The organism is Nonomuraea phyllanthi, assembly GCF_006334985.2.
Lineage (GTDB): Bacteria > Actinomycetota > Actinomycetes > Streptosporangiales > Streptosporangiaceae > Nonomuraea > Nonomuraea phyllanthi.
Window position 1 is genome coordinate 113,563 of sequence record NZ_VDLX02000003.1, and the last position, 57,217, is coordinate 170,779.

Below are 57,217 nucleotides of genomic sequence, written 5' to 3' on the forward strand. Positions count from 1 at the left end.
AACTGGATGAACGTGGCACGGATGTCGTGCCACCATCGGGGGAAGACACCGAGGTGTCCAGACGTTCCCTAATAGAGATGACACGTATGCACGATTACTCCGAGCTCCACCTCGACGAGCTCGAGGCCGGTGAGTTCGAGACCGGCGAGATGGACCTCGAGGACCGCCAGGCGCTGCGCCGCGTGGCGGGCCTTTCCACCGAACTCCAGGACATCTCCGAGGTCGAGTACCGCCAGTTGCGGCTGGAGCGGGTCGTCCTCGTGGGGGTCTGGACCTCCGGCAGCGCCGCCGACGCCGACAACTCCCTGCTCGAGCTCAAGCTGCTGGCAGAGACGGCCGGTTCGCAGGTTCTCGACGGGCTGATCCAGCGCCGTCAGAAGCCCGACCCGGCCACCTACATCGGCTCCGGCAAGGCGCTGGAGCTGCGCGACGTGGTCGAGTCGACCGGCGCCGACACCGTGATCTGCGACGGCGAGCTGACTCCCGGCCAGCTCCGCCAGCTCGAGGACATCGTCAAGGTGAAGGTCATCGACCGCACCGCGCTGATCCTCGACATCTTCGCCCAGCACGCCAAGAGCCGCGAGGGCAAGGCCCAGGTCGAGCTGGCGCAGCTGCAGTACCTTCTGCCGCGCCTGCGCGGCTGGGGCGGCAACCTGTCCAGGCAGGTCGGCGGTCGCGCCGCGGGCGGCGTCGGCATCGGCGGCCGCGGCCCCGGTGAGACCAAGATCGAGCTGGACCGCCGGCGCATCCGCGAGCGCATGTCCAAGCTGCGCCGCCAGATCGGCGGCATGTCCACCTCCCGCGACACCATGCGCTACCGGCGCCAGCGGCGCGAGGTCCCGGCCGTGGCCATCGCCGGCTACACCAACGCCGGCAAGTCCTCGCTGCTCAACCGCGTCACGGGCGCGGGCGTGCTGGTGGAGGACGCGCTGTTCGCCACCCTCGACCCGACCGTCCGCCGGGCGCGCACGCCCGAGGGCCGGCTCTTCACGATCGCCGACACCGTGGGCTTCGTGCGGCACCTGCCGCACCAGCTCGTCGAGGCGTTCCGCTCCACGCTCGAGGAGGTCGCCGACGCCGACCTGATCCTGCACGTGGTGGACGGCTCGCACCCCGACCCCGAGGGCCAGCTGGCCGCCGTGCGCGAGGTGCTGGCCGACATCGAGGGCGCCTCCGACGTACGCGAGATCGTCGTGATCAACAAGGCCGACGCGGCCGAGCAGGATGTGATCGACCGGATCATGCGGCGCGAGCGCGACAGCATCGTGGTCTCCGCGCGGACCGGCCGGGGCATCCCCGAGCTGATGGCGGCCATCGAGCGGGAGCTGCCGCGGCTGGATCACGAGGTGCACCTGCTGGTGCCGTACGACCGGGGCGATCTGATCTCCCGGGCGCACCAGGAGGGCGAGGTGCTCTCCGTCGACCACGTCGAGGACGGCACGATTCTGCGGGCCCGCGTGCTGCCCGGCCTGTGGCAGGAGCTGGAGCGGGTGGGCAAGCCGGTGGAGCGGGTCTCCTGACCTGCTCGTCTCCCCCGGGCGCCCTCGGTGGCGCCCGGGTGGTGCGGTGACCCTCGCCGCGAATGACGCACGGCTGCCCAAAAGCGTCAGTGGTCCCCGAACCCTGGGGTTGCTACCATTGGCCAGACCCCTCGTAGGTCTGGCGTGATCGGGTTTTATGGGTTTCGGGTCTGGGTTTCGGATGATGACTCTTGGTGTCGAAGTCGTCAACGGGGGCCTTGGGGACGAGGTGGGGCTGGGTGACGCTTGGGATCAGTGGTCTTTCTTCCGAATAACCCTGTACAGCGAGCCCAGCTGTGAAATAACGTAACTGAACTGAAATCGCCGGATCATGACTCTGGCGATACGGTCACCGCACCAACATGATGCGGATGAGAGCAGGAGACCCCCCATGTCGTCCGGACCCGGAGCGGACTCAGTGGGCGCGGCCCAGGCCGTGCGCTGTGCGCTGCGCTCATGCCGGCGCGCGGGCGGGGACTCGCGCGGGGCGGTGATGCGGTGACCGTTCGACTGCTGACCAACATCGGCCGCCTCTGGACCGGCAACGAGGTCCTCAGCAACGCGGCCATCCTCGTGCACAACGACCGCATCGCGTGGGTCGGGCGGGCGCCCGACCTGCCGCAGAGCGTGCCCGGAGTCGTCGACGACATCGTTGACGTCGACCACGTCGAAAACCTGGGCGGCGCGCTCGTCACGCCCGGCCTCATCGACGCCCACACGCATCCCGTCTACGCCGGCAACCGCTACGCCGAGCTGGCCATCCGCACCGGCGGCTCCACCTCCGCCTCGATCACCGCGGCGGGCGGCGGCGTGGGCTCGACCGTCACCGTGACCCGCGGCACCGACCCGTGGACCCTCTGCAACGGCGTGCGCGAGCGGCTGCGCGGCTGGCTGCTCAGCGGCACCACCACGGTCGAGGCCAAGACCGGCTACCACCTCACCCGCGACGGCGAGCTCGCCGACGTGCGGCTCCTGCGCGAGCTGGAGAAGGAGCCGATGATGCCGCGGGTGCACGTCACGTTCCTGGCGGCGCACGTCGTACCACCCGAATACTTCGGCCGGCAGCGCGAATACGTCGAGGCCGTGGGCTCCTGGTGCGCCGACGCCGCCGCGGCGGGCGCCGACAGCGTCGACGTCTACTGCGACGAGGGGCACTTCACCACCGAGGAGTCCCGCTGGGTCCTCGCCTCCGGCCGCAACGTCGGCCTGCTGCCGCGCATCCACGCCGGCCAGTACAGCCGTCGCGGCGCCGTCCAGCTGGCCGCCGAGCTCGGCTGCGCCTCCGCCGACGGGCTGCACCACATGTCCGACGAGGACATCGCGATCATGTCCCGCTACGGCGTGCCCGCCGTCGTCTGCCCGGCCACCGCCCTCCAGCGCGGCCACCTGCCGCCGGTCCGCCAAATGATCAAGCACGGCGTCCAGATCGCCCTCGGCAGCGACCACAACCCCGGCTACTGCGGCATCACCTCGATGTCCCTGGTCATCGCCATGGCGGTGTCCGCGTTCGGGATGAGCGTCAACGACGCCCTGCGCGCCGCCACCCTCGGCGGCGCCACGGTCCTGGGCGCGCCCGACCGCGGCGTGCTGGCTCCCGGCCGGCTGGCCGACATCGTGCAGTGGGACGCCGACCACGAGGGCGCCTTCGCCTGGTCCTTCGGCCTGAAGCCGCGCCGCGTGTGGCGGGGTGGGACTCCGGTCCAGTAGCTAGTCTCGGGGTATGCCGCCCTCGGTCGCCGTCGTCACGGACTCGACGGCCTGCCTGCCCGCGGTGCCGGGCGTGACGGTCGTGCCGGTGCCGATGATCGCCGATGGCGTGCCCCTTCCGGGTGCCGCCACACGGCCTCCGGGGGATGGAGGGACGCCCGGCGGCCATCCCTCCACCGCCCCTTTAACCGGCGATTTCGCAGGGCGCTCGGCCGGCGACTCCACGGGGCCTTTGGCCGGCGACTCCACGGGGCCTTTGGCCGGCGACTCCACGGGACCTTCAGCGGGCCACCTCACGGGACCCTCGACGGGCGACCTCGCCTCCACCGGGCCCTTGGGCGGCGATCCGGCGCCCACCGGGCGCTTGACCGGCGACCTCACCTCGGCCAGCACCTCGCGCCCCTCGCCGGAGAGCTTCGCCTCGTGCTACTCCTCCCTGGCCGCCGCCGGCGCGACCGGGATCATCTCCATCCACCTCTCGGGCGAGCTGTCAGGCACCGCCGAGTCCGCCCGGGCCGCCGCCGGCCGGTCACCCGTACCCGTGGAAGTGATCGACAGCCGCTCGATCGCCATGGGCCTCGGCTACCCGGTCCTGGCCGCCGCCCGCGCCGCCGCGAGCGGCGCCTCCCTGGAGACGGCGGCATCGGCCGCACGCCGCTCCATTGCGGCCACCCGTACGTTCTTCTACGTCGACACCCTCGACCACCTGCGGCGCAGCGGCCGCATCGGCACGGCCGCCTCACTGGTCGGCTCAGCTCTCATGATCAAGCCGCTGCTCCACATCGTGGACGGCCGCATCTCGCTCCTGGAGAAGGTCCGCACGTCGTCGCGCGCCATCGCCCGCCTGGAGGACCTCGCCGTCCAGGCGGCCGGGAAGGGGCCGGTGGAGGTGGCCGTGCAGCACGTGGGGGCGGCGGAACGGGCCGAGACTCTGGCGGACCACCTGCGGAAGCGCCTGGCCGATCTGGTGGAGTTGCGGGTGGTGGAGGTAGGGGCGGTGATCGGCATCCACGTGGGGCCGGGAACGCTCGGCCTCACGGTCACCCCGTACGACGTCCAGGCCCCTCCGCCGGATTGTCCACAGCCCCCGCACTGACCCCTCGCCCTATCCCCAGAACGCCGTTCGGCACCTCTGCCGCCTGAGCCGAAGCCCTACGTTTCTGCCGTGCGAACCCCTGACCCCACGGCAGAGCGGACCATAGCCGAGTCCCGGCTCCGGTCGATCACGGCCCCTGCCCGCCGCCCGCCCGGCAGGCTCGCCCGTCGAGCGGGGAAACGGGCCCAGGCCCGGGCACCGCGCTTTCCGACCGACCCGAGCACCCCTTGGACGGCCTCCCGCCAGGACACCACGCCCCCCACGCTCTCCATCCAGGCCGACACCCTCTCACCGGCCCAGGCCCATCCCCACCACATCTCCATCCCTCCACCTCACCAGAGCCCCGCCTTCGCCCTCGTGGAGGAGCACGACGCGTCCACCCTGAGCTTCCAGGAACGCAGCACGTCCACCCCCACCTTCCAGGACCCCGGCACCGGCATCCCCACCTTCCAGGACCCCGGCACCGGCACCCCCACCTTGCCGGATCACAGCACGTCCGCCGTCACACTGCCCACGGTCCAGGCCCGCCGCGTACCCGCTCCCACCTCCCAGGAACGCAGCACGTCCGCCCGCACACCGCCCATGGTCCAGGCGCGCGGCGGCCCTGCCCCCATGCCGCCCACGTTCCAGGCGTTCCGCGCAGCCCTCGCCTCCAAGGCTCCCGCCCTCGACCCGGGCAGACCCGGCCTGCGGGTCCTGCTGGCGGTGGCCCTCCTTGCCGCCGCCGTCGCCGCCTTCTTCCTCTGGCGGTCCCAGCCTTCGCCGGAGCCCCTGCCGCCGCCCACCCCGATCGCCCGGCCGACGCCGTCCCCGAGCCCTCAAACCAAGCTGACCGTCCACGTCACCGGCAAGATCCGCAAGCCCGGTGTCTACCTGCTCCCCTCGGGCTCCCGCGTCACGGACGCCGTCAAGGCGGCGGGAGGCGTGTCACGCGGCGCCTCCACGGGCTCACTCAACCTCGCCAGACGCCTGATCGACGGCGAGCAGATCGTCGTGGGCGCCCCCGCAGGCCAGGCCGCCCCGGGCGCGCCCCTCACAGACCCGGCCACCGCCGTGCTCGACCTCAACTCCGCCACCACCGACCAACTCGAGCAACTTCCCGGAGTGGGGGAGGTCCTCGCAGGGCGCATCGTCGAGTTCCGCACCTCCCACGGCGGCTTCACCGCCATCGAGCAACTGCGCGAAGTGAGCGGGATCGGGCCGAGAAAGTACGACGAGTTGAAGGCGAAGGTCCGCGTCTGACATGCCCACCACGCACCCTCACGCCCCGGCCTGTACGCACTTCGACGCCGCCCACACCGATCAGAGCGATGGCGCGCGTGACCACGCCTGGCCCCTGGTCGTTCCCGCACTGGCCGCCTGGGCGAGCGCTCTGACCCTCATCGGGTGCTCCGCCCGTACAGGGATGATCGTCGCTGTCTGCTCAGCACTGGCGGCAACGGCCGTTGCGTGGCGCGCTGGCCTCACATGGGGGCGATCCCGGTCCACTTGGTGGCACGCCTGGCGATCACCACATCCGCCGCCCTGGCGCAACATCACCCTGGCCACACTCATCTGCGTGGCCGCCGCATCGGCGTCGGTCGCCTTCCGGGTCCACGCCTTGGCCACCGGTCCCGCATCCGACCTCGCCAAGCGGAATGCCTTCGTGAAGGCGGAGATCACCCTCACGGACGATCCCAGACGCAGGTCGAAGACCGGCGGCCACTTCAACCAAGAAGGCTACGTGACCCCGGCCACCCTGGAACTCGTCCAGACCACCGGCACCGGCCACTCCGTCAGCGTCCCCATCACCGTCTTCGCCAACGGACACGACTGGAGCACCTTCCTGCCCAGCCAGCGCCTCGAAGTCGCCGGCCGCCTCGCCGAACCGACCCCAGGCGACCTGGTCGCCGCCATCCTCCTGGTGAAAGGCCCACCTCGCGTCCTGACGCCCCCGTCCACCCTCCAGACGGTGGCAGGGAGCCTCAGGGCGGGCTTGCGAGCCGCCGCCGACGTCCTGCCCGCCGACCAGCGCGGCCTGCTGCCGGGCCTGGTCGTCGGCGATGTCTCACGCATGGACCCTCAGGTGGCCTCCGACCTCAAGGACGCGGGTCTGAGCCATTTGAACGCAGTAAGCGGGGCGAACCTTGCCATCGTGGCAGGCGCCACCCTCGCCGTGTCACGCCTCGTCGGCCTCTCCCTCCCCCTGAGAGCCGGCTTCGCGGCCTTCGCGATGCTCGCGTTCGCCGTGGTCGCTCGCCCGTCCCCGAGCGTCCTCCGGGCCCTCCTCATGGGCCTGGCCGCCGCCGTCGCCCTGGGCACGGGTCGCGCCAAGGACGGCCTGGGGGCCCTGGCGGCAACGGTGCTCCTGCTGGTGCTGTTCGCCCCGGAGCTCGCCCGCTCGTACGGCTTCGCCCTCTCGGTGGCCGCCACAGCCGGCATCCTCATCCTCGCCCCACGCTGGCGCGACCGCCTGTCACCGCCGAAGGAGGACAACGACACGCCCGGCCGACCCCAGCCAGCCGGCGAACCACAGCACACCGGCGTATCGGCGGCGGGCGGCACAGGTTGCGCGGCATCGGCCGACGGCGACGGCCGAATGGATGGCAACGGCGATGCGGCATCGGTCGGAGGTGGTTGCGAAGCGAAGACGGCGGTGGGTCGGTGGCCGCGGTGGGTGGCCGAGGCGGTCGCTGTGCCGGTGGCCGCGCAGGTGGCGGTGACGCCGGTTCTGGTGTTGATGTCGGGTCAGTTGACCCCCGTCGCGGTGGTGGCCAACCTGCTGGTGGCTCCAGCAGTCGCGCCTGCGACGCTGCTCGGGTTCGGGGCGGCTCTGGTGGCGCCCGTATGGCCGGATGGTGCGAAACTTCTGGTGATTCCGGCTGGATACGCGGTCGGGTGGATCGTCACGGTGGCCCGCTGGGCGGTCAATCTGCCCTTCGCCATCCTGCCGTGGCCCGGCGGTCTTCCCGGGCTGGGCCTGCTCGTGGTCGTGGTGGCGGTCGCCGTCCCGATCCTGCGGCGGCGTGCCTGGAGGGCGGTGGCGCTGACGGCGGCCGGGGCCGCCCTGGTGGCGGTGCTGGTGATCCGGCCCATCGCCGCCGCCTGGCCGCCCAAGGGGTGGCTGATGGTCATGTGCGACGTCGGCCAGGGAGACGGGCTCGTCGTGGCGGCGGGACCAGGACGCGGTGTCGTGGTGGACACCGGTCCCGACCCGATCGTCATGGATCGGTGCCTGCGCAGGCTCGGCGTCGAGGACGTGCCGCTGCTCATCCTCACCCACCCCCATGCCGACCACGTGGGCGGCCTGCCGGGCGTGCTCAGGAACCGCCGGGTCGGAGCGGTGGTCGTGAGCCCGCAGCGTACGAACGAGCGGGCCGCGGCACACGTCTCGGCCACGCTCGCGCACCAGCGCATACCGGAATGGACGGCGTCCCCCGGGACGGGGTGGCGTTTCGGCCCGTCCGAATTGACCGTGCTCGCTCCCGACCTCGCGCAGAGCCGGATGGACGGGCAGGGCGACGGGAGCGCGATCAACAACTCCAGTGTCGTCGTCCTCGTACGCTGGCGATCCGGCTCCATCCTGCTGAGCGGCGATCTCGAGACGGAGGCGCAGGAGGAGCTGTTGCGCCGGGTCCCGTTGCGGGCCGACCTCCTCAAGACTCCTCACCACGGCTCGCACCGGCAGTCCCCGGCCTTCGTGGCGGCCGTCGGGGCGCGCGCCGCGCTGATCAGCGTGGGGGCCGGTAATGACTACGGCCATCCCGCCCAGTCCACCCTCTCACTTCTGCGCCGCCTGGGCGCGACCGTCTATCGGACCGACAAGTCCGGCGACCTCGCCGTCGTGGAGCGCGATGGTGGCATGGCCGTGGTGCCACGCGGTCCGTAGACAACGGTCGGGACGGACGCCTGTGACCTGAAAGGCAGGAGGCAGGTCCGAACAAGATCGATACGTTCCGTCCCGGGATGGAGGCGCGGGCGGGCCAGTCGTCGCGGACAACCGCGCCCAGGTGTCTCGCATGGGGACGCGCCGGCGGACCGTGCCCGTCCGCCGGTGCAGGCGGTGGCTCGTCGAGTACCGGCTTGTCGGTGGCGCATGGCATGCTGCGTGTCATGACGGGAACCGATCCAGCACCTGTGACCCTGGTCCTCGGCGATGAGGAGCTGCTGGCCGAGCGGGCGGTGAGCGGTGTCGTCGCGGCGGCGCGGGCCGCTGATCCGGCGGCCGAGGTGCACGACCTGCTGGGCGGGAAGGTCGGGGTCGGTGAGCTGACGCAGCTGACGTCGCCGTCGCTGTTCGGTGATCAGTCCGTGGTGGTGATCCGCTCGGCGCAGGATCTGGCGAAGGACGTCATCGCGGAGGTCGTCGCCTACGCCAAACAGCCCGCCGGCGACACCGTGCTCGTGCTGGCGCACCCGGGCGGGGTGAAGGGCAAGGTGCTGGTCGACGGGGTGAAGAAGGCCGGGGCCAAGGTGGTCACGATCAGCAAGGTCACCAAGGCGGGCGAGCGGCTCGACTTCGTCAAGAACGAGTTCAAGCGGGCCGGGCGAAACATCTCCGGTGACGCCGCTCAGGCCTTGCTCGACGCCGTGGGCAACGACCTGCGGGAGCTGGCGGCGGCGTGCAACCAGCTGGTGTTCGACACGGACGACAAGACGATCGGCGCGGCCGCCGTGGCTCGCTACCACAAGGGGCGGGCCGAGGTCAGCGGCTTCAACGTGGCCGACTCCGCCGTCGAGGGGCGTCTGGCCGATGCCCTGGAGCAGCTGCGGTGGGCGCTCGGCACCGGGGTGGCTCCCGTCCTGCTGGTGAGCGCGCTGGCCGGTGGGCTGCGGTCGCTGGCCAAGGTCGGGAGTGCGCCGCGCAACCTTCGGGGCGGGCAACTGGCCGGTCACCTCGGCATGCCGCCGTGGAAGGTCGACCGGGTGAAGCGGCAGCTGAACGGGTGGGGGCCGGAGGGGTTGTCCAGGGCAATCCAGGCTGTGGCCAGCGCCGATGAGCAGGTCAAGGGCGGGGGAGCGGACCCGGCCTACGCGCTGGAGCACACGGTGCAGGTCATCGTGGCCTGCCGCACGGGCCGGTAACCGTCGCCGCACGGAGCGATGGCCGGTGTTGCCCGCTGCCGTACAGGACGATGGCCGCTGCTGCACAGGGTGGCTACCGCGCCGCCCTAGGACGTGGTCATCGCGCTGCTGCGCGGGGGGTGACGGCCGAAGTACGGGGCGGATGATCGTCGGCTTCCGTCAGCGCAGAGGGCGGAAGAAGGTGGTCAGTTCCCGCTGCATCAGCGCCGGCTCCTCCAGTGCCAGGAAGTGGCCGCCGCGGCCCGGTTCGGTCCAGTGGCGGAGGTCGGTGCAGGAGCGTTCGGCGATCGAGCGCGGGATGCCGGACATGACGGGTTCGTGGCTGAGGGTGATGGCCGTGGGTACGGTGATCGGCGGGCGGGGCGTGTTGTGCCCCCAGTCGAAGTACTGCCGGAACGAGGTGCCGATCGAGCCGGTGGCCCAGTACAACGTCAGCATCGTGAGCAGGGTGTCGCGGTCGAAGCGGGACTCCAGGTCGCCGTCGCAGTCGCTCCAGTCCCGGAGTTTGTCCACGATCCAGGCGGCCAGTCCGGCCGGTGAGTCCATGAGGGCGGCGGCGATGGTGTCGGGCCGGGTCCCCATGATGGCGCTGTAGCCGCCGTCGAGCTCGTCGTACGCCTCCTCCGCCGCCACGAACGCCTGCTCCTCGGCCGACATCGGCGGTTCGTCGAAGGAGGCGGGGAACGGCGGATGGATCAGGTGGATCCCGGCCACCTCCTCGGGGTGGAGCGCGGCGAGCCACTGGATGGCCGCCCCGCCGATGTCGCCGCCGAAGGCCGCGTACCTCTCATAGCCCAGCGTTCCGGTCATCAGCGTGTGCAGGCTGCGCGCCATCGCGGCGCGCGTGAGCGGTTCGGCGGGCAGGTCGGAGTAGAGGAAGCCCGGCATGGACGGGATCACCACGTCGAACGCGTCGGCCGCGTCGCCGCCGTGGCTGGCGGGGTCGGCCAGGCGGGCCGCCAGGGGCAGCATCTCCAGGAAGCTGCTGGGCCAGCCGTGGCAGAGCAGGATGGGCATGGGCGCCGGACCGGCCCCGGGGATCCGTACGAAGTGCAGGCCCCGCTCCCGATGGTGCGGCAGCGCGTTGAGCTCGGCCTCCCGGGCGCGGTAGTCGAATCCGTCCGCCCAGTACGCCACCAGTTCCCGCAGGTACGAGGGATCGGCTCCGCCTTTCCACGGCTCCGCGCCGGAACGGGGGGTGAACCTGGTGGCGCGCAGGCGAGCCCGGAGGTCGTCCAGCGCGTCGCCGGGCACCTCGATCCGGAAACGTGGGTGGTCCACTTTTTTCCTCCGATCAGCGATATGTCCTGACCGGCGTACCAGGGGTGGATGGCCCGGTTCAAGCGGATATCGGGTCGCACGCCTCCGCGGGCGGCGGCGGCCGCGTCAGTGGGCGGTCTCCGTCGTCGCCAGGAGGTGTTTGAGCAGGCCGTCCAGAACGGCCTGGTCAGCGGGGGACAGGGCGCTCACCATGCGGGCCTCCACCTCCGCCCGGATCGTCATGGCGTCCATCCACAGCTCGTGCCCCTTGGGGGTGAGCTCGACGTCCACCCGCCGGCGGTCCTCGGTGCTGCGCACCCTGCGTACGAGACCTGACCGTTCCAGCGTGTCGAGCCGGCCCGTCATCCCGGCCGGCGACAGCAGCAGGTCGGCGGCCAGCTCGGACGGCGTCGCGGCGCCCTCGCGGGCCACCAGCCGGTGCAGCGTCTCGAACTCGAAGTCCTGCATCCCCACCTCCCGCAGCGCCGCCTCCTTGGTGTGGGCCAGGTGTTTGACGAGGAACTGCAGCCGCGTCACGATCCCCTCCACCCGCTCGTCGAAGGGCGCCTTGCCGCGCCAGCGGGCCAGGTGGCGATCGACCGAGTCCTCCATGCGACGGATCATACGGCAGCAAGTATTTTGTTGACGAAAGATTAGCCAACGAAATACTGTGCTGCCTCGTGACGACACGACTGCTGATCGGGCGCTGCCTGTCCGCGCTCGCCACCGCGCTCATCCCCACCACCCTGACCCTGGCCGTCCTGCGGGCGACCACGGACGGCGGGGCGCTGGGGCTCGTGCTGGCGAGCGAGATGGTGCCGCTGCTGCTGTTCCTGCCCGTGGGCGGGGTGCTGGCCGACCGGATCCGGCCGGAACGGGTGGCGCTGCTCGCCGACCTGACCCGGTGCGCGGCGCAGGCCGCGATCGCCGCCGAGCTGCTGCTGGGCGTGAACCGCCTGCTCGACCTGGCGCTGCTGTCGGCGCTGTCGGGCGTGGCCATCGCGTTCGGGAGCCCGGCCGTGCCGCGGCTGGTCGTCGCGGTGGTGCCGGGCCGGGAGCGGTTGCGGGTGAACGCGCGGATCGGCGTGGCGACGAGCCTGTCCGCGGTCATCGCCCCGGCGCTGGCGGGGACCGTCACGGTCGTCGCAGGTCCCGGGTGGGCGGCGGCGCTCACGGCCGCGCTGTTCGCGTGTTCGGCCTTGACCCTCGGCGGCGTCCGTACGGCGGCCAGGTCCCTCGCCGCCGCCGGGAGCCGCGCCCCGGTCACGCCCGGCAGAGCGGGCTCCTTCGGCGGGGACGTGGTGGAGGGGTGGCGGCAGATCAGGGCGCGTCCGTGGTTCCTGGCGTGCGTGCTCGGGCACGGCGTCTGGCACTTCGTGGCCGGGCTGTTCCTCACGCTCGGCCCGGTGATCGCCGTCCAGCGGCTCGGAGGCGAGGTGAGCTGGACGGTGATCGTGCAGAGCGGCACGGTCGGCATGCTTCTCGGCGTCTTCGCCGCTCCCCGGCTGCCCATCCGCCGGCCCCTGAGGGCGGTGCAGATCGGCGCCGCCTGTTACGCGCTGCCTATGGTGGCCCTGGCGGCGACGGCGCCCACCGCGGTGCTGGCGGGCGCGTACTTCGTGGCGATGTTCGGGCTGGGCGTGCTCAGCCCGCTGTGGGAGACGATGGTGGCCGACGAGATCCCGGAGGAGGCGCTGGGGCGGGTGCGGTCGTTCGACCAGCTCATCTCGTTCGCGTCACGGCCGTTCGGGCTGGCGGTGGCGGCGCCCCTGGCCGGCCTCACGGGGGTGACGGCGCTGGCCCTGACCGGCGGCGTGCTGGTCGCCGCCGCCAACGTGGCCGCGATCCTCCCGGCAGGGCGGACGCCGGAACAGAGGCAGGAGCCGGCGTCGGAGCAGGTCAGGTGAGCGCCGCCTCGTGCACGACGCCGTCGCTGATCTCCAGCACCCGGTCCGCCAGCGTCATCAGGCTCGGGTCGTGGGTGGCGACCAGGGCGGTGACCCCCTCACTCCGTACGAGAGCCCGCAGCAGCTCCATGATCTGCCGCCCGGTCTGCGAGTCCAGCTGCCCCGTGGGCTCGTCGGCGATCAGCAGCCGCGGCCGGTTCGCCAGCGAGCGCGCGATGGCCACCCGCTGCCGCTGCCCCCCGGACAGCTCGTACGGCCGCTGGTTGGCGTGCTGCTCCAGCCCCACCAGCGCCAGCAGCAGCCGGATCCGCGCCTCCCGGTCCTCGACGGGCGTGCGCAGCAGCCGCATCGGCACCCCGACGTTCTCGGCCGCCGACAGCACCGGGATCAGCCCGAACGATTGGAACACGAACCCGACCACGTCGCGCCGCAGGGCGAGCAGGCCGTCCTCGGACAGGGCGGTGACCTCGTGCCCGTCGACCACCACCCGCCCGTCGTCCGGTTTGTCCAGGCCGCCGATCTGGTTGAGCAGCGTCGTCTTGCCCGACCCCGACCGCCCGCGCACGGCGACGAGCTCTCCGGGGAACACGGAGAACGACACGTCCCGCAGCGCGACGACCTCCTTGGGCCCGCTCCGGTAGACCTTGCGCAGACCTTCCACCACGACCAGGGGCGAATCAGTCATCAGAGGGCTCCTCCCTGGCCGGCCACACGCCGATGTGGTCGGATTCGAGCTCGAGGCGTACCCGCCGCTCCATGTCGAGGGCGTTCATGAAGTCGCGGGGCAGCTGCAGCCGCCCCACCCGGTCCAGCACGGCGTACTCCTCGGCGACGATCTGTCCCTCAGCGCCCTCGCGCCGCAGCGTCTCGCTGCTGGTACGCCCGTCGCGGATGCCCACCGTGCGGTCCACCTGTTCAGAGACCAGCGGGTCGTGGGTCACGACGACCACGGTCACCCCCAGCTCCCTGTTGGCCTTGCGCAGCGCGTCGAAGACCTGCTCGGAGGTCTCGCTGTCCAGCTCGCCCGTGGGCTCGTCGGCCAGGATGAGCTGCGGGGAGTTGGCGAGCGCGACGGCGATCGCCACCCGCTGCTGCTCGCCGCCCGACATCTCGGGGATCCTGCGGTCGGCGCAGTAGCCGACCCCGAGGAGCTCCAGCAGCTCCGTCGCCCGCCCCCCGCGCCGCCCAGCGAGCTTCATCGGCAGCTCGACGTTCTCGCGGGAGGTGAGGTATGGCAGCAGGTTCCGCGCGGTCTGCTGCCAGATGAAGCCCACCACCGAGCGCCGGTAGTGCAGCCGGTCGCGGGCGCTCATCGACAGCAGGTCCATCCCCGCCACCTTCGCCACGCCGGCCGTCGGCACGTCCAGCCCGGACAGCACGTTGAGCAGCGTCGACTTGCCCGACCCCGAGGCGCCGACGATGGCCACCAGCTCGCCCTCGTCGATCACCAGGTCGAGCCCCTGCAGGGCGACGACCTCGACGCCTTCGGTCTTGTAGATGCGGACCAGGTTGTCGCACACGATGTGCGCGTCGCCGCCGAACGCGGTGCTCTTCCGCGTGGCCCTGGCTTCCAGCTCGGACAGGGTCGGGTTCATGTGAGTTCCCCCACTCGCAGGACGGCGCCGAGGTTGCGGCGCCGGCTGATGGCGGTGTGCGCGTACGCGCCGAGCACGGCGACGGCGGCCAGCCCGGCCGCCAGCGCGAGAGGTGTGAACAGGTCGAGCGCGTAGTCGCCGACGGGCAGGTCGCCGGCGTACGACGACAGGTCCACGGCGGGTCCCAGCGCGTACGGCAGGAGCAGGCCGAGGCCGAGCCCGACGAGGGCGGTGACGAGGATCATCGGCAGGATCTCCAGCACGGTCAGCCGCTGCGCCTGGCGGTCCGACAGCCCGAGCGTACGCAGGAACGAGACCGCCCGCGCCCGCTCGGCGGCGCCGACGACCAGCGACAGCACGACCGCGACGAGCGCGTACGCGGCCAGCGCGACCGTCACCACCAGGAGTGTCCAGCGTACGGCGTGGGTGAGAGGGTCGTCCTGGATGGCGCTCAGCGCCCGCTCCTGCGACTCCACGGTCGCCGACGGCACCAGCCGCGCCAGCGCGTCGAGCGAGACGTCCCCCTTGATCAGCAGGGTGTTCACGGCCGGCCGGATCAGCACGTCCAGCGGCATGATCATGAACTTGCCCTCGGTGTAGAAGCCGGGAACGGAGTCGATCACTCCGCGCGTGGCGAGCTTCACCCGTGACTGCCACCCGATGTCGAACGTGCCCCGCCCGCGCAGGTCGGGGGAGACCAGCGCGCCGTCGGACAGGGCGGGCAGGCCGATGGGGGCGCCGGCCAGGATGTGGCGCCACTGCGCCATGTCCACCGCGATGGCCTCGGCCCGTTCCGCGGTGTATCCGACCTGGACCCGTCCCGTCTGCGCGATCACCACCTGCTCCACCCCGTCCAGGGCGCGCACCCGGTCGATGGTGGCCTCCGAAATCTCGATGTTCGAGGTCAGCTTGATCGGCGCGCCCACCTGTTCCCAGGACGCCAGCCGCTGCGTGGTCGTGATCCCGTCGGAGATGACCGCCGCGAACACCGACACGCCCAGCGCGGGCAGCAGGATCAGCACCGGCAGCACGCTGGCGGAGCGCGCCCTGGCGGCCCTGGTCAGGCCCAGGAACGGTACGGCGGCCCGCCCGCGCGCGGTCAGCCGGACGAGCAGCCGCAGCGGATAGGGGTAGCAGCGCAGGGTGAGCAGCGCTACCGCCAGCGTCAGCGCGACGGGCACCAGCAGCAGGAACGGGTCGCCGCCCGAGAGCCCGCGGACGCGCAGCAGGTACGCCCCGGCCAGCGCGAGCACCACGATCAGCACTTCCAGCGTGATCCGGCGCGCCGAGGGCCGGGTGGCGGCCACGTCCTCGCGCCGCTCGTGCAGCGGTGTCCGGTACGTACGAGCCGCCCGCGCAGCCGCGAACCCGACCGCGACCAGCACCACGACCGCCGGGCCGAGATGCACGATCGGCAGCGCGGGACCGGGCACGAGGTACGACAGCCCGTAACCGGCCAGCCCGGCGGGCAGCACCGCGGTCGCGGTCACCCCGCCCGCGACCCCCGCCACCAGCCTCAGCGACCCGCCGCGCGCCCTGGCCAGGGTCAGCGTGTGGTCGAGCCGGTCGCCGAGCAGCAGCACGGCCAGCGCGATCACGCCGAGCGCGACCGCGAGGAGGCCGCCCAGCACGAGGTACATCACGGTCTGCGCGGTGCCCAGCGCGGCGAGGAAGAGGGCGAGCAGCTTGGGCAGCCCGGTCTGCAGGTGGTATCCGCCGCCGCTCGCCTGCAGCTGGATCGCCCGGTCGAAGTCGGCGACTGCCGCGTCGATGTCGGGCGCGGCCAGCGCGGTGGCCTCCGAGGGATCGACCGGCAGGATCCAGTGGTAGCCGAGGTTGCGTCCCTCGCTGCTGAGCACGGCCAGCCCCTCGTCGGGGATGAGCGTCGTGATGTGCTTCTCGAAATCGAGCTTGCCGGGCGGCTGGATCTTGGTGACCTGCAGGATGTCGAGGTTGTGGCTCCAGTAGCGGTCACCGGGGTCCTTGGCCTCGAAGGCGCCGACGATCTTCACGGCGACGTAGTCGTTCTCGCCGAGCACCTTCGTCTGGCCGATCTGGAGTTGCATCTCCTTCAGGGCGCTCTCGGTGATGCCGACCTCGAACACCGGGATCGTGGCGTTCTCGTACGTCATGCTCGACGGCTTGCCGGGCGCCCGGCCCTGGACGTACTCGACGCGCTGGTCCGCGTCGGAGAGCCAGCCGAGGTTGATGTAGGTGTGGCCGCCCGTGCCCGTGATGGGCGTGAGCACGGTCTTGGCGCTCTGGTGGCCGGGCGCGGTCACCAGCGGCCGCAGCGGCGCGGGCAGGATCTCCCGCCAGCGCCGGTCGCGGAAGTCGAACTCGGAGCGTTGGTGCAGGTCCCCGGACGGCGAGCGCGACTCCACGCTCACGGTCAGGTCGGCCTGCGCGGCGGGGGCCGTGGCCAGCGAGCCGCGCAGTGCCTCGTCGAACGACCCCTGCGCCGCCCTGGGCAGGCCCGCGACCAGCAGGCACGCGCTCAGCGCCAGCGTGAAGAGTACGGTCACCGCGCCCAGATGCACGCGGACGAGCTGGGCGATCCTCACCGTTCCTCCACGAGTTGCCCGCGGTCTCCGCGCAGGCGGCGGGCCAGTACGGCCACGATGGCGAACAACACGGCGGCCACGAGCACGAGCATCGCGGCGGTGGCGCCCCACGGGATGTCCAGCACCACGGCCGGCACGACGGCCGAGGCCTGACCGGTCAGCACGATGTGCGGCACCACCAGCACGCCGACGGCGACGGCCAGTCCGGTGCCGGCGGCCAGCGACAGCACGATGACGAACGCCTGCTCCATCGCCAGCAGCCCGAACATCTGCCGGGGACTCACCCCGAGCGCCCGCAGGATCGCGAACTCTCCCCTGCGCTCCCTTGCCGCGACGGCCGCGTTCACCAGGAAGCCGAGCGCCGCGAACACGACCGCCGCCAGGAACCCGAGGATCAGCGCCCCCTGCAGCCCGCTGGCCAGCGGGTCGTCGCGCAGCTCCGCCGCCAGCTCGCGCTGGTCGAGCACCGTCACGTCCCACTCGGGCCGGGTCTTGAGCGTCTTCACCGCGGGCGCGGTCTCGGAGGCCGCGAGCCACCATTCGGTGGCCGGCCTGGGCAGCTGGGCCGCCGCCAGATCGTACGCCTGCATGGTCGACCAGTCGGCGAGCACCGCCTGCTGCCCCGCCGCGGCGGTCGGCATGCTGTCGACCACGCCCACCACCTTGATGTCGAGCACCCTGCGGTCGATGCTGGCCCGCCCTGACTGCCCTGCGGACAGTTTGAGCGTGGCGGCCAGGTCGGAGGTGAGCACCACGGGCAGCGGCCCGGAGGGCGGCAGCGGCGCGAAGGCGGCCACCGCGGACTCCGTCCCCTTCACCTCCATCGAGACCTCGGGCGCGGCCAGTTCGCGGCCGTCGGCGCCGAGGCCGGTCAGGGTGAGGCGCGCGGTGCCCTTCGGCGCGCCGCTCGCGACGAGGCCGCGCAGCGACAGCGGGTACGTGATCTTCCCGCTGCGCCCGGCCAGCGCCCGGAGGTCGACGTCGATGCGGTTCTCGCCCGGCCGCAGCACGCCGAGCGGCACGTCACGCCACACGCCGAGCGCGTCGGAGAGCACCAGACGCAGCGGCAGCTCCGAGGTCACCTCGGCCCGCAGCGTGAGCGTGGCCGGCCGGCCCGGCAGGTCCAGCTTGCCGGCCTTGGCCCCCACCAGCGTGCGGGACAGCTCGCCGACCGGCTGGGCGGACAGGTCGGGACGCAGGTGGAAGAGCGCGGCCAGCCTGGTCGCGTCCATGCTCAGCAGCAGCGCGTTCTCGCCGCTCACCTCGGTCTGCCCGCGAAAGCCCGGGGAGTACGCGGTCACGCCCGGCAGCGCCGTGAACGTCGTGCCGCGCCCGAGCGAGCCCAGCTCCGGACTGTCCGCGGGACCCGACAGCCGCAGGTCGGCCCCCGCCTGGTGGCGGGCCTGGTCGAGCTGGGAGGAGCGCCAGGTGGCCGCGGTGGCCATGGACACGATGCCGATCGCGATGGCCATGGTCAGCAACAGGGCTGGGCCCGCGTACTTGAGCGGCCTCCTGCTCACCTGCCACGCCCCGAGCGCCGGGGCCAGCGAGGGGCGCCGGGAGGTCAGCCGCTCGGCCAGCTTCGAGATGCGCGGCACGAGCCGCAGCCCCAGCATGCCGCCCGCGAGCAGCGCCAGCGCGGGGCCGGAGATGATCAGTGGGTCGATGCCGAGCGCGCCGCCGACCGTCGCGGTGACCGGCGCGCCGTAGCGCTGGAGCTGCCAGATCGCCAGCCCGGCCACCACCAGCACCGCCAGGTCCGCGCCCGCCCGCTCGATGAGCCCGCGCCCGCCGCCGCGCCCGCGCGCCGACTGCTCCTCCACGTACGTGCGCCGCGCCCCCGCCAGCGCCGGCAGCACCAGCAGCACGGCCGCGGCCAGGGCGACGCCGAACGACACCAGGAACGTGCCCAGATCGGCCGTGGGCGCCAGCCGTACCCCCGACGCCCTGATCCAGGGCAGCAGGTTGACCAGCGCGAGCAGCGGCGGGCCCAGGAACGGCGCGGCGATCGCGCACGGCAGCGCCACCAGCAGCGCCTCGCCGCCGGCCAGCGTCGCCAGCCGCACCGAGCCCGCGCCGCGCGAGCGCAGCAGCGCCACCTCCATGCGGCGGTGGTCGGCCAGCAGCCGCGCGGTCAGCATCAGCGCGTACGCGGCGAGCAGCAGCAGCTGCAGCACCGGGATCAGCATCGTGGAGCGGGCCACCAGGGACGCGGTGTCGAGCTGGGTGAGGATCTCGGGCAGCCGGCTGGCGGTCACGCAGTTGCCGCAGCCGCCCGCCTTCAGCCGTTCGCCCACCTGCTCGATCGCGCCGGCCAGCGGGCGCAGCTGGGCGGGCGTCAGCGCGCGCAGGTCGGGGACGGCGGTCCAGGTGGCGTTGACGTTCGTGGCGAAGCGGGCGACGAACGTCTCGCGCGGCACCATCAGCGGCCCGTACGTGGTGAACTCGCCGCGCTCGACGCCCCGGCTGAGCAGCTGCTCGCCGGCCCACCGCTCGCCGAACGGGTCGTTGAGCTGGAACACGCCGACGATGCGCACGGTGACCGGGCGCGGGTCGAGGCGGCCCTTCGTGGTGAACTCCTGGCCGGCCTCCAAGCCGGTCGCCGAGGCGGCCGACAGCGAGATCGCGGCCTCCACCCGGTCGCCGCCGGCGCGCGGCCAGGCCCCGGAGACCAGCCTGGCGTGCTGGTCGAGGCCGTCGTAGCTGCCGAACCTGAACAGCTCGGGCCGCTCCCGGCCGTCCTGCCCCGGCATGACGTAGGAGTCGGAGCGGAAGCTGGTGGTGACGGCGGGCGCCCTGGTGTAGGCCCTGCCGAACTCGGCGCGTACGGACCGGTCGAGCTCGGGGAACGTCTCCGCCGTCACGGAGGCGCTGACGGTGGCGGCGACCTGGCCGAACGAGGCCGTCTCCATCGCCCTGCGGACACCCGCGTCGGCGATCGAGGAGGCATACATGGTCAGCGCGACCAGCGTGGTGGTCGCCAGCAGAATCGATCCGAACGCGGCCAGGAGGAGCAGTGGCTCGCTGAACGCCCTCTTGACGACCAAGGGCCCCCGCATGCATCCCCCTTCACCCGTTTAGTGCACCTTCGGGCAGCCGCCGGGCCGGGGGCAAGGCGATCTTAGTAACGGTGACGTACCCGATACTGCCGTGTGATATCGAAACTGTGACAAAAGGGCGCGTAAGCGGTGGCGGAAGAACGAAAAACGCCACACCCCGAAGGGTGTGGCGTTGTTCAGGCGTGACTACTTGGCGGCCAGCGCCGCGGCCTGCTTGGCGATCGCGGACTTGCGGTTGGCGGCCTGGTTCTTGTGGATGACACCCTTGCTGACGGCCTTATCGAGCTGGCGGGCCGCGGCCTGCTGCAGCGCGACGGCCTGCGCGACGTCGCCCTGCTCGGCGGCCTCACGGAACTTGCGGACAGCCGTCTTCAGAGAGGACTTGACTGCCTTGTTGCGCAGACGAGCCTTCTCGTTCTGCTTGTTGCGCTTGATCTGGGACTTGATGTTCGCCACGAAGAAGCCTCGGTGAAAGTCTGAAGTGATGGATGGGCGCGCGGGCTGGAGAGAGGGCGCGCCACACGCAGTTGTACAGGCTACCAATAATTCAGGCCGCTGCTCAAATCAACGCCAGCGCGTCATGTACTCCTTCCAGTCCTCCTCCGTGGCGGCGAAGTCCACGTAGAGGGCCAGGCCGAAGCGCTCGCGGCGGCCGTGGTCCGACAGCGCCAGCCTGGCGCCCTCCGCGGCCATGGCGACGCTCTCGGCGGCGTCGGCCCACTGTACGCCGTGGTCGTGGTAGGCGGGCGCGCCGATGAGCAGGGCCGTGCCGTCGGGGACGAGGTCCAGGGCCAGCCCGGCCTGGCGGGCCACGTAACCGCCGTACAGGGACTGCGCGGGGGTGGCCGAGTCGTACGTCATGACGGCGACCTGGTCGACGCGGGCCGCGACCTGCCCGAAGTAGCCCGGGGACCAGTACTTGTCGTGGGCCAGCACGGCCCTGGCGGCCAGGCGCATCCCGGGGTACGGCTCGATCTGCGGGGTGGAGGTGGACAGCAGCCTCGTGTGCTGCCTGGTCCGCTCCAGGAGGTCCAGGAACTCGGTGTCGCCGTCACCGATCGGCTCGAAGTTGTAGTGCACGCCGTCGAAGCCCTGCTTCATGACGGCGGCCACGGACGCCAGGACGTTCGCGCGGGACGCGGGGTCGTCGAGGTCGAGGACGCCGTCCACCTTCTGGCCTAGCCAGGCGGAGACGCGGACGGCAGGGAGCCGTGCATGCACCCACTTCACGAAATTTCCGGCGTTGGGGTATTTGGCGGGATCTAAGGTGCCGTCCTGGTTGAACGGGCCGGAGTGTACGTACAGGTCCTTGATGCCGGTCGCGCGCAGCCGTACCGCGAGCTTCTCGACGTCCTCCTCCGTACGGCGGCCGTCCACCCACATGTGGCCCAGCCAGAGGGCGTCGTTGCCCGTGCTCTTCGCCCAGGCCGCCGGGGCACCGGTAAACTGGACGCGGAGCGCGACGGCGACGAGGCCGGCCAGCGCGACCACGACGGCCAAGGCAAGCGCGAGCAGGCGCAGGCCGCGGCGGATGACGGTTCGGGCAGTCACCCGGGCATGTCACCATGAAAGACTGCTTGACCTCAACCCTGTCGAAACGGACTTCGGTGCGCACTCAGCCTGGCCAGACCGACCCCGCGTTGATCCGCAACTTCTGCATCATCGCGCACATCGACCATGGCAAGTCGACCCTTGCCGACCGGATGCTCCAGATCACCGGGGTGGTCGACGACCGATCCATGCGCGCCCAATACCTCGACAGGATGGACATCGAGCGCGAGCGCGGCATCACGATCAAGTCGCAGGCCGTGCGGCTGCCATGGGACGGCCACGTGCTCAACATGATCGACACGCCCGGCCACGTCGACTTCACCTACGAGGTGTCCCGGTCGCTGCAGGCGTGCGAGGGCGCCATCCTGCTCGTCGACGCGGCCCAGGGCATCGAGGCGCAGACGCTCGCCAACCTCTACCTGGCCATGAGCGCCGACCTGCACATCATCCCCGTTCTCAACAAGATCGACCTGCCGGCGGCGCAGCCGGAGAAGTTCGCCGAGGAGCTGGCGGGTCTGATCGGCTGCGACCCGTCCGACGTGCTCAAGGTGTCGGGCAAGACCGGCGAGGGCGTGCGCGAGCTGCTCGACCATGTGGTCTCGACGGTGCCCGCCCCGGTGGGCGATGCCGACGCGCCCGCGCGGGCGCTGATCTTCGACTCGGTGTACGACACGTACCGCGGCGTCGTCACGTACGTCCGGGTCGTGGACGGCCACCTGGGCAAGCGCGAGCGCATCCTCATGATGTCCACCAACGCCACCCACGAGACGCTGGAGATCGGCGTCATCTCGCCCGAGCCCAAGCCCGCCGACCTCGGTCTGGGCGTCGGCGAGGTCGGCTACCTCATCACCGGCGTCAAGGACGTGCGCCAGTCGCGCGTGGGTGACACCGTCACCGCCGCCGCCAAGCCCGCCGGCGAGATGCTGGCCGGCTACGAGCACCCCAAGCCGATGGTCTTCTCCGGGCTCTATCCGATCGACGGCGACGAATACCCCGAGTTGCGCGAGGCGCTCGACAAGCTGCAGCTCAACGACGCCGCCCTGATCTACGAGCCGGAGACGTCGGCGGCGCTCGGGTTCGGCTTCCGCGTCGGCTTCCTCGGGCTGCTGCACATGGAGATCGTGCGGGAGCGGCTGGAGCGCGAGTTCGGCCTGTCGCTGATCTCCACCGCGCCCAACGTGGTCTACCGCGTGGTCATGGAGGACGGCAAGGAGCTCGACGTGACCAACCCGTCGGAGTTCCCCTCGGGCGGGAAGATCGCGCAGGTCTTCGAGCCGGTCACGAAGTCCACGATCCTGGCCCCGTCCGAGTTCATCGGCGCGATCATGGAGATCTGCCAGGGCCGGCGCGGCCAGCTCCTCGGCATGGACTACCTGTCGGAGGACCGGGTCGAGATCCGCTACACGCTGCCGCTCGGCGAGATCATCTTCGACTTCTTCGACCAGCTCAAGTCGCGCACCCGCGGCTACGCCTCGCTCGACTACGAGCCGGCCGGCGAGCAGGAGGCCGACCTCGTCAAGGTCGACATCCTGCTGCAGGGAGAGGCGGTCGACGCGTTCAGCGCCATCGTCCACAAGGACAAGGCCTACACGTACGGCGTCGACATGGCGAAGAAGCTGCGCGAGCTGATCCCCAGGCAGCAGTTCGAGGTGCCGATCCAGGCCGCCATCGGGGCCCGCGTCATCGCCCGCGAGAACATCCGCGCCATCCGCAAGGACGTCCTGGCCAAGTGCTACGGCGGCGACATCTCCCGCAAGCGCAAGCTGCTGGAGAAGCAGAAGGAAGGCAAGAAGCGCATGAAGATGGTCGGGCGCGTGGAGGTGCCCCAGGAGGCCTTCGTCGCCGCGCTCGCCACCGACACCAGCGCCGAGAAGAAAAAATAGCCCGCCTACCCTTGAAGCATGGAAGTGGTGCAGACGGCGCGACTGGTCCTATCTCGCGTCACACCTGACGATCTGGCTGCCGTCCACGAGATCCACTCCGATCCGCGCACGAACGTCTACAACCCGGCCGGCCCCACCGTCGACCTGGAGTCCAGCCGGGCCATGCTGGACCTGTGGCTGGCCGACTGGGACGAGCGCGGGCTCGGCTACTGGGCGGCGCGGGCCGTCGGGGAGCCGGAGGTGCTCGGGTTCGGAGGGCTGCGCCACGCCCTCGTCGAGGGGGAGCACGTCCTCAACCTCTACTACCGGTTCCGGCCCTCGGCCTGGGGGCGCGGGTACGCGGGGGAGCTCGTGGAGGCGGCGCTGCGGGTCGGGAAGGGGCTCGGGACCGTCGTGGCGGTGATCCGCGACACCAACGAGCCGTCGCGGCGGGTGGCGGAGCGGGCGGGCATGCGCAAGGACCGGACGATCCCGTACGGGGGCGTGCCGAGCGACGTCTACGTGGCCTGAGCCCGACACGCGGACCTGACACGCGGACCCGGCGCCCGGCGCTCAGGTGGCTCGTTTGCGCCGGCCGCGCCACACGTACCCGGCGAGGACCAGCACCCCCGACACGGCCTGAGCCATCAGCAGGCCGCCCACCGCGCTCGGCGGGGAGAGCAGCGCCGCCAGGGCGGGCAGGCAGCCCAGCACGGCCAGATCGACCCCGGTGGCCGCCCAGATCACCGGGCCGGTCGGGATCGAGCCGCCAGGGGTGTCGATGACCGGCATGGAATGATCGACGGGGCTGCGTTCGGCCATCCGCAGCGCACCGGCGGCCAGCGCGGGCGCGACCAGCAGCCCGAACAACCACCATCCCGCGCCCAGCGCCCCGGCCGGCACACCGGCAGAGGGCATTCCACTGATCGGGGCCACGGCGCCGAACGCGGCCAGGGCGCCAAGACCGGCCAGGGCCAGGGTCGCCCACGTGCCGCTCAGCACCACGGGCAGGAGCGCACGGGCCGCCAGCGCCGGGCGGCGCCCGACCCCGATGAGCCTGGCCAGCGCCGGATTGTCGCCGTCACGCCGCGTCCCCGACACCCCCATCGCCGCCGCGACCATGGCACCGGCCAGCACCATCACTCCCACGACCGCCGGAGCCGCGCCCGCCTGGGCCAGCACCGCCGGCAGCGCGACCGCCCCGAACACGCCCGCCAGCCGCCCGGGCCGCCGAGCCAGCCGCCGCCAGTCCTGCCAGGCCAGCGCGAGCGGCGCGGGCAGGGACGGCCAGCGCCGGGAGGTCAGCGTCCTGGCCCGCCAGTGGTTGTCCTCGGCGATCCAGGTGAGCGCGCCGGGGTCGAGGCTCACCGCCGCGGTGGCCACATGGCCGGCGCGGGTGGACGAGCCCAGGAGGGTACGGGTCGGGATCCGGCTGAGTGACGCCCACGCCTGCCGTACCAGCAGACCGGAGACCACGACGGCACCGGAGGCGGCCGCGGCCAGCGACGGCAGCGGGACGCTCGCGGCGGCGGCGAGCACCGTACGCGCCTGACCGCTCACCGCCACCACCGCCAGCACCAGCAGCGCGACAGTGGCGGCCGTCACCCAGACCTGCCACGACGGGGAGCCCTGCGCGAGCACCGCCAGCGCCATCCCGGCCACGCTCACCGACACGCCCAGCACCAGCGCGCCGAGCAGCCGCCAGACGAGCTGGTCGGGAGCGCCCAGCACCGCGAGCGCCCCCAGCCCGAGCAGCACCCCAGCCACCACCGCGATCACCAGCAGGGCCCGCCCGCCACGGGCGAGCAGCCGCCGCCGGTTCAGCGGGGAGAGCAGGAGCCAGGACGCGTCGGCGGCCGGCAGCAGCACGGGCCCCGCCGCCCTGGCCGCGGCCAGGAATCCGGCCAGCGCCAGCGCGATCAACGCCACGCCCGCCCCCGCCCGCGCCGGGTCGACGGGGCCGGCCAGCCCGCCGAGCATGGTGGAGAGCGGCTGGCCGAGCACGGCGAGGAGCATGGCGAGGGCGAAGAGGGAGACGTACCGGTCGAGGACGGTGGCGGGGGCGCGGCCGTGCGATCGCAGGTACGTGCGTACCGCCCGCACGCTCCCCTCTGCGGCCCCGCTCACGCGACCACCCCCACGGCGCGCCGGCCGAACAGGCCCATGCGCCGAGCCGGGACGTTAGCAATCGGGCGGCGGGCGGGGACACGGGGCGTCGGGCGCCGAGCCGGGACGCGAGCCATCAAGTGGCGGGCCATCAAGTGGCGGGCCATCAAGGGGCGGGCCATCGGGCTGCGGGCCGTCACGCGGCGATGGGTTGGGATTTGTGGCGTCATGCGGCGACTCCGGACGGGGAGACCTGGCGGGAGCGGGCGGCCAGGCCGGGGTCGTGCGTGGCCATGACCACCGTGCCGCCCTCAGCCGCGTAATCGGCGAGCAGATCCCCGAGCCGTACCCGGAAGTCGGCGTCAAGCCCGCGCTCGGGCTCGTCCAGCAGCAGCAACGCGCTGGGCCTGAGCAGCGTGGCGGCCAGGGACAGCCGCTGCCGCTGGCCGGTGGACAGGTTCAGAGGGACCGAGTCGCCCCGTTCCACCAGGGCGAACATCTCCATCGCCGCATCGACCGTCATGCGCGCCCGCGCGTGGACGGCTCCCATCAGCTCCAGGTGCTCGCGCGCGGTGAGCCCCGGATACCAGGCCGGTTCGTCGGTCAGCAGTGCGACCCGGCTCCAGAACGCGGCGTCGTCGGCGGGCGGCTCCCCGAACACCCGCACCTCACCCGAGGTGGCAGGCTGGAGCCCGGCCAGGCAGCGCAGCAGGGTCGACTTGCCCGACCCGTTGGGGCCCACCACCGCCACGATCTCGCCGGTCGACACGGTCAGGTCCATGTCGCGCAGTACGGGATTGCCGCCGAGCTCGACCGTTAGACCGGCCACGTTGATGATCGAGTCGTACACCGTTCGAGCGTACCCATTCCCCGAGACCGCCGTGGCGGCCGGGGTTCGCGAAGCTTTTCTGTCGGTGCCGTCGCCTACCTTCTATTCCGAACACCAGTGCTACTGGAGGGTGACGTGATTGCTTCTGAGCGATTCGAGCGTGCCGCCGTGTTGGGGGTCGCTGTGGCTGAGGAGACTCGACGGCTGCTGAGGCTCCACCTGGCTCCCGGCGAGGAGGCGGACGACGGCACGGTGCTCGTCGATGTGCCCTATCCCGATGCGGCGGTGGTGGCGGCGCTGCTCGACGTGGCGGCGGAGTGCTTCGGCGAACGGGGTGACTCGGTGGAGGAGACCCGGCAGGCGGCGTTGGAGACGTTGTTACAGCTGGCGGGCCTCGACGGCGAGTCCCCGCTCAACACAGGCTGACCGGCGGGCCCCACCCCGCCCGCACCGGCACCCGGGCTCGCCGGCCGGGAGCGGTTGACCTGGTGGTCGGCGGCAGCCCGGGCTCCCACCTGTGCTGGATGGTTCAGTGCGGGCGAGCTATGCCGTGGCGGAACGCGTAGGTGACCGCCTGCGCCCGATCCCGTAGGTGTGCCTTGGCGAAGAGGTTGTTGATGTGGGTCTTGACGGTGGCCTCGGTGATGTGGAGGCGCGCGGCGATCTCGGCGTTCGAGAGGCCGTCGGCGATGAGAGCGAGCACCTCGCCCTCACGCCGGGTCAAACCGTTCGGAAGATCACCATGCCCTGGAGCCGCCGGGGTGCCGGGCATTTCGGTGGAAGCGGGGTCGGGGGTTCGCGCCGGAGCGACAGAGGTCGCGGCCGGGACCGGGTGGTGAGGTGGAGAGGCCGACATGGTGTCCAGGAGGCGGCGTTGGACGGTGGGGTCGAGTTGGGCGTCGCCGCGCATCACCGTGGCGACGGCTCTGGCGATGTCGTCGGAATCCGCGTCCTTGGTGAGGAAGCCGCGCGCGCCGGCCCTCAGGGCGGCGAAGACGGACTCGTCATCGGAGTACGTGGTGAGCACCACCACCTGGGTGCCCGGATACGCCGAGCGGATGCGCCGGGTGGCCTCGACGCCGTCCATGCGGGGCATGCGCAGGTCCATGAGCACCACGTCGGGGCGCTGCTCGGCGACCACGCGCAGCGCCGCCTCGCCATCGCCGGCCGCGCCGACCACCTCGATCCCGGGCAGCAGCCCGAGCACCAGCACCAGCCCCTCACGCACCACGGCCTGGTCGTCGACCACGATCACCTTGGTCATGACCACCGCTCCGAGCTTCTCAACACGGCAACACCGGTTGCCGCGCCGGTGGCAGCCGCACCACCGGCGGCGCTGGCAGCCGTCCTGGTGATGGCACTGGGAATCGCACCGGCAGCCGTACGGGCGGTAGCACCGGCGGCTCTGACGGCGACACCGGCAAGGGCAGCCACGGCGGCACCGGCACCAGCGGTTGCACTGGCAGCCGGACTGGTGGCATTGGCGCCGGCAGCTGCACTGGCGATGGAGTCGGCGGCTCTGCTGGCGGTGGAGCTGGCGGCTGGACCGGCGGCGGGATTGCCAGCCGGACCGGTGGCATTGGCCGCGGCAGCGCCGGCAGCTGCACTGGCGGTGGCACTGGCGACGGTGGAGGAGACGGTGGCGGTGGGGGCGATGATGGCCGGTCCAGAGGGGTTGCGGAGCGAGGAAGGGTTGGTGCGGGGCCGATGCGAGGGAGTCATGCCGGCACCTTCAGATGCACCAGGAAGCCGCCGTCGTGGTCGCCCGCCGACAGCGTTCCGCCCAACAGTTCGGCTCGTTCGCGCATGCCCACGAGACCATACCCGCCTCCAGGCGAGCCCTTCTCAGGGGAGGCCGGGTTGGTGACGCGCAGCTCGCACCAGACCCGGCCGAACTCGAGCTCGACCGAGGCCGGGCTGCCGGGGGCGTGGCGGCGTACGTTCGTGAGGGCCTCCTGGGCGGTGCGGACCAGCGCGAGCTCCGTTTCCGGCGAGAGGCGGTGCTCGGAGCCGGAGATGCGCAGCGTGCACGCCTGGTCGGTGGTGCTCTCGAAGTGTTCCGCGAGCGTGCGCAGGGCCACGGGGAGCGGGGGTGGGTCCTCGCGGAGTGCGGCCACCGCGCGTCTGGCCTCCTCCAGGCCCGACCTGGCCAGGTCGCGGGCGTTGGTGACCCGTTCGAGCGCCTCCACGGCGCGATCCGCGCGGAGCAGGAGCTTGGCGCCTTCCAGGTGGACGAGCTGGGCGGAAAGGGAATGGGCGAGGATGTCGTGGATCTCCCTGGCGATTCTGGCCCGTTCCGCGAGTACGGCTTCTCGTGCCTCGGCGGCTCTGGTGGCCTTGCGCTGCTTGGCGGCGTACGAGATGAGGAAGATCAGGCAGACGCTGAGGATGAGGGAGAGGTCCCTGGCGGGGTTGCCGACGACTTGGCCCGCGATGATCAGCCCTCCGACGGCCAGCACGCCGATGGGCAGCGCGTGCCGCAGGGAGAGGCGGGTCACGGCCAGGCTGACGCAGACGAGCAGGGCCGCGATCGCTGCGCTGCCCTCTGTCAGCGTGCTGAGGGTGACGGAGAGGATCACCGCCACGGCCAGGGCGATCATCGTGATGGGCAGCCCGACGATGAGACGCGTCCGTGGCGGCGGTTCCGGTGCCACCGGGGTGCCCAGGGAGTCCTGCCGGTCCGGCTGTTGGGCGGTCTGGGCGTCCAGTTGGCCCGGGCGCTGGTTGTCCTGCTCGGCCGGATGCGGGTTGTGCCGCTCACCGGGTTGTCGGTCGTTCTGGTGGTCCGGTTGGCGGGTGTCCTGCTGGTCGTGCCGCCGGTCGTGGTCGTTCGCGCCGCGGCGATCCGGGCTCGGCGCCTGCCGCGACCTCGGCAGGACAGGGAGACCCGCTGGAACCCATCGGCGCGGTCGGAGCCGGCGGGGGAGTGTGCGTGGCCGGCGGGTGGTGGCCGGTCGGCGAGGGCGGGCGGGGCGGCGTGCCGAGGCGAAGAGGACGGTGAGAAGCGTCGCGGCCAGTGCGGCGGTCATGAGGGTGATGGCCAGGGACGTGCCGGTCAGACCCGGCGCGGGGTTCTCTCTCACCTGGGCCATCACCAGCACCGCGATCATGCCCACCCGCAGCGCGGCAGGGGCGAGTCCGGAGGGCGCACGCATCACCTCACGACGGTATCCGGTGGCCCGCGGTGCCGGTGAGGGCGCGTCCACGGCGGGCGACGAGGTACGACTGGGCGGCGACGGTGAGGCCGGCGAACAGCAGGATCCCGCTGGTCGAGGGGGTCAGGCCGAGGGCGGTGCCGGCGAAGTAGAGGCCGGCGCGGGCCGCGACCGACAGCACCCACGCCAGCATGGTCAGGCCCGTGGCCTTCGACCAGGCGACGCCGGAGGCGTCCAGCCACACGCGTACGGTCGTGGCGCGCCACGCGCCGAGCCCCACCGCGATGGCGGCCTCCACGACGAGCAGGCCGATGCTGAGGGCGAGCTGCCCCGGCTCGATGAGCCCGCCGGTGATCAGACCCAGGATGATCATGGCGCCGCCGACGTAGAGGATGCCGGGCCTGGCCGTGGGACGGGTCCTCATCTGGCGGTAGACGATGAAGATCACGGCGAGGACGGAGAGGACGGAGATTTGTATCGCTTCCACGTCGCTGACCGTAGGGATGAGAGCCCCTCCGGCGGATCGGCCCGGGGGTTGAGAAGGCGGATCTCCACCCTGGGGTGGAGGCGAAATCGGGTCGCTGTTGGGCGTAGGTACGGGTTACCTTTCCCGATATGCGAGTTCTCTCGGTAAACGTCGGCACAGCGGTCGAGGCGGAATGGGCTGGAAGGCTGCGGCGCACCGCCATCGACAAGCGGCGGATCTCCCATCGCGTGGGAGTGCTGGCCAACGGGCTCGCCGGCGACGAGCGCGCCGACAAGGAGCACCACGGCTCGCCTGACCAGGCCGTCTACTCGTACGCGAGGGAGGACTACGACTGGTGGGAGCGCGAGATCGGGCGGGAGCTGCGTGACGGGCTGTTCGGGGAGAACCTCACGACCTCCGGACTTGATGTCACCGGCGCCGTGATCGGCGAACGGTGGCGGGTGGGCAGCGCCGTGCTGGAGGTGAGCGGGCCCCGGATCCCGTGCGTGGTGTTCCGCAACTGGATGGACGAGCCCGGGTGGGTCAAGCGGTTCACGGCGGCGGGGCGGCCCGGGGCGTACCTGCGGGTGGTCGAGCTCGGCGAGCTGGGCGCGGGAGACTCGGTGGAGGTCGTCTCGCGGCCCGGGGCCGGGATCACGGTGGCCGACTGGTTCCGTGGCCGCCACGGGGACGCGGACGCGCTCCGCCGCATCCTGGCTGTTCCCGGGCATGACGTGGAGTGGGACGCGATGGCCGAGAAAGTGCTGGGGCGGCGCCGGCCTGAGACCGGGCCTGCCGTCGGGGAACGCCCCGGCGCGGCGGTCTGAGGGGCCGGCGCGTGAGGAGCACTCGCGGATGACCGGCACACTGGAAGCGTGCCATCCACCCTGCCTGACGGCGACCCCGCGCCCGCCTCGGGCGAGCTGCCCGACAGCGCCCTGAGGGGGCTGGGCGAGCGTCCGTTCGGCTTCTACGTGCACGTGCCGTTCTGCGTGACGCGCTGCGGCTACTGCGACTTCAACACCTACACCGCCGCCGAGCTGGGCCCCGGCGCCTCGCAGCGGGACTACGCGGAGACGGTCGTCGAGGAGATACGCCTCGCGCGCCGCGTCCTGGGCGAGGCCGCGCCGCCGGTGGAGACGGTGTTCTTCGGCGGCGGCACCCCCACGCTGCTGCCCCCCGAGGACCTCGCGAGGATCCTGGCGGCGATTGACTCGGAGTTCGGGCTGCGGCCGGGGGCCGAGGTGACCACCGAGGCCAACCCCGAGTCGGTGGATCCCGCCTCCCTCGACAAGCTCCGCCAGGGCGGCTTCAACCGGGTCAGCTTCGGCATGCAGAGCGTCCGCGAGCACGTGCTCCAGGTGCTCGACCGCCGGCACACCCCCGGCAGGGCGGCGGCGGCCGTGGAGGAGGCGCGGCGGGCCGGGTTCGAGCACGTCAACCTCGACCTCATCTACAGCACGCCAGGCGAGACCGACGACGACTGGCGCGCCTCGCTGGCCGCCGCGATCGAGGCCGGGCCCGACCACGTGTCCGCGTACTCGCTGATCGTCGAGGAGGGCACCAGGCTGGCGGCCAGGATCAGGCGCGGCGAGCTGCCCATGCCCGACGACGACGTGGCCGCGGACCGCTACCAGATCGCCGACGAGCTGCTGTCGCAGGCCGGGTTCGGCTGGTACGAGGTGTCCAACTGGGCCACCTCCGATGACGCCCGCTGCCGCCACAACCTGCTCTACTGGACCGGCGGCGACTGGTGGGCCGCCGGGCCCGGCGCGCACAGCCACATCGGCGGCACCCGCTGGTGGAACGTCAAGCACCCGGCCGCCTACGCCCAGCGCCTGGCCGGCGGCGTCTCGCCCGCCCACGCGCGCGAGGTGCTCGCCGACGACGACCGGGCGGCCGAGCGGCTGATGCTGGAGCTGCGGCTGTCGTCCGGCTACCCGCTGGCGGAGGTGGCGCCCGCCGCGCGCCCGGTGGTGGCGAGCGCGCTGGCACGCGGCCTGCTGGAGCCTGGGCCGTTCAGGTCGGGGCGGATGGTGCTCACGTTGCAGGGGCGGCTGCTGGCCGACGCCCTGGTCAGGGACCTGCTGGTCTAGGTGATCAGGCGGATGGCGAACGGGTAGCGGTACTTCTGACCCTTGTTGGTGGCCATGGCGGCCTGGATGTGGAAGATCAGCGACAGGATCCAGACGACCGGCAGCAGCAGCGCTCCGATGAAGACGATCACGAGGATGCCGGCCAGGACATAGCCGATGAACATCGTGATCTGGAAGTTGAGCGCCTCCGCCGCCTGGTCCCTGACGTAGGGGGCCTGGTCCTTCTTCATCAGGTAGATGATCAGCGGGCCGAGCCAGGAGGCGAGCAGGCCGAGCAGGTGGGCGAGCATCGCCATGGTGGTGTCGTCGCTGCCCGGACGGGGGCCGAACCTGCCGGGGACGTACGGCTCGCCCGGGGGAGGTCCGGCGTACCCGTAGCCGGGCGGGGGAGCGCCATGCCCCGGCGGCGGGCCGTATCCCGGTGGGGGAGCGTATCCCGGCGGCGGGCCGTACCCCGGCGGGGGGCCGTATCCCGGGGGAGGAGGCTGCTGGCCGTACGCGGAGGGAGGCTGCTGGCCGTAACCGGGCTGGCCGTAACCAGGCTGGCCGTAACCGGATTGGCCGTAACCGGATTGGCCGGAGCCGGGCTGGCCGTAATCAGACTGGCCCGAGCCGGGTTGCGGGCCGTAGCCGGGCCGGCCGTAGTCCGGTGCGGAGCCGGGCTGCTGCCCGTACGGCTGAGGCCCGGAGCCCTGGCCGGGCGGGACGGGAGGCGGCGGGGCAGCCGGCGGCGGTACGGCGGACGGCGGGACGAAGCGGGTGGCGTCGTCGTCCGGCTGCGGCTGGGGCGGGTCCTGGCTCATGAGGCCTCCGTAACGAAGTCGATCAGTTCCTCGACCCGGCCGAGCAGCTCCGGCTCCAGGTCTGCGTACGTCGAGACGGCGCCGAGGATCCGCCGCCACGCCGCGGCGGGCTCCACGCGCCAGCCCAGGGCGGCGATCACGCCCTCCTTCCACGGCACCCCGCGCGGCACGTCGGGCCAGGCGGGGATGCGCAGCACGGACGGCTTGACGGCCCGCCAGATGTCGATGTACGGGTGCCCCACGACGAGCACGTCCGGCGAGGTGATCTCGGCGGCGATCCGGCTCTCCTTGGAGCCCGGCACGAGGTGGTCGACCAGCACTCCCAGCCGCCGGCCCGGCTCTGGCCCGAACTCCGCGACGATGGCGGGCAGGTCGTCCACGCCCTCCAGATATTCGACGACGACCCCCTCGACCCGCAGGTCGTGGCCCCAGATCTTCTCGACCAGGGCCGCGTCGTGCACGCCCTCCACGTAGATCCGGCTCTCCCTGGCGACCCTGGCGCGCAGCCCCTGGACGGCGATCGAGCCCGACGCGCTGCGCCTGGGCGCCGCCGGGGCGGCCGCCGCCGGGCGAACGAGCGTCACGGGCTTTCCGTCCAGCAGGAACGCGGCGGGCGCGAGCGGGAACAGCCGGCGCTTGCCGAACCGGTCCTCCAGCGTGACGGCCTCCTTGTCGCAGGCCACCACCGCGCCGCAGAAGCCGCTGTCGGCGTCCTCCACGACGAGGTCCGGCTCGGCGGGCACCTTCGGGATCTTGCCCTTGCCGGGCCGCCGCCAATTCCCCGCCAGTACATCGCCCTCGTACACACGGGGACCGTAGCAAATCACCCGCCTACCGCGAGGCGCTTACGCGCGCCGCTGCGGCGTACCAGGACGACGACCGTGGCGACGACGGCGATGAGCAGACCGGCGGCCGGGAGCAGGAAGAGCGCGGCCGTCCCACCGGCCAGGCCGGTCGCGGCGGCGGCCAGCTCGCGGCCCACGCCGTAGCGCACGTCGGCCTCCTCCTGGGTGGTGCAGGTCAGCTGGTAGTCGGCCTTGGAGGGGGCGTTGATCACGAGGATCTGCTCCCACACGATCGATCCGGACGTGACCGTCTGCCGGGCCGCGGGCCTGGCGAGCTTGGCCTCGCCGGAGATCTGGCACTCGAAGTGCACGGCCGTGTCGCTGGACAGGTAGACCGCCGGCTTGTTGGCCGGGTCGATCGGCACCGTCACGGTTTCGCCGGACGCGAACGTCTTGGTGGGGGCCAGGCTGTTCACGCTGTTCACGAGGCCCGTGCCGAACAGCACGACTCCGGCGACCGTGCAGATGAGGAAGACGCCCCAGGCCGGCGCGATCCACCAGAGGCGCGGTTTTATGGCTTTCGCGGCTATTCGTGGAGGGAATTGGGGTTGTGGGGCATATTGTCCGTACTGAGATGGTCCGTACTGAGGAGGTGGGCCGTACTGGGGCTGCTGGCCGTACTGGGGTTGAGGACCTGACTGAGGCTGCCGGCCGTACGGAGGCTGAGGACCTGATGGGGGCTGAGGACCTGACTGCGACGGTGGCTGCCACGAGCCCTGCTGAGGGCCGTAGCCTGGCTGGGCTCCAGGCTGCGGGCCGTGACCCGGCTGCGAGCCGGGCTGCGCGCCGTACGGCGGTGGCGGGGAATTTTCGTTCATGCCGGCAAGTGTGGTACTTGCCGGTTGTAAGAGGCTAGAAGCAGGGTTGCGACCTTGTGTTATCGCACCTTGTGGGTGAGAGCCGTACACTTGGCACTCAGGAACACCGAGTGCTAGACGGTTGGTTCCTAAAATGTCAGAGGCAGGAGGTGAGCACGTGCTCGACGATCGGAAGCTGGCAGTGCTCCGGGCCATTGTCGAAGACTACGTGTCCACCAACGAACCGGTGGGCTCCAAGGCGCTCGCCGAGCGCCACAACCTGAAGGTCTCCCCGGCGACGGTCAGGAACGACATGGCCGCGCTGGAGGAGGAAGGCTACATCACCCAGCCGCACACCAGCGCGGGCCGCGTGCCGACGGACAAGGGCTATCGCCTGTTCGTCGACCGGCTCTCGCAGGTCAAGCCCCTGTCGGGGGCGGAGCGAAGGGCCATCGAGACGTTCCTCGCGGGCGCGGTCGACCTCGACGACGTGGTCACCCGCACGGTCCGGCTGCTCGCGCAGCTGACCAGGCAGGTGGCGGTCGTGCAGTATCCGACGCTGACGCGCTCGACCGTCAGGCACGTCGAGCTGGTGCCGCTCAACGACCGGCGCGTCATGCTGGTGCTGATCACCAACACCGGCCGCGTCGAGCAGCGCGTGATCGAGCTGCCCGAGGCCGTGGAGGACGACCGCATCGCCCACCTGCGCGCGGTGCTCAACGCCTGCCTCGACGGCTGCGGCCTGAGCAACGTGCCCGAGCTGGTCGCCGACCTGCCAGGGCGGCTGCCCCACGAAGACCGGCCCGTGGTGGCCACGATCCTGTCGGTGCTGCTGGAGACCCTGGTCGAGCGGCACGACGAGAAGATCGTGTTCGCCGGCGCGGCCAACCTCGCGGGCGCCGACTTCGCGACCGGGCTGCGCGACGTGCTGGAGGCACTGGAGGAGCAGGTCGTGCTCATGAGGCTGCTGGGTGAGACGTCCGCAGACACACCATCCGCGCTCACCGTGCGCATCGGCTCGGAAAACCCCTATCTGCGGGGGACATCCATCGTCGCGACCGGATACGGTTCTGGCGACAACCAACTGGCCCGGCTCGGCGTGCTCGGGCCGACGAGGATGGACTACCCGGTTACCATGGGCGCCGTGCGCGCGGTGGCACGCTACGTCAGCCAGATCCTGGCTGCTTCATAAGAGGTCGATAAGTGGCAAACAGCGACTATTACGCCACCCTCGGGGTGCGCCGTGACGCCAGTCAGGACGAGATCAAGAAGGCGTACCGCCGTCTCGCCCGCGAGCTGCATCCCGACGTGAACCCCGATCCTGAGACCCAGGAGCGGTTCAAGGAGATCACGCAGGCCTACGAGGTGCTCTCCGACCCCAACAAGCGCCAGATGTACGACCTGGGCGGCGATCCCTTCGGCGGCGCCGGGGCGGCCGCCGGCGCCGGCGGGTTCGGCGCGGGCTTCCCGTTCAGCGACATCATGGACGCCTTCTTCGGCACCGCGACCGGTGCCAGGGGGCCGCGCTCGCGTGCCCGCAGGGGACGGAACGCCACCATCCGGGTCGAGCTGGACCTGCGCGAGACCGCGTTCGGCACCACCCGCGAGCTGGTCGTCGACACGGCCGTGCTCTGCGAGGTCTGCCACGGGGCCGGCGCGGCTCCCGGCACGCACCCCGACACCTGCGACATGTGCAGCGGTCGCGGCGAGATCTCCCAGGTCACCCGCTCCTTCCTGGGTCAGGTCATGACGTCGCGGCCATGCCCGCAGTGCGGCGGTTTCGGCACCATCATCCGCAACCCCTGCCAGGAGTGCTCCGGCGACGGCCGCGTGCGCACCCGCCGTACGATCAAGGTCCGCATCCCCGCGGGCGTGGAGGACGGCACCCACATCCAGCTCGCCGGCGAGGGCGAGGTCGGCCCCGGCGGCGGCCCGCCCGGAGACCTCTTCCTGGAGATCGTCGAGCGCGCCCACGAGATCTTCGAGCGGCGCGGCGACGACCTCCACTGCACCGTGCAGATCCCGATGACGGCCGCCGCGCTCGGCACCGTGCTCACCGTGGAGACGCTCGACGGCGCGGAGGAGATCGACGTACGGCCCGGCACGCAGTCGGGGCAGGTCATCACCATGTTCGGGCGGGGCGTGCAGCGTCTCAACGAGTCCGGCCGCGGCGACCTGCTGATCCACGTCAACGTCGAGACCCCGAGCCGGCTCGACCCCGCGCAGGAGGAGCTGCTGCGCGAGCTGGCCAAGCAGCGCGGCGAGGAGCGGCCGCCCGGCAAGTTCGCCCCAGGACAGCAGGGCTTCTTCTCGCGGCTGCGCGACGCCTTCAACGGCAGGTGACGTGACCGTTCCGGTCTTCCTGTCCGAGGAGCTGGACGGGCCCGAGCTGACGCTCGGCGGCCCCGAGGGGCGGCACGCGGCCTCCGTGCGCCGCCTGCGGCCCGGCGAGCGCGTCGACCTCACCGACGGCGCCGGCCGGGTCGCCGAATGCGTCGTACGCGAGGTGCTCAAGGACGCGCTCACGCTCGACGTGCTGCGCCGCCACGAGGTCGACCCGCCTCAACCCCGGCTCGTCGTCGTCCAGGGGCTCCCCAAGGGCGACAGGGGCGAGCTGGCCGTCGAGATGATGACCGAGGCCGGCGTCGACGCCATCGTGCCCTGGGCGGCCGCGCGCAGCATCGCCCAGTGGAAGGGCGACAAGGTCGCCAAGGGGCTGCACCGGTGGCGCTCCACCGCCCGCGAGGCGGGCAAGCAGGCCCGCAGGTTCCACCTTCCCGAGATTGCGGAGCCCGCCACCACCGCACAGGTCGGGCGGCTGCTGGCGGGCGCGGCGCTGGGGCTGGTGCTGCACGAGGAGGCGGCCGAGCCGCTGTCCGGGGTGGTGCTGCCCGCGTCGGGCGACATCGTGATGGTCGTGGGGCCGGAGGGCGGCGTCTCGGAGGAGGAGCTGGCCGGGTTCCGGGCGGCCGGGGCGGTGCCGGTGCTGCTGGGGCCCACGGTGCTGCGTACGTCCACGGCGGGGGTGGCGGCGGCGTCCGTGCTGCTCTCGCGTACGGGACGCTGGTGAAGGCGCGTACGGGGGCACGGGGAAGGACGCTGGTGATACCGGGGGAGAGCGCCGGCTCAGGGCGTCGTGTGCGAGGCGTCCACCAGCGGGCTGGACACGGTGGTGGGGCCTTCGGTGACGTCGCCGGACGGGCACTCCTCGACCGGGCACGTCGTGGGCTGCAACGTCTCCTCCGACGCCGAAGGCGAGGGTGAGGGCGACGGCGACGGGGTCGCCGAGGCCGAGGGACAGTCGGCCGGCGGTTCGGCCTCCTCGGCCAGGGGCGACGGGCATTCGATGGGGGTCGGGCTCGGGCTCGTGCTCGGGCTCCGAGACGGCCTGCTGGTCGACTCGGCCCGGTGCGGAGGCCGGGGCGTAGGGCTCTCGGGGACGATGGGGATCACGTTGGGCTGCGACTGCTCGCGCGTCGGCTGCCTGGGAGGCGGCGGCTCCTGGGAGCGGGTGGTGGAGGAGTTGGACGGGATCTTGGAGGTGTCGTTCTCGACCGGCTGGGAGTCGAGGATCTGCGTACGCAACTGCGGAACGGCCATCACGATCGTCCCCGCCACCAGGACGGCGCTGGCGGCGGCCGCACCCGCACGCCACCAGAACAGGTTACGGATCCCGCGCCGCTCGATGCGGGCGCGGATGATCTCGAGCCCGTCCGGCGACGGCACGACCTCGTCCGCCTCCGCACGGAGCGCACGGCGCAGCAGGTCGCCGTACTCGTCGGGGGGCTGGGTCATGACATCTTCTCCAGAACGGATCGCAATGCGGCCATGCCACGTGCGGTGTGGCTCTTGACCGCGCCCTTGCTGATGCCCATCGCGTGGGCGATCTCAGCTTCGGACAGATCACCGTAGTAGCGCAGAACCAGTGCTTCTCTCTGTCGGGTCGGCAGGGCTCGTAACGCCTCGATGACGGCGGAGCGTTCCAGCTCGCCGATGGCGCCGTTCTCGGCGCTCGGGGCGTCGGGCAGGCCCTTGGGAGCGTACTTCTCGACGACCGCGCGGTGACGCAGCACGGAACGGGACCGGTTGACGACGGATTGACGGAGGTAGGCGAGGGCCTTGTCGGGGTCACGCAGCCTACGCCACGCGCCATGAATGGCGACGAACGCGTCCTGCACGACCTCCTCAGCCGTCGCCATGTCTCGCACCAGCAACACGGCGAGACGCACCAACGACCGGAAGTGCGCGCTGTAGAGCGCGGTAACGGCCATGTCGGCGTCCCACCCGACCGGCGCCGCCCCCATCGACCTGTCGGCCAGAAGGGTTTCGGTGGTCACATCAGTGGGACGCGCGGCCTTCCGAGAGGGTTTACGCTCTTCCGGTTCTTGAGGTTTCCCCGGTTCGTTAGGGTGCATTTACCCAGTCGTGTCCTCGCCAGGTGGCGCTCGCCCGACCCTGAATCGTTCTTTTTTGCTGAAGTGTCGCACACTTACCCTAACCGCGTGGATCTTCCGGTGCACGACACAGAGGATTACCGATTGGCAACGGGTTACCCGCGCCGGACGCCTCGGTAAGGTGATCGGGTGAGCGATTGCCTCTTCTGCAGAATCGTCGCCAAGGAGATTCCCGCCGAGATCGTTTACGAAACCGGCAGGACGCTGGCGTTCCGCGACGTCAACCCGCAGGCACCCACCCACGTGCTGGTCATCCCGAAGGAGCACCACGCCAACGCCGCGGCGCTCGCCGAGGCCGACGAGGGGCTCGCCGACGAGGTGCTCAAGAGCGCCCACGCCGTGGCGGCGCAGGAGGGCGTGGCCGACGGCGGCTACCGCGTCGTGTTCAACACCGGGCTCGGCGCCGGCCAGACCGTCTTCCACGTGCACGCCCACGTCCTCGGCGGGCGTGACCTGGGCTGGCCCCCCGGGTGATATTGGGGGGAGCAATCGGCCTGGTCCCGGATACGATGGGCTCAGAAGAACACCGAAAGAGACCGGGAGGCATCAGGCCGCTGGCCTGCCCATGTCCGAACTACACGAATCCCGACGCACGGCACCTCCCACGCGCACTCAAGCCAAGGTGCTGATTCCGGACGAATACTCGATGGTCAGCCTCCTGGGCTCCCGCGACGAGCTGCTACGCGTCATCGAGGGCGCCTTCAGGGCCGACATCCACGTACGCGGCAACGAGATCACCGTCACCGGCAGCCCCGACGAGAGCGGCACCGTCGTGCGGCTCTTCGAGGAGCTGGTCGAGGTGCTCCGCAGCGGTGGCGAGCTCACCCCCGACGCGGTCGAGCGCAGCATCGCCATGCTCCGCATGACCTCCGACCGCCCCGCCGAGGTGCTGTCCCTCGACATCCTCTCCTCCCGCGGGCGCACCATCAGGCCGAAGACGGTCAACCAGAAGCGCTACGTCGACGCGATCGACAAGCACACGATCGTGTTCGGCATCGGCCCGGCGGGCACCGGCAAGACCTACCTGGCGATGGCCAAGGCGGTGCGGGCCCTGCAGGAGAAGCGGGTCAACCGCATCATCCTGACCCGCCCGGCGGTCGAGGCGGGCGAGCGGCTGGGCTTCCTGCCCGGCACGCTGTACGAGAAGATCGACCCCTACCTGCGGCCGCTCTACGACGCGCTGCACGACATGCTCGACCCCGACTCCATCCCCAAGCTGATGGCCGCGGGCACGATCGAGGTCGCGCCCCTCGCCTACATGCGCGGCCGTACGTTGAACGACGCCTTCATCATCCTCGACGAGGCACAGAACTCCTCGGCCGAGCAGATGAAGATGTTCCTCACCCGGCTGGGCTTCAACTCCAAGATCGTGGTGACGGGTGACGTGACGCAGGTCGACCTGCCCAACGGCACGGTGAGCGGGCTGCGGGTGGTGCAGGAGATCCTCGACGGCATCCCCGACATCCACTTCGCGCGCCTGTCCAGCGCCGACGTGGTGCGGCACAAGCTGGTGAGCGAGATCGTCGACGCGTACGGCCGCTACGACGCCACGCAGGCCGCCCAGGAGCCGAAGAGCATCCAGCACCGGGGGAAGCGGCGACCGTGAGCATCGAGATCAACAACGAGTCGGGCGTCGGGGTCGACGAGGAGAGTCTCGTCGCCCTGGCCGCCCACGTGCTCGGCGAGATGGGCATCAACCCGCTGGCCGAGCTGTCCATCGTGGTGGTCGACGAGGACGCCATGTCCGAGTTGCACGAGAAGTGGATGGGCGAGCCGGGCCCGACCGACGTGCTGGCCTTCCCGATGGACGAGCTGCGTCCCGGCGGGGGCGCGCGCGGCGACGCCGACATCCCCGCCGATCCGGCGCTGCTCGGCGACGTCGTGCTCTGCCCGCAGGTGGCCGCGCGGCAGGCGGAGGAGGCGGGGCACAGCACGGCCGACGAGCTCGAGCTGCTGTGCACCCATGGCATTCTCCATCTGCTCGGCTACGATCATGCCGAGCCTGAGGAGCACAAGGAGATGTTCGGTCTGCAGGCCCGGCTCCTGGAGTCGTGGCAGGAGGTGCGCGACTCGCGGTGAACGCCTGGTTGTTGTCGGCCATCGCCCTCGTGATCATCGGTGGCCTGATCGCCGGTGCGGACACGGCACTGACGCGCATCTCCAGGGTGCGGGCCGAGGAGCACGTGCGCGAGGGCCGGCGGGGCGCGGTGCGGCTGCAGGCCATCGTGAACGATCCGCCGCGCTATCTCAATCTGCTGCTGCTGCTCCGGTTGAGCTGCGAGCTGGTGGCGACGGTGATCGCGACGTTGCTGTTCATCGATCTGCTGCACGACCAGGGCTGGGCGTACTTCTGGGCCGCCGTGGTGATGATCGTGACCAGCTATGTCGTGGTGGGCGTGATGCCGCGCACGCTGGGGCGCCAGCACGCCGAGCCGGTCGCGCTGGCCAGCGCCCCCATCGTCTACGGGCTGACCCGCATCTTCGGCCCGCTGCCCAAGCTGCTCATCCTGCTCGGCAACGCGTTGACGCCGGGCAAGGGGTTCAGGGAGGGGCCGTTCACCTCGGAGGCCGAGCTGCGTGACCTGGTCGACCTGGCCGAGGAGCGCCGGGTGATCGAGCCGGACGAGCGCGAGATGATCCATTCGGTGTTCGAGCTGGGTGACACGCTGGTGCGCGAGGTGATGGTGCCGCGTACCGACATGGTCTACATCGAGCGGGGCAAGACGATCAGCCAGGCGCTGTCGCTGGCGTTGCGCAGCGGGTTCTCCCGCGTCCCCGTCGTGGGCGAGAACGAGGACGACGTCGTCGGCATGGCGTACCTCAAGGACATCGCGCGCAAGATCCACGAGTCGGGCGAGGGCGGCGGCAAGGACACTGTCGAGTCGATCATGCGGCCGGCCGCGTACGTGCCCGAGAGCAAGCCCATCGACCAGCTCATGCGGGAGATGCAGGCGCGGCAGATCCACATCGCGATCGTCATCGACGAGTACGGCGGCACGGCCGGGCTGGTGACGATCGAGGACGTGCTGGAGGAGATCGTCGGCGAGATCACCGACGAGTACGACCAGGAGGCGCCCCGCGTCGAGCCCATGCCGGACGGCGGGGTGCGGGTGACGGCCCGGATGCCGGTCGACGAGCTGGCGGAGCTGTTCGGCACGGAGATCGAGGTGGACGACGTGGAGACCGTGGGCGGTCTGCTCGCCCACGCGCTCGGGCGGGTGCCGATCGCCGGGTCGCAGGCGGAGGTGGCGGGGCTCACGCTCACCGCGGAGAGCCTGGCGGGCCGGCGCAACCGCATCAGCACGGTGGTGGCCCGCCGTAGCGAGCCGCCCGCGGACGAAGCCGCCCAGGCCGCGCCCGATCACTCCGCCTGACAGACCGGCGGACGGTCACTTATCCGGCGAGCGGGGGCGAACGCCGCAAGCGTTCTACAAGTCGTCTGCAAGCCGATCAGGGCACTCTCATTCCACGGGCATCCAGTGCGGTGGGTGTCACAAGGGGAAGCATCCGACCGCCGGGTGGGGTTCGCGGCGGAAGGATGCCCCTGGGGGGAACGACTGCGTCCCGGTCGGCGAGCCGGCTGAGACGCAGCTCGGCGTAAAGGGTGTTCTCATCCGAAAAACCGGATGGGAGCACCCTTTTTGCGTATTGGTGGAATCTTCGGTGGATTGCCGCATTCGTCGTACGGGGAGGTTGCGATCCAGGGGTAATCATGAAACGCGAGATCATCGCCGGCGGGCTGGTGGCCTGCGCCCTGGTGGGATGCGGGGGCGAGGAGACGGGGAGCATGCTCGACGCCCACGCCGTCGCCCAACTGCGCGAGGCGCTCAGCAAGGAGCCGCCGCTGCCCGACGGGTTCACGGCCAGGCCGGAGCAGGCGTGGCGGATTCCGTTCACGCAGGGCGACGAGAACTGCCGGGCCGTGCTGGCGGCCGTGGGAGGGCAGGCGCCGTGGCAGGCGCTGACGGCCCAGGCGGCGGTCAGCTACCGGGGCGACGGGCTGGGGGAGCAGGCCGGGGTCGGGGTGGCGCGGTACGCGGACGGGGAGGCGGAGGAGCACCTCGACGAGCTGGCCGACGCCATGGACTCGTGCCGCGAGCTGCGCACGCCCTCCGGCACCGACCTGCGCTCCCACTCGCTGCCGGTCGAGGGCCTGGCGGACGACGTGGCGGACGAGGCCGTGGGCACCCGGCTGCGCGGGCGGCTGAACGGCTACCCGTACGCGATGGACGTCGTGCTGACGCGGGTGGGCGACATGCTGGTGTCGGTGGTGCACACGGGCATGGATCACGTGGACGCCGCCCGCACCCGGGAGGTGGTCGACGCGGTCGTCTCCATGGCCAGCGCCTAACCTAGTGCCCGTGACTCTCGATCCCGAAGACAACAAGATCATCACCTTGGCCCGTGCCGCCAGGGCCCGCAACGAGGCGGCGGAGGGCGCCGCCGTACGCGACGAGACCGGCCGCACCTACTCCGCGACGAACGTGGCGCTGGGCGCGCTGACGCTCTCGGCGGTGCAGGTGGCGGTGGCCATGGCCGTCTCCAGCGGGGCGCGGTCCCTGGAGGCCGTCGCGCTGGTGAGCGAGGGCGCGCCGAGCGCCGCCGACGAGGCCGTGGCCGCCGAGCTGGGCGTCAAGTCGCTGCTCGTGGCCGGTCCCGACGGCACGCTGCGGGGCTGACCATGCCGATGTCGCCGTTCCTGGCGAGGTTGCGGGAGAAGGTCGGCTCCGAGCTGCTCATGCTGCCGTCGGCGGCGGGGTTCGTGTTCGACGAGGCGGGGCGGCTGCTGCTGGCCCGGCACGGCGACGTGGGCCTCTGGGCGGCGCCCGGCGGCGGCGTCGACCCCGACGAGCGGCCCGAGCACGCCGTGGTCAGGGAGCTGCGCGAGGAGCTCGGCATCGATGCGGAGGTGCGGGGCCTGATCGGCGTGTTCGGCGGTCCCGAGTTCCGCACCGTCTACCCGAACGGCCACCAGGTCGGCTACGTCATCGCCTGCTACGCCTGCGTGCTCGCCCCCGGCTCCGCCGGCCCCGAGCCCGACCACGACGAGATCACCGACTTCCGGTGGGTGCGCGAGGACGAGGTCGCGGAGCTGCGTACGACCACGTGGACGCCGGTCGCCCTGCCCGAGGCGTTCGCCTGGTGGCGTGCCCACACCTCCTGATGGTCCACAATGCACTATGTGACTTCGCCAGACAGCCATCGCGCCGGATTCGCCTGCTTCGTGGGGAGGCCGAACGTCGGCAAGTCCACGCTCATGAACGCCCTGGTCGGCAGCAAGGTGGCGATCACCTCGTCCAAGCCGCAGACGACCAGGCGCGCCATCAGGGGCATCGTGCACCGCCCCGACGCCCAGCTCATCATCATCGACACCCCGGGCCTGCACCGGCCACGCACCCTGCTCGGTGAGCGGCTCGACAGCCTGGTGCTGTCCACGCTCACCGAGGTGGACGTGATCGGCTTCTGCGTGCCCGCCAACGAGCCGATCGGCAAGGGCGACCGGTTCATCGCCGACAAGCTCGCGGCGGTGCGCAAGACGCCGGTGGTGGCCGTGGTCACCAAGTGCGACCTGGCGAGCAAGGAGCAGATCGCGCAGCAACTGCTGGCGGTGTCGGAGCTGGCGGAGTTCGCGGCGATCGTGCCGGTCTCGGCGCAGGCGGGCGACCAGCTCGACGTGGTGGGCGACGTGCTGATCGAGCACCTGCCCGAGTCGCCGCCGCTCTACGAGGGCGGGCAGCTCACCGACGAGCCGGAGCAGGTGCTGGTGGGGGAGCTGATCAGGGAGGCGGCGCTGGAGGGCGTACGCGACGAGCTGCCCCACTCCATCGCCGTGGTGGTGGACGAGATGATGCCCCGGGAGGGGCGCGACGACCTGCTCGACATCTACGCGCACCTGTTCGTGGAGCGACCCTCGCAGAAGGCCATCGTCATCGGGCACAAGGGGGAGCGGCTGCGCGAGGTCGGCACCAAGGCCCGCAAGCAGATCGAGGCCCTGCTGGGCACGCGGGTCTACCTCGACCTGCGGATCAGCGTGGCCAAGGACTGGCAGCGCGACCCCAAGCAGCTGCGGCGGCTGGGCTTCTACGACTGAGCCCGCCGCCACGCCGGGGCCGGTCAGGCGCGCCGGACCAGTGCCAGGACGGAGAGCACGACGACCGCCAGGGAGCAGGCGAGCGCGGCGAACCAGCCGAACCGCACCGCGGGCCCGATCGACAGCACCTCTCCCAGATCGACGGAGAGCCGGTCCCGCAGGCCGCTCCCGTCCGTCATGAACAGCACCAGCACCACCACCGCCACGCCTCCGGGCAGCGCGGCCAGAGCGGTGATCCCGGGCCGCGAGAGCAGCCCCGCGACCCCGCACCCCAGCGCGGCCAGCCCGGCCACGAGCGCCCAGACGCCGTACGGGTCGTCGATGCCGCGGACGTCGCTGGCCAGCCCGCCGCCGATGAGCCCGCTCCGCACCTCGAGCCCGGCCCAGGGAAGGACGGCGCAGAACACGAGCAGCGCTCCGGCGACCGCCACGGCCAGGGCGTAGCCGCGCCGGGTGACGGGCCTGGGTGGCGCGGGCTGCGGGTAATCGGCCACACGATCACTGTAAGCCGGGGAGGGGCCGCCGGCCACCGTCCGCGACGGTGCGGACCGCGTGGCGGATTTCCGGGTGCCGGATTTCCGGGTGGCGGATTTCCGGCGGCCGAGCGGATCGGGATGGTGTCCGGACTGCCGGGCCACCGGGTCAACGGGACGCCGGCGCCGTCCCGCGGTTCAGGGGAGGTTGCGGCGGCGGGCGACGGCCTCGGCCGGGAGGTTGGAGATGAGGACGTCGACGCGGGGGTCGGCGAGGAAGAGGTCCATGAGGGCGGGCTCGTCCACGGTCCACACCATCACGCCGATCCCGTGCCGGGCACAGGCCCGCAGGGCGTTCATGCGGGCGATGTCGTGCCTGACCGCCACCCAGTCGGCGCCGCAGGCGCGGATGCGGGCGATGGGGAAGAGCTCGTTCAGGGCGGGCACCCGGTTGCGGCCGAGTGACAGGCCGACGACGACCTCGGGGTGGGCGGCCTTGATGGCCGGGATGGCGGCGTCCTCGATGCCGGTGGCGACGAAGTCGTCAGGACCGAAGGCGGCCAGGGCCATGTCCACGATCTCGGCCTCGTAGCCGGGCTCCTTGACGTCGAGGTGGCCCTTGAGCTTGCCGCCGAGGAACGTCATCAGCTCGTCGATGCGTGGCACCTCGAAGCCGAGGAACTCGCAGACCTCGGCGTAGGTGAGATCGGCGATGGCCGGGCCGCGAGCCCGGCGCGCCGTGGCGGGCCCATCGGAAGGGTGCGCGGTGGCGGAGTCACCGGAGGGGCGCGCCGTGGCGGGGCCGACGGAGAGGTGGGCGTCGTGGTGGGCGATGTACACGCCGTCCTGGGTCCGCCTGATGTCGAACTCGGCGTACTCGGCGCCGCTGGTGACGGCGGCCTCGTAGGTGGCCCAGGTGGAATGTCCCCCGCCCGCGCCGGGGCCGCCGCGGTGGGCGGAGATGGCGACGCTCATGCCCCCTGCCAGGCCTTCCAGACCGTGCGCGCCACGCCGGGAGCGCCCGCCACCAGCCCGTCGGCGGGCAGGTCGCCCTCCAGCCAGGGCTCGCCGGTACGGCCGAGCACCACGGCCCCCGACTCCCTGGCGATCAGGGCTCCGGCCAGCACGTCCCAGGTGTTGTAGGCGTCGGTGACCGTGGCGACGCACCGGCCCGCCGCGACGCTGGCCAGGGAGAGCGCGGTGGAGCCCATGATGCGGGTGCCGCAGTGCTGCTCGGCGAGCGTCTCCATCATCGCGGTCAGGCCGGGCCAGACCTGGCCGCCGCGCAGCTCCGTGCAGACCAGCCCGCCGCTCGGCGACTCGGCCGCCGAGCAGGTCGTCGCCTGGCCGTCCGGGTCGGCGCCGCCGTCCCGGACCCCGGTGAAGATCTGGGCGCCGCCGTCGCGGGTGGCGCTGAAGATCTCGCCGCGCCACGGGTCGGCGACCACGCCCGCCGCGGCCCCCCGCTCGTCGGCGGCGGCCAGGCTGAAGGAGGACCAGCCCAGGCCGTGCACGAAGTTGGTGGTGCCGTCGACGGGGTCGACGTACCAGGTGACGGCGCCGGAGCCGGTGTCGCCGTACTCCTCCCCGACGACCCGGTGGTGGGGGAAGGTTTCGGCCACGCGGCGCCGTACCTCCTGCTCGATCTCCAGGTCGGCGGCCGTCACCCAGTCGGCCTGGTGGTTCTTGATCTTCGCTTCGGCGTAGCCGGCGCGCATGCGCGAGCACGCCCAGCCCGCCAGCTCGACGGCCAGTGATTCCCAAGCTCGTATGTCGTCGTTCATGCCTGGTGGAGCAGACCTTCCCGGTAGAGGAGCGCGCGTGAGATCTCGATGTGGGCGGTGGCGCCCTCGGGCAGGTCGTCGCCCGAGCCGGGCCCGACGAAGGCGCGCAGCCGCTGCTCGCCGAGCATGAGGACCAGCTCGGTGTAGTGGCCGCGCGGGATGACGCGGGCCACCTGTGCGGGCGCGCCCTCGGAGGGCGAGACCCGTACGTCCTCCGGCCGGACGCCGACGTCCCACTCGCCCTCGACCCCGAGTGCCGCGCCGCGCACGGGGATCTTCACGTCTCCCGTGGCCACGTGGTCGTCGTGGACGGTGGCGCGCAGGAGGTTCATGGTGCCGACGAAGTCGGCGACGAACCTGGTCCTGGGCGCGCGGTAGATGGTGGACGGCGGGTCGTACTGGTCGATCCTGCCGCCGGTCATGACGGCGACCTTGTCGGAGATGGACAGCGCCTCGTCCTGGTCGTGGGTGACCAGGACGGTGGTGATGCCGACCCGCTGCTGGATCTCCCTGATGTCGTCGCGGACGCGCTCGCGCAGCTTGGCGTCCAGGTTGGACAGCGGCTCGTCCAGCAGCAGCACCTTGGGTTCGAGGACGAGCGCGCGGGCCAGGGCGACGCGCTGCTGCTCGCCGCCGGAGATCTGGCCGGGGTGGCTGTCGATGTGGTGCAGCAGGTTGACGGTCCGCAGCACGTCCTCGACCCGGGAGCGGATCTCGTCGCGGGGCATCCGCCGCAGCTTCAGCCCGAACGCGATGTTCTTGAACACGGTCATGTGCGGCCAGAGCGCGTAGTTCTGGAAGACCATGGCCGTCGGCCGCCGTTCGGGGGCGATGGCGGTCACGTCCTGGCCGTCGATCAGCACCTGGCCGGCGTCGGGCCGGAGGAACCCGCCGATCATGCGAAGGGTGGTGGTCTTGCCGCAGCCGGACGGGCCGAGCAGCGAGGCCAGCTGCCCCGTCTCGACCTCCAGGTCCAGGCTGTCGACGATGGTACGGCCTCCGAGCACCTTGCTGACGGCCTCGATGCGCAGACTCATCTCAGTTGGAATCCTTCCGCCAGTCTGCCGCCCATGACGTGTTTGCGGACCAGCAGCATGAGCACGACCGACGGGACCGACAGCATGATCGAGAACACCGCGGCGGCCTGTTCGGGATAGTTGAGTACCAGGGTGTACATCTCGGTCGGCATCGTGATGTACGTCGGGGTGCCGACCAGGAAGGTGCCCTGCGCCTCGTCGAACGAGGCCAGGAACGCCATGATCATGGCCACCAGGATGCCGGGGGCCGCGATGGGGAACGTGACGGAGAAGAACGTGCGGATCGGCCCCGCTCCCGCGTCCCTCGCCGCCTCCTCCAGGCTGCGCGGCACGGCGGCGAACGCGGCCGCCGGGATCCAGGTCATGACGACGAGCGTGCCCAGCACGTGCACCACGACCACACCGACGAACGTGCCCATGATCTTCAGGCTGTAGAAGAGCCCGGCGATCGTGATGAACAGCCCCATCTTCGGGAACGCGTTGGTGGCGAACAGCGACAGCAGCATCACCCGCCGCCCGGGGAAGTCGTGCCTGGCGAAGGCGTACGCCGCGGGCAGGCAGATGACGGACGAGACGAGCACGGTCACCGGCGCGAACACGAAGCTCAGCCGGATCGCCCCGCCCAGCTGGGCGTCCTCCAGCACGGTCTCCCACCAGTGCAGCGTCCACTCGCGGGGCAGCAGCCGGGGATACTCCCAGGTCTGCGCGAACGCCCGCAGCGACAGCCAGGCCAGCGGCCCGATCACGAACAGCAGCATCGCGAGCACGAACAGGGCCACCCCTGCCCGCCGCGCCCAGGCGCCCATCACAGCCTCCCCGATCCGCGCGCGGACTTGGCGTTGGCCCGCACGTAGAAGTAGCCGATCCCGGCGGCCAGCACGAACACGACGACGGCCATGACCACCGCCTGCTGGGCCTGGTTGAACGACTGGTAGTACTGGGCCATGCTCACGCCGAGCATGTTGGGCGCGTTGGGCCCGATGAGGTACGGCACGGTGAAGCTGCCCAGCACCCCGATGCCGGTGAACGTCGCCACGATGATGGTCGGCAGCGCCGCCATGGGGATCATGACGGCGCGTACGGCCCTGCTCATGGACGCGCCCGCGTCGCGGGCGGCGTCGATGAGCGTGTCAGGGACGGACGACAGGCCGGAGGAGATGAGCAGCACGCCGAACGGCAGGTGCGTCCAGACCTGCCCCACCGTCACGCCGGTCATCTTGTACGCCAGCGCCGGCGAGTCCTCCCAGCCGAGCAGGTGGAACAGCGTCCTCGTGAAGCCGTCGGTGGAGTAGAAGGTCAGGATCGCGTACGAGGCGATGACGACGGGGATGAACATCGGCACCACGGCCAGCGCGGTCACCAGCTTGGCCAGCACGCCGCGGGAGAAGCGGGCGTACAGCGCGATGGCCCAGCTCAGCACCATCACGAGTACCACGGTCACGATGGTGACGATGACGGTCACCAGCAGGTCCGTGCGGAACGAGGAGTCGCCCAGCACCTCGCGGTAGGCGTCGAAGGTGGGGGCGGCGCCGTCCACGAGGTGCTGCTTCTGGGCGAGCGCCGCCACCACGGAGTTGATGCCGCCCGAGTAGCCGAAGGTGTAGGCGATCGCCGCGATCACCGGCAGCCCGATGAAGAAGGCGATCACCAGCACCGGCGGCAGGGCGAGCAGGAAGCCGCGCAGGCGGGTGCGGTTGCGCGTGCGTACCCGTTGAGCCACCGCCGTCATGGGACGTTCTTCTGCCAGGCCTCTTTGGCATCGGAGTCGGTCTGCGTCTCGAAGCCCTGGCGGAACTCGGTGGTGTCCAGGCCGGTGAACTTGTCCTGCAGCTCGGCCGGCAGCTCGGAGGGACTGATCACCGGATAGCCGGCCATCTTACGGACGATCTCGGCCTGCGGCTCCTTCTCCAGCACGTAGTTGAACCACTTGTACGCGGCGTCCTTGTGCGTGCTGTTGGCCGCCAGGCCGATGTAGGTGAGGCTGCCGGTGAACGGCGGGTCGGCGATCTGGGTCAGCTTGATGTTGTCCTTGATCAGCCCGCTGTCCTTGGCGGCCAGGATCTGGTCCGACCAGACGGGCGCCATGGCGATCTCCCCCTTGCTCAGCAGGTTGATCACCTCCTGGTTCCCGTTCGGGTAGACGCGCTGGTAGACCATGGGGGTCAGGCTCTTGAGCACGTCGAGCCCGGCCTTCCACTGGGTCTCCACGTTCTTGTCGTAGGCCTGGGAGGCCTTCTCGGCGGAGGCCGGGTCCATGTGCATGGTCAGCACGGTGTTCATGAACGCGTCGCCGGAGCCGCCGGTGTTGGGGGAGTTGTAGGTGAACTTGCCCGGGTTGGCCTTGATCCAGTCGATCAGCTCGGCCATCGTCTTGGGCGGAGCGGTGACCTTGGTGCTGTCGTAGGCCAGGACGACGGACGAGCCGCGGTACGGCATGGCCCGCGAGTCCACCGGGTCGAGCATCTTCTGGTCGATCTTTGACAGGTTGGGGATCTTCTGCGCGGTCAGCACGTCCACGAACTGGCCCCTGGCGGCGTTCTTGACGGCGCCGGCGTCCATGATGTCGAAGGGCGGCTCGGAGTCGGTCTTCACCGAGGCGCCGAGCCTGTTGAGCATCGAGGTGTCGTTCTGGCCGTGCTCGGAGAAGACGAGGTTGACCTTGACACCCGCATTGGCCTTCTCGAAGCCGGGGATGAGCGTCTTCTGGTAGAGGTCTCTGACGTTCACGTCGCCTGAGACGTACAGCGTGAAGGAGTTGTCACCGCCGGAGGCAGTGCCGCCGTTGCCGCCGCAGGCCGTCAGAAGAGCTAAGGCGAGGGCGGTCAGCGGAATGGTGCGTTTGAACATCGGCGCTCCCGGTGCGACATGACGATGGCGCGAACGTAGTAGTCACAGGTAGCTGGATCGTGGACGGCCCGTGAAGAGCCGTCGAAGGACACTTGGACCGAATGTACAGACTTATTGACATCTACACCACGGGTGAAGGGTCACCTTCTGGAGTTGTTACGGATCTTGCCTGTGCGGGCGCATGACGAAGGCGCCCGTGGTGAGGGGGCACGGGCGCGGCGGGGAAAGGGGAGCTAGGCGGGCCGGACCGCGCGCTCGCCCCATTCGAGGCGGGAGCGGAGCTCGACCGCGTCGGCGGCCAGGGCGGACACGAGCGTGCCGGGACCGGCCAGGGGCAGCACGGCGACGCCCTCGGCCACGACCGGCTCCTTGACGGGCGTCGTGAGGAAGGTGGTGCCGACGCAGCGGGCCGCGCCGTAGACGGCGGGGGAGGAGTCCAGCGCCGGGTCGCCGACGGTGAACTCCTGCCGGAGCAGCGGGCGGCCGTCGCGCGTCGCGTCGAAGCGGGCGTGGCAGCGCCCCGCGCGCTCGCCGTGCCGGCCGAGGACGATCTCCTCGCGCCACAGCACCTCGGCGTCGGCCGCCAGCGCGAGGCGTACCAGGAGGCGGTGCTCGCAGCCGGCGGCGAGCACGGTGGGCTCCGGCGCGAACCGGAGCCTGGCCCCCGCTCCCACCCGCGCGGTGACCAGGAACTCGGACGTGCCGTGGCCGGGCAGGACCAGTCCGGCGGCGACCGAGCCCAGCTCCAGGGTGGTGTGCGGGGCGACGTCGATGTCGAGGGACAGGCGGTCGCCGCCGAGCGGGCCCGCCGCCGTGGAGACGAGGTGCACGGTGGACGGGCCGGTCTGGCGCAGCGTCAGCGGTGGCGCCGAGGCCAGGCGGTGGACGAGGGTCCCGCCGCCTGGGGCCGGGGCCGTGGCGACGGCGGCGCCGGCCCGCATCGCGCGGCGGCCGGGCATCAGGACGCGTGCGCCGCGTGGGCGTGCGACCAGGCCGCCACCTGCTCCGACACCCACGCGGCGACGGTGGCGGCGGTGGGGTCCTGCCTGATCGAGGTGAACAGCACCGGCCTGGCACCGCGTACGGCCGCCGCGTCGCGGTCCATCACGCCGAGGTCGGCGCCCACCATCGGGGCCAGGTCGGTCTTGTTGACGACCAGCAGGTCCGCCGTCGTGACGCCGGGACCGCCCTTGCGCGGCACCTTGTCGCCGCCGGACACGTCCAGGACGAAGATCTGTCGGTCGGCCAGCCCCCGGCTGAACGTGGCCGTCAGGTTGTCGCCGCCGCTCTCCACGATGACCAGGTCGAGCGGGCCGAACCGGTCCTCCAGGGTCTCCACGGCGTCCAGGTTCGCGGCGATGTCGTCGCGGATGGCGGTGTGGGGGCAGCAGCCGGTCTCGACGGCGAGGATGCGCTCCTCGTCGAGCACGCCGGCCCGGCGCAGGAACTCGGCGTCCTCGGTGGTGTAGATGTCGTTCGTCACCACGCCGAGCGAGAGGGACGGGCCGAGCGTCCTGCACAGCGCGGCCACCAGGGCGGTCTTGCCGCTGCCCACCGGGCCGCCCACCCCCAGCCGCAGCGCCCGGCCGTGGCCGTCGGGGGCGTGATGGTGGTCCTCGTGATTGGCGCCCATGTCGGATTCCTTCCGTCAGGAGATGAACAGCCGGACGTCCGCCCGCGCGTGTTGCTCGGCGAGCAGGTCGAGCGCGGGGGACGAGTGCGCGGGCAGCGACTCCCAGTCGCCGCCGCTCCGCGCCGCCCCGGCCACGGCGGCGAGGTCGGGGGCGAGGCCGGCCAGCAGCCCGTGCACGGCCACCGGGTCGAGCCCGAGCAGCCGCACGGCCGCCGTGGCGGCGCCGCCGACCGCGTGGTACGCCGCCGCCATGGCCGCCTCCTCCGGCGTGGCGCCCGCCGCGTGCGCCGCCGCGCCGAGGGCGATCGGGTGGTGCGGATTCGGTACGGCCCGCGCCAGGCCCTCCAGGACCGGCGACGGCCACACGCGGCGGGCGACCCTCAGGAGCAGCCTGCCCTGGGTCCTGGACGCCTCCCGCTGGGCCGGGGCGGCGGTCCTGGCATCGACTTCGGCGTCGAGCAGCCCCCACGCCGGCTCGGGCGGAGGCGGGCCGGCGGCGCAGGCGCAGGCGGCGGCGGTGAGGGCGGCGGCGACCGTGCCGGCCGTGTGCAGCCGCCCCCGCAGGAAGCCGGCCAGCGACGGCACGTCGTGCACCGCCCCAGACGTGACGGCCTGTTCGACGCCGCCCGAGTGGGCGTGGCCCCCGGCCGGGAGGCGGGAGTCGGCGAGCAGGAGCAGGGCAGGGTTCACGGCAGGGTTCACGGCAGGGTTCACGGCGGGGTCCATCAGAACAGGAAGTACCGCTGGGCCATCGGCAGGCGGGTGGCCGGGGCCGGTTCGATGAGGTCGCCGTCGACGCGTACCTCGAACGTGTCGGGCGCCACCTCGATCCTCGGCATGGCGTCGTTGAGCGGCATCGACGACTTGCCGCGCCGCCGTACGTCCGCGACCGGCGCCAGGCGCCGCCGTACGGACAGCCGGTCCGCGAGCCCGGACTCCACGGCGAGCGGCGAGACGAAGTGCAGCGAGGTGGCGGCGGCGGTCACCGGCGAGGCGCCGAACATCGGGCGGGGCAGCACCGGCTGGGGCGTCGGGATGGAGGCGTTGGCGTCGCCCATCTGGGCCCAGGCCACCACGCCGCCCTTGAGCACCAGGTCCGGCTTGACCCCGAAGAACGCCGGGTCCCACAGGACGAGGTCGGCGAGCTTGCCGCGCTCGACGGAGCCGATCTCGCCGTCCAGCCCGTGGGCGATGGCCGGGCATATCGTATATTTCGCGATATATCGGCGGGCTCGCAGGTTGTCGGCCGGTCCGCCCAGCGACCCCCGGCGCGCCTTCATGACGTGCGCCGTCTGCCACGTCCGGATGATCGTCTCCCCGATCCGCCCCATCGCCTGCGAGTCGGAGCCGATCATCGAGATCGCCCCCAGGTCGTGCAGAACGTCCTCGGCCGCCATCGTGGACGGCCTGATGCGCGACTCGGCGAACGCCAGGTCCTCCGGGATCGACGGGTTGAGGTGGTGGCAGACCATCAGCATGTCGAGGTGCTCGTCCAGCGTGTTGACGGTGTGCGGCCGGGTGGGGTTGGTGGAGGAGGGCAGGATGTTCGGGTACGCCGCGACGCGGATGATGTCGGGCGCGTGCCCGCCTCCCGCCCCTTCGGTGTGGTACGCGTGGATCATCCGGTCGCCGATGGCCCCCAGCGTCGACTCCACGAACCCGGCCTCGTTCAGCGTGTCCGTGTGGATCGTCACCTGCACCCCGTGGGTGTCGGCCGCGCGCAGGCAGGCGTCGATGGCGGCCGGCGTCGTGCCCCAGTCCTCGTGCAGCTTGAAGCCCGAGGCCCCGGCGGCCAGCTGCTCCGCGAGCCCGTCGGCGGAGACCGTGTTGCCCTTGCCGAGCAGCGCGAAGTTGAGCGGGTAGGCGTCCAGCGACTCCAGCATCCTGGCGAGGTACCAGGTGCCGGTGACGGTGGTCGCCTTCGTGCCCTCGACCGGCCCCGTGCCGCCCCCGACGATCGTGGTGACCCCGGACCCGATCGCCTCGTCGAGCAGCTGCGGGCAGATGAGGTGCACGTGGGAGTCGACGGCCCCGGCGGTGAGGATCTTGCCGTTGCCCGCCAGCACCTCCGTGGACGGCCCGATGACCAGGTCGACGCCGTCCATCGTGTCGGGGTTGCCGGCCTTGCCGATGGCGTGGATCCGGCCGTCTCGGATGCCGACGTCGGCCTTGACCACGCCCCAGTGGTCGAGGATCACCGCGCCGGTGATGACCAGGTCGGCCGCGCCCTCGGCCCGCGTGGTGCGGGCCTGCCCCATGGACTCGCGGATGACCTTGCCGCCGCCGAACACGGCCTCGTCGCCCGGCCCGGAGGGCCCGATCGACAGGTCCTCGGTGACCTCGATGAACAGGTCGGTGTCGGCCAGCCGGATCCGGTCGCCGGCCGTGGGCCCGTACAGTGCCGCGTAACGCGCGCGGGAGATCTCAGCCATCGAGCGGCCCCGCCCACTCGGGCCGCAGCCCCGGCACGACCCGGTGACCGGCCAGCGGCACCAGCGTCACGTCGCGCTCGACGCCCGGCTCGAACCTGATCGCCGTCCCGGCCGGCACGTCGAGCCGCCTGCCCCAGGCCGCCTCCCTGTCGAACTCCAGCCCGGGGTTGGCGGCCGCGAAGTGGTAGTGGGAGCCGACCTGCACCGGCCGGTCGGCCGTGTTGACCACGCGCACGGTCACCCGCTCGCGCCCGGGGTTGAGCTCCAGCGCGCCCTCGGGATGCGCGTACTCGCCCGGGATCACGGAATCGGCCTGTGCACGGTGACCAGCTTCGTGCCGTCGGGGAACGTCGCCTCGATCTGCACGCTCTCCAGCATCTCCGGTACGCCCTCCATGACGTCGGCCCGGCCGAGCACCGAGCGCCCGGCCTCCATCAGTTCGGCCACGGTGCGCCCGTCCCTGGCCCCCTCCATGAGGAACGACGCGATGATCGCGGTGGCCTCCGGGTGGTTCAGGCGCAGGCCCCTGGCCCGCCGCTCGCGCGCCACCCCGGCGGCGACGTGGATGAGCAGCCGCTCCTGCTCGTGTGAGGTAAGCCGCATGGCCGGACCTTAGGAACGGGCCGTTTCATTCATGTTGCCGAGGGATGTCGTGTCGGTTTCGCGCAGCACATCGATTGCTACATGTCGGATCAAAGCCTTCTGTGAATTCTTCGCAATCGCCAATTAACAAACGGGATCTCCCCGAGAAATATGGCTGCGGTCACCTTTCTGGCAGTAGCGGCCGTGCAGGAAGGAACTGGCTGTGCGCATCTCCCGTCCGATTCTCTCCGCGGCCCTGGTGTTAGCGCTCGCGGCCTGCGGTTCCGGCGCGAAACCCGCCGCCGAGTCCAACGAGATCAAGGTGGGTCTCCTCCACTCGCTCAGCGGCACGATGGCCATCAGCGAGGTCACCGTCCGCGACGCCGAGCTGCTGGCGATCGACGAGATCAACAAGGCCGGCGGCGTGCTGGGCAAGAAGCTCGTCCCCGTGGTGGAGGACGGCGCCTCCGACTGGCCCACGTTCGCCGAGAAGGCGACCAAGCTCATCCGGCAGGACAAGGTCGCCACCGTCTTCGGCGGCTGGACCTCCGCCAGCAGGAAGGCCATGCTGCCGGTCTTCGAGCGTTACAAGGCGCTGCTGTGGTATCCGGTGCAGTACGAGGGGCTGGAGAGCTCGCCGTACATCTTCTACACCGGCGCCACCACCAACCAGCAGATCATCCCGGGCCTCGACTACCTGAAGGAGGAGGGCAAGAAGAAGCTCTTCCTGGTGGGCAGCGACTACGTCTTCCCGCGCACCGCGAACAAAATCATCAAGGCGTACGCGGCGGCGAACGGAATGGAGATCCTCGGCGAGGAGTACACCCCGCTCGGCCACACCGAATACTCCACGCTGGTCAACAAGGTCATGCAGGCCAAACCGGACGCGGTGTTCAACACGCTCAACGGCGACAGCAACGTGGCCTTCTTCAAGCAGCTCAAGAGCGCGGGCGCGTCGGCCGAGACGATGCCGGTCCTGTCGGTGAGCATCGCCGAGGAGGAGGTCACCGGCATCGGCGTGGATAACATCGCGGGCCAGCCGGTCGCCTGGAACTACTACCAGACCACCGACACGCCCGCCAACGAGGCGTTCGTCACGGCGTACAAGGCGAAGTACGGGCAGGACAAGGTGACCTCCGACCCCATGGAGGCCGGCTACAACGCGGTCTACCTGTGGGCCGAGGCCGTCAAGAAGGCCGGCACGACGGAGGTCGAGGCGGTCAAGAAGGCCGCGCCGGGCATCTCGCTCGACCGGCCCGAGGGCAAGGTCACGATCGACGGCGAGAACCAGCACCTCTACAAGACGGCCCGCATCGGCGTCATCCAGCCCGACGGCCTGATCAAGGAGGTGTGGAACTCCGGCGAGCCGATCAAGCCGGACCCGTATCTCAAGGGGTACGCCTGGGCGAGCGGGCTCGGGACGGGCCAGTGATGTCGGCCTTCGTCAACCAGCTGCCCATCGGGCTGTCGATCGGCGCGGTGCTGCTGCTCATCGCGCTCGGGCTGACGTTCACGTTCGGGCAGATGGGCGTGATCAACATGGCGCACGGCGAGTTCATCATGGCCGGGGCGTACACCGCGTTCCTGCTGCAGAACTTCGTG

56 protein-coding genes (1 of these 56 cut by a window edge) are annotated in these 57,217 nt (G+C 71.5%); 25 read left to right on the forward strand and 31 right to left on the reverse strand.

The window, feature by feature from the left end; all coding sequences use genetic code 11:
* The first annotated feature begins 86 nt into the window (after window positions 1-86).
* The 6 genes from hflX (at window position 87) to holA (ending at window position 9,387) form a co-directional block, all read left to right on the forward strand.
* The gene (hflX, locus tag FH608_RS09495; protein ID WP_139630055.1) at window positions 87-1,520 is read left to right on the forward strand and encodes a GTPase HflX; all 1,434 of its coding nucleotides are present in this window, start codon (window positions 87-89) and stop codon (window positions 1,518-1,520) included.
* A 498-nt stretch (window positions 1,521-2,018) separates the two neighbouring features.
* A complete protein-coding gene (gene hutI / locus FH608_RS09500) occupies window positions 2,019-3,227 on the forward strand; it encodes an imidazolonepropionase (RefSeq protein WP_139630056.1) in 1,209 nt (402 codons plus the stop codon).
* Window positions 3,228-3,240: 13 nt separating this feature from the next.
* Window positions 3,241-4,323 carry a DegV family protein gene (locus FH608_RS09505; RefSeq protein WP_226899220.1) on the forward strand — a complete coding sequence of 361 codons (1,083 nt, stop codon included), beginning with the start codon at window positions 3,241-3,243 and terminating at the stop codon, window positions 4,321-4,323.
* 69 nt (window positions 4,324-4,392) lie between these two features.
* The gene (locus FH608_RS52525; protein WP_226899221.1) at window positions 4,393-5,565 is read left to right on the forward strand and encodes a ComEA family DNA-binding protein; all 1,173 of its coding nucleotides are present in this window, start codon (window positions 4,393-4,395) and stop codon (window positions 5,563-5,565) included.
* A 316-nt stretch (window positions 5,566-5,881) separates the two neighbouring features.
* Window positions 5,882-8,191 carry a ComEC/Rec2 family competence protein gene (locus FH608_RS09515; protein ID WP_226899223.1) on the forward strand — a complete coding sequence of 770 codons (2,310 nt, stop codon included), beginning with the start codon at window positions 5,882-5,884 and terminating at the stop codon, window positions 8,189-8,191.
* A 224-nt stretch (window positions 8,192-8,415) separates the two neighbouring features.
* A complete protein-coding gene (holA, locus tag FH608_RS09520) occupies window positions 8,416-9,387 on the forward strand; it encodes a DNA polymerase III subunit delta (protein ID WP_139630058.1) in 972 nt (323 codons plus the stop codon).
* 159 nt (window positions 9,388-9,546) lie between these two features.
* Here holA and FH608_RS09525 read toward each other — a convergent pair whose 3' ends face one another.
* Together FH608_RS09525 and FH608_RS09530 are read right to left on the reverse strand one after the other, a co-directional pair.
* Complete coding sequence (locus tag FH608_RS09525; RefSeq protein WP_139630059.1) at window positions 9,547-10,668, reverse strand: epoxide hydrolase family protein; 1,122 nt, start codon at window positions 10,666-10,668, stop codon at window positions 9,547-9,549.
* Window positions 10,669-10,773: 105 nt separating this feature from the next.
* On the reverse strand, window positions 10,774-11,259 hold the full coding sequence (locus FH608_RS09530; RefSeq protein WP_139630060.1) for a MarR family winged helix-turn-helix transcriptional regulator: 486 nt from the start codon (window positions 11,257-11,259) through the stop codon (window positions 10,774-10,776).
* Window positions 11,260-11,327: 68 nt separating this feature from the next.
* On the opposite strand from FH608_RS09530, the gene FH608_RS09535 reads away from it, so the two are divergent.
* On the forward strand, window positions 11,328-12,554 hold the full coding sequence (locus FH608_RS09535) for an MFS transporter (RefSeq protein WP_139630061.1): 1,227 nt from the start codon (window positions 11,328-11,330) through the stop codon (window positions 12,552-12,554).
* On the opposite strand, the gene FH608_RS09540 is transcribed toward FH608_RS09535, so the two are convergent.
* From FH608_RS09540 to FH608_RS09565, 6 genes are all read right to left on the reverse strand, one after another.
* Window positions 12,547-13,239 (reverse strand): ABC transporter ATP-binding protein, encoded by a 693-nt coding sequence (locus FH608_RS09540; protein ID WP_139630062.1) that lies wholly within the window; start codon window positions 13,237-13,239, stop codon window positions 12,547-12,549. The genes FH608_RS09535 and FH608_RS09540 overlap by 8 nt on opposite strands.
* Window positions 13,232-14,149, reverse strand: coding sequence for an ABC transporter ATP-binding protein (locus FH608_RS09545; RefSeq protein ID WP_139630063.1), 918 nt, complete (start codon window positions 14,147-14,149; stop codon window positions 13,232-13,234). Before FH608_RS09545 ends, FH608_RS09540 begins: the two co-directional genes overlap by 8 nt.
* A complete protein-coding gene (locus FH608_RS09550; protein ID WP_139630064.1) occupies window positions 14,146-16,713 on the reverse strand; it encodes an FtsX-like permease family protein in 2,568 nt (855 codons plus the stop codon). Before FH608_RS09550 ends, FH608_RS09545 begins: the two co-directional genes overlap by 4 nt.
* On the reverse strand, window positions 16,710-19,772 hold the full coding sequence (locus FH608_RS09555) for an ABC transporter permease (protein WP_139630065.1): 3,063 nt from the start codon (window positions 19,770-19,772) through the stop codon (window positions 16,710-16,712). Before FH608_RS09555 ends, FH608_RS09550 begins: the two co-directional genes overlap by 4 nt.
* Window positions 19,773-19,958: 186 nt before the next feature.
* Window positions 19,959-20,228, reverse strand: a complete 270-nt coding sequence (gene rpsT / locus FH608_RS09560; RefSeq protein WP_139630066.1) for a 30S ribosomal protein S20 — start codon at window positions 20,226-20,228, stop codon at window positions 19,959-19,961.
* A 108-nt stretch (window positions 20,229-20,336) separates the two neighbouring features.
* Entirely contained in the window at window positions 20,337-21,323 is a 987-nt protein-coding gene (locus FH608_RS09565; RefSeq protein WP_139630067.1) for a glycoside hydrolase family 18 protein, read from the reverse strand.
* A gap of 56 nt (window positions 21,324-21,379) precedes the next feature.
* Between FH608_RS09565 and lepA the strand changes: the two genes are divergently transcribed.
* Window positions 21,380-23,206: a translation elongation factor 4 gene (gene lepA, locus FH608_RS09570; protein ID WP_139630068.1), complete on the forward strand. Its 1,827-nt coding sequence runs from the start codon at window positions 21,380-21,382 to the stop codon at window positions 23,204-23,206.
* An 18-nt stretch (window positions 23,207-23,224) separates the two neighbouring features.
* Window positions 23,225-23,716: a GNAT family N-acetyltransferase gene (locus tag FH608_RS09575; protein ID WP_139630069.1), complete on the forward strand. Its 492-nt coding sequence runs from the start codon at window positions 23,225-23,227 to the stop codon at window positions 23,714-23,716.
* A gap of 42 nt (window positions 23,717-23,758) precedes the next feature.
* Here the strand turns inward: FH608_RS09575 and FH608_RS09580 are convergent, their stop codons facing one another.
* Both FH608_RS09580 and ccmA read right to left on the reverse strand, forming a co-directional pair.
* The gene (locus tag FH608_RS09580) at window positions 23,759-25,312 is read right to left on the reverse strand and encodes a DUF6297 family protein (protein WP_139630070.1); all 1,554 of its coding nucleotides are present in this window, start codon (window positions 25,310-25,312) and stop codon (window positions 23,759-23,761) included.
* 205 nt (window positions 25,313-25,517) lie between these two features.
* The gene (gene ccmA, locus FH608_RS09585) at window positions 25,518-26,141 is read right to left on the reverse strand and encodes a heme ABC exporter ATP-binding protein CcmA (protein WP_139630071.1); all 624 of its coding nucleotides are present in this window, start codon (window positions 26,139-26,141) and stop codon (window positions 25,518-25,520) included.
* A gap of 162 nt (window positions 26,142-26,303) precedes the next feature.
* Here ccmA and FH608_RS09590 point away from each other — a divergent pair, with 162 nt between their 5' ends.
* Window positions 26,304-26,546: a hypothetical protein gene (locus FH608_RS09590; RefSeq protein WP_139630072.1), complete on the forward strand. Its 243-nt coding sequence runs from the start codon at window positions 26,304-26,306 to the stop codon at window positions 26,544-26,546.
* A 103-nt stretch (window positions 26,547-26,649) separates the two neighbouring features.
* On the opposite strand, the gene FH608_RS09595 is transcribed toward FH608_RS09590, so the two are convergent.
* The 3 genes from FH608_RS09595 to FH608_RS09605 all read right to left on the reverse strand — a co-directional run bounded on the left by FH608_RS09595 (window position 26,650) and on the right by FH608_RS09605 (window position 29,762).
* On the reverse strand, window positions 26,650-27,384 hold the full coding sequence (locus FH608_RS09595) for a response regulator transcription factor (RefSeq protein ID WP_139630073.1): 735 nt from the start codon (window positions 27,382-27,384) through the stop codon (window positions 26,650-26,652).
* Window positions 27,385-27,838: 454 nt separating this feature from the next.
* Window positions 27,839-29,275: a sensor histidine kinase gene (locus tag FH608_RS09600; protein ID WP_226899308.1), complete on the reverse strand. Its 1,437-nt coding sequence runs from the start codon at window positions 29,273-29,275 to the stop codon at window positions 27,839-27,841.
* Between the two features lie 4 nt (window positions 29,276-29,279).
* Entirely contained in the window at window positions 29,280-29,762 is a 483-nt protein-coding gene (locus FH608_RS09605) for a hypothetical protein (RefSeq protein ID WP_139630075.1), read from the reverse strand.
* Window positions 29,763-29,890: 128 nt separating this feature from the next.
* On the opposite strand from FH608_RS09605, the gene FH608_RS09610 reads away from it, so the two are divergent.
* Window positions 29,891-30,568 (forward strand): MOSC domain-containing protein, encoded by a 678-nt coding sequence (locus FH608_RS09610; protein WP_139630076.1) that lies wholly within the window; start codon window positions 29,891-29,893, stop codon window positions 30,566-30,568.
* Between the two features lie 48 nt (window positions 30,569-30,616).
* Window positions 30,617-31,837, forward strand: coding sequence for a radical SAM family heme chaperone HemW (gene hemW, locus FH608_RS09615; protein WP_139630077.1), 1,221 nt, complete (start codon window positions 30,617-30,619; stop codon window positions 31,835-31,837).
* On the opposite strand, the gene FH608_RS51355 is transcribed toward hemW, so the two are convergent.
* From FH608_RS51355 to FH608_RS09635, 3 genes are read right to left on the reverse strand one after another with little or no spacing between them, the layout of a single operon-like run.
* On the reverse strand, window positions 31,834-32,640 hold the full coding sequence (locus FH608_RS51355; protein ID WP_193318324.1) for a DUF4870 domain-containing protein: 807 nt from the start codon (window positions 32,638-32,640) through the stop codon (window positions 31,834-31,836). The two genes, hemW and FH608_RS51355, sit on opposite strands and share 4 nt — an antisense overlap.
* A complete protein-coding gene (locus FH608_RS09630) occupies window positions 32,637-33,446 on the reverse strand; it encodes a DUF3097 domain-containing protein (protein ID WP_139630079.1) in 810 nt (269 codons plus the stop codon). The genes FH608_RS51355 and FH608_RS09630 overlap by 4 nt, the downstream gene beginning before the upstream one ends.
* A 17-nt stretch (window positions 33,447-33,463) precedes the next feature.
* Window positions 33,464-33,931, reverse strand: coding sequence for a hypothetical protein (locus FH608_RS09635; RefSeq protein ID WP_226899225.1), 468 nt, complete (start codon window positions 33,929-33,931; stop codon window positions 33,464-33,466).
* 529 nt (window positions 33,932-34,460) lie between these two features.
* On the opposite strand from FH608_RS09635, the gene hrcA reads away from it, so the two are divergent.
* From hrcA to FH608_RS09655, 3 genes are read left to right on the forward strand one after another with little or no spacing between them, the layout of a single operon-like run.
* Window positions 34,461-35,474 (forward strand): heat-inducible transcriptional repressor HrcA, encoded by a 1,014-nt coding sequence (hrcA, locus tag FH608_RS09645; protein WP_139630080.1) that lies wholly within the window; start codon window positions 34,461-34,463, stop codon window positions 35,472-35,474.
* Between the two features lie 11 nt (window positions 35,475-35,485).
* The gene (dnaJ, locus tag FH608_RS09650) at window positions 35,486-36,625 is read left to right on the forward strand and encodes a molecular chaperone DnaJ (protein WP_139630081.1); all 1,140 of its coding nucleotides are present in this window, start codon (window positions 35,486-35,488) and stop codon (window positions 36,623-36,625) included.
* A 1-nt stretch (window position 36,626) separates the two neighbouring features.
* Window positions 36,627-37,352, forward strand: coding sequence for a 16S rRNA (uracil(1498)-N(3))-methyltransferase (locus FH608_RS09655; protein WP_139630082.1), 726 nt, complete (start codon window positions 36,627-36,629; stop codon window positions 37,350-37,352).
* A gap of 56 nt (window positions 37,353-37,408) precedes the next feature.
* Here FH608_RS09655 and FH608_RS09660 read toward each other — a convergent pair whose 3' ends face one another.
* Entirely contained in the window at window positions 37,409-38,077 is a 669-nt protein-coding gene (locus FH608_RS09660; RefSeq protein WP_139630083.1) for a hypothetical protein, read from the reverse strand.
* Window positions 38,074-38,586: a SigE family RNA polymerase sigma factor gene (locus FH608_RS09665; protein WP_139630412.1), complete on the reverse strand. Its 513-nt coding sequence runs from the start codon at window positions 38,584-38,586 to the stop codon at window positions 38,074-38,076. Before FH608_RS09665 ends, FH608_RS09660 begins: the two co-directional genes overlap by 4 nt.
* A gap of 279 nt (window positions 38,587-38,865) precedes the next feature.
* Between FH608_RS09665 and FH608_RS09670 the strand changes: the two genes are divergently transcribed.
* From FH608_RS09670 to era, 8 genes are all read left to right on the forward strand, one after another.
* Window positions 38,866-39,210, forward strand: coding sequence for a histidine triad nucleotide-binding protein (locus tag FH608_RS09670; protein ID WP_139630084.1), 345 nt, complete (start codon window positions 38,866-38,868; stop codon window positions 39,208-39,210).
* 91 nt (window positions 39,211-39,301) lie between these two features.
* Entirely contained in the window at window positions 39,302-40,342 is a 1,041-nt protein-coding gene (locus tag FH608_RS09675) for a PhoH family protein (protein ID WP_139630085.1), read from the forward strand.
* Window positions 40,339-40,815: an rRNA maturation RNase YbeY gene (ybeY, locus tag FH608_RS09680; RefSeq protein WP_139630086.1), complete on the forward strand. Its 477-nt coding sequence runs from the start codon at window positions 40,339-40,341 to the stop codon at window positions 40,813-40,815. The genes FH608_RS09675 and ybeY overlap by 4 nt, the downstream gene beginning before the upstream one ends.
* The gene (locus tag FH608_RS09685) at window positions 40,812-42,110 is read left to right on the forward strand and encodes a hemolysin family protein (protein ID WP_139630087.1); all 1,299 of its coding nucleotides are present in this window, start codon (window positions 40,812-40,814) and stop codon (window positions 42,108-42,110) included. The genes ybeY and FH608_RS09685 overlap by 4 nt, the downstream gene beginning before the upstream one ends.
* A 338-nt stretch (window positions 42,111-42,448) precedes the next feature.
* On the forward strand, window positions 42,449-43,087 hold the full coding sequence (locus FH608_RS09690; protein WP_139630088.1) for a sensor domain-containing protein: 639 nt from the start codon (window positions 42,449-42,451) through the stop codon (window positions 43,085-43,087).
* Between the two features lie 10 nt (window positions 43,088-43,097).
* Window positions 43,098-43,415: a cytidine deaminase gene (locus FH608_RS09695; protein WP_139630089.1), complete on the forward strand. Its 318-nt coding sequence runs from the start codon at window positions 43,098-43,100 to the stop codon at window positions 43,413-43,415.
* Between the two features lie 2 nt (window positions 43,416-43,417).
* Window positions 43,418-43,900: an NUDIX domain-containing protein gene (locus FH608_RS09700; RefSeq protein WP_139630090.1), complete on the forward strand. Its 483-nt coding sequence runs from the start codon at window positions 43,418-43,420 to the stop codon at window positions 43,898-43,900.
* 18 nt (window positions 43,901-43,918) lie between these two features.
* The gene (era, locus tag FH608_RS09705; RefSeq protein ID WP_394367666.1) at window positions 43,919-44,827 is read left to right on the forward strand and encodes a GTPase Era; all 909 of its coding nucleotides are present in this window, start codon (window positions 43,919-43,921) and stop codon (window positions 44,825-44,827) included.
* Between the two features lie 23 nt (window positions 44,828-44,850).
* On the opposite strand, the gene FH608_RS09710 is transcribed toward era, so the two are convergent.
* The 13 genes from FH608_RS09710 to FH608_RS09770 all read right to left on the reverse strand — a co-directional run bounded on the left by FH608_RS09710 (window position 44,851) and on the right by FH608_RS09770 (window position 55,636).
* Window positions 44,851-45,321 (reverse strand): hypothetical protein, encoded by a 471-nt coding sequence (locus tag FH608_RS09710; protein ID WP_139630092.1) that lies wholly within the window; start codon window positions 45,319-45,321, stop codon window positions 44,851-44,853.
* Between the two features lie 177 nt (window positions 45,322-45,498).
* Complete coding sequence (locus tag FH608_RS09715) at window positions 45,499-46,275, reverse strand: glycerophosphodiester phosphodiesterase (RefSeq protein WP_139630093.1); 777 nt, start codon at window positions 46,273-46,275, stop codon at window positions 45,499-45,501.
* Window positions 46,272-47,084, reverse strand: coding sequence for an inositol monophosphatase family protein (locus tag FH608_RS09720; RefSeq protein ID WP_139630094.1), 813 nt, complete (start codon window positions 47,082-47,084; stop codon window positions 46,272-46,274). The genes FH608_RS09715 and FH608_RS09720 overlap by 4 nt, the downstream gene beginning before the upstream one ends.
* On the reverse strand, window positions 47,081-48,121 hold the full coding sequence (locus tag FH608_RS09725) for an ABC transporter ATP-binding protein (protein WP_139630095.1): 1,041 nt from the start codon (window positions 48,119-48,121) through the stop codon (window positions 47,081-47,083). The genes FH608_RS09720 and FH608_RS09725 overlap by 4 nt, the downstream gene beginning before the upstream one ends.
* Window positions 48,118-48,927, reverse strand: coding sequence for an ABC transporter permease (locus FH608_RS09730; RefSeq protein ID WP_139630096.1), 810 nt, complete (start codon window positions 48,925-48,927; stop codon window positions 48,118-48,120). Before FH608_RS09730 ends, FH608_RS09725 begins: the two co-directional genes overlap by 4 nt.
* Entirely contained in the window at window positions 48,927-49,850 is a 924-nt protein-coding gene (locus tag FH608_RS09735; RefSeq protein ID WP_139630097.1) for an ABC transporter permease, read from the reverse strand. Before FH608_RS09735 ends, FH608_RS09730 begins: the two co-directional genes overlap by 1 nt.
* Window positions 49,847-50,968 carry an extracellular solute-binding protein gene (locus FH608_RS09740; RefSeq protein ID WP_139630098.1) on the reverse strand — a complete coding sequence of 374 codons (1,122 nt, stop codon included), beginning with the start codon at window positions 50,966-50,968 and terminating at the stop codon, window positions 49,847-49,849. The genes FH608_RS09735 and FH608_RS09740 overlap by 4 nt, the downstream gene beginning before the upstream one ends.
* Before the next feature lie 233 nt (window positions 50,969-51,201).
* A complete protein-coding gene (locus tag FH608_RS09745; protein WP_226899226.1) occupies window positions 51,202-51,984 on the reverse strand; it encodes an urease accessory protein UreD in 783 nt (260 codons plus the stop codon).
* Window positions 51,927-52,601, reverse strand: a complete 675-nt coding sequence (gene ureG, locus FH608_RS09750) for an urease accessory protein UreG (RefSeq protein ID WP_139630099.1) — start codon at window positions 52,599-52,601, stop codon at window positions 51,927-51,929. Before ureG ends, FH608_RS09745 begins: the two co-directional genes overlap by 58 nt.
* Window positions 52,602-52,616: 15 nt before the next feature.
* Window positions 52,617-53,315, reverse strand: coding sequence for an urease accessory protein UreF (locus tag FH608_RS09755; protein ID WP_226899227.1), 699 nt, complete (start codon window positions 53,313-53,315; stop codon window positions 52,617-52,619).
* An 11-nt stretch (window positions 53,316-53,326) separates the two neighbouring features.
* The gene (locus FH608_RS09760; protein ID WP_139630101.1) at window positions 53,327-55,033 is read right to left on the reverse strand and encodes an urease subunit alpha; all 1,707 of its coding nucleotides are present in this window, start codon (window positions 55,031-55,033) and stop codon (window positions 53,327-53,329) included.
* Complete coding sequence (locus FH608_RS09765) at window positions 55,026-55,337, reverse strand: urease subunit beta (RefSeq protein ID WP_139630102.1); 312 nt, start codon at window positions 55,335-55,337, stop codon at window positions 55,026-55,028. Before FH608_RS09765 ends, FH608_RS09760 begins: the two co-directional genes overlap by 8 nt.
* Complete coding sequence (locus tag FH608_RS09770; protein ID WP_139630103.1) at window positions 55,334-55,636, reverse strand: urease subunit gamma; 303 nt, start codon at window positions 55,634-55,636, stop codon at window positions 55,334-55,336. Before FH608_RS09770 ends, FH608_RS09765 begins: the two co-directional genes overlap by 4 nt.
* A gap of 202 nt (window positions 55,637-55,838) precedes the next feature.
* On the opposite strand from FH608_RS09770, the gene urtA reads away from it, so the two are divergent.
* Both urtA and urtB read left to right on the forward strand, forming a co-directional pair.
* Window positions 55,839-57,047: an urea ABC transporter substrate-binding protein gene (gene urtA, locus FH608_RS09775; protein ID WP_139630104.1), complete on the forward strand. Its 1,209-nt coding sequence runs from the start codon at window positions 55,839-55,841 to the stop codon at window positions 57,045-57,047.
* Window positions 57,047-57,217, forward strand: the beginning of a protein-coding gene (gene urtB / locus FH608_RS09780) for an urea ABC transporter permease subunit UrtB (RefSeq protein ID WP_139630105.1). 678 nt of this gene lie beyond the right edge of the window; the window shows 171 of its 849 coding nt (coding positions 1-171); it begins with the start codon at window positions 57,047-57,049; its stop codon lies beyond the right edge, outside the window. Before urtA ends, urtB begins: the two co-directional genes overlap by 1 nt.

Bases quoted from the DNA above. Each gene is read 5' to 3' on its own strand.
- FH608_RS09555 (WP_139630065.1), bottom strand. From the start codon at position 19,772: ATGCGGGGGCCCTTGGTCGTCAAGAGGGCGTTCAGCGAGCCACTGCTC.
- FH608_RS09675 (WP_139630085.1), top strand. From the start codon at position 39,302: ATGTCCGAACTACACGAATCCCGACGCACGGCACCTCCCACGCGCACT.
- FH608_RS09760 (WP_139630101.1), bottom strand. From the start codon at position 55,033: ATGGCTGAGATCTCCCGCGCGCGTTACGCGGCACTGTACGGGCCCACG.
- FH608_RS09725 (WP_139630095.1), bottom strand. From the start codon at position 48,121: ATGAGTCTGCGCATCGAGGCCGTCAGCAAGGTGCTCGGAGGCCGTACC.
- FH608_RS09715 (WP_139630093.1), bottom strand. From the start codon at position 46,275: ATGAGCGTCGCCATCTCCGCCCACCGCGGCGGCCCCGGCGCGGGCGGG.
- FH608_RS09505 (WP_226899220.1), top strand. From the start codon at position 3,241: ATGCCGCCCTCGGTCGCCGTCGTCACGGACTCGACGGCCTGCCTGCCC.
- hflX (WP_139630055.1), top strand. From the start codon at position 87: ATGCACGATTACTCCGAGCTCCACCTCGACGAGCTCGAGGCCGGTGAG.
- FH608_RS09530 (WP_139630060.1), bottom strand. From the start codon at position 11,259: ATGGAGGACTCGGTCGATCGCCACCTGGCCCGCTGGCGCGGCAAGGCG.
- FH608_RS09740 (WP_139630098.1), bottom strand. From the start codon at position 50,968: ATGTTCAAACGCACCATTCCGCTGACCGCCCTCGCCTTAGCTCTTCTG.
- ureG (WP_139630099.1), bottom strand. From the start codon at position 52,601: ATGGGCGCCAATCACGAGGACCACCATCACGCCCCCGACGGCCACGGC.
- FH608_RS09600 (WP_226899308.1), bottom strand. From the start codon at position 29,275: ATGCGTGCGCCCTCCGGACTCGCCCCTGCCGCGCTGCGGGTGGGCATG.
- FH608_RS09720 (WP_139630094.1), bottom strand. From the start codon at position 47,084: ATGAACGACGACATACGAGCTTGGGAATCACTGGCCGTCGAGCTGGCG.
- FH608_RS09730 (WP_139630096.1), bottom strand. From the start codon at position 48,927: ATGGGCGCCTGGGCGCGGCGGGCAGGGGTGGCCCTGTTCGTGCTCGCG.
- FH608_RS09690 (WP_139630088.1), top strand. From the start codon at position 42,449: ATGAAACGCGAGATCATCGCCGGCGGGCTGGTGGCCTGCGCCCTGGTG.
- FH608_RS51355 (WP_193318324.1), bottom strand. From the start codon at position 32,640: ATGAGCCAGGACCCGCCCCAGCCGCAGCCGGACGACGACGCCACCCGC.
- FH608_RS09770 (WP_139630103.1), bottom strand. From the start codon at position 55,636: ATGCGGCTTACCTCACACGAGCAGGAGCGGCTGCTCATCCACGTCGCC.
- FH608_RS09540 (WP_139630062.1), bottom strand. From the start codon at position 13,239: ATGACTGATTCGCCCCTGGTCGTGGTGGAAGGTCTGCGCAAGGTCTAC.
- FH608_RS09665 (WP_139630412.1), bottom strand. From the start codon at position 38,586: ATGGGGGCGGCGCCGGTCGGGTGGGACGCCGACATGGCCGTTACCGCG.
- FH608_RS09660 (WP_139630083.1), bottom strand. From the start codon at position 38,077: ATGACCCAGCCCCCCGACGAGTACGGCGACCTGCTGCGCCGTGCGCTC.
- FH608_RS09735 (WP_139630097.1), bottom strand. From the start codon at position 49,850: ATGACGGCGGTGGCTCAACGGGTACGCACGCGCAACCGCACCCGCCTG.
- FH608_RS09545 (WP_139630063.1), bottom strand. From the start codon at position 14,149: ATGAACCCGACCCTGTCCGAGCTGGAAGCCAGGGCCACGCGGAAGAGC.
- FH608_RS09610 (WP_139630076.1), top strand. From the start codon at position 29,891: ATGCGAGTTCTCTCGGTAAACGTCGGCACAGCGGTCGAGGCGGAATGG.
- holA (WP_139630058.1), top strand. From the start codon at position 8,416: ATGACGGGAACCGATCCAGCACCTGTGACCCTGGTCCTCGGCGATGAG.
- FH608_RS09595 (WP_139630073.1), bottom strand. From the start codon at position 27,384: ATGACCAAGGTGATCGTGGTCGACGACCAGGCCGTGGTGCGTGAGGGG.
- FH608_RS09575 (WP_139630069.1), top strand. From the start codon at position 23,225: ATGGAAGTGGTGCAGACGGCGCGACTGGTCCTATCTCGCGTCACACCT.
- FH608_RS09700 (WP_139630090.1), top strand. From the start codon at position 43,418: ATGCCGATGTCGCCGTTCCTGGCGAGGTTGCGGGAGAAGGTCGGCTCC.